We start from the raw sequence: 57,671 nt of genomic DNA, 5'->3' as shown, positions 1-57,671 counted from the left end.
AAATAGAAATTTAAAACACAAAGCGATTGGTTTGGATCGTTATTACAAGCTAAAATACCATGCTTGGTAATATAGTTATCGAAATTTTTTTCGCCTACTAATTTCAATAATTGGTTTTTAGCGTTAATAACAAAAGAATTGTTAAGCTCTGTTTCTTGTTTCAATAGCGCCAATTGATTAGTGCTTATATTTTGTTCATTGTGATTTTGCAATGAAGTTGATTTATTTGCACAACTTGCAACAAGAATAGAAACGATGGTTAATGTTAAAATATTACCTATTTTCATATATAAAGTTCCATGAACATATTCTTGAATTGTTATTTTAGGGCAGGTTGTATTTAGTTTGAGCAAAAATTATATACCCTTATTGTATTAAATACACTAAGCGTTTCATTTAAATTTATAAAAAATTGCTATAAAAATATACTACAACCTAAAAAAACTAATGACGACAAATCTTTTGAAGATTAATTGTAAATTTAAGGTCATTCACAGGTTTGAACTTACCTTTTGATTTTAGAAAAGCAATAAGCTGTTTTGCATCCATATCGACTTGAGAACAAGTATGAAATTTAGCATCGTTCCCAAATTTTTGTGCAATGCTTTCAAGCAATGATGATTCTGTGTAGCTGTTTCCTATCATCATATTTAAAACTTCATGCCCATGAATGGATAACATAATATCCTCTCAATATCGTTTATTTAAGGATTAATAATGGCTTTAATATAAGAAGCAAGATATCAGATATCATTAGGAAAAAAAAGGGGGGGCAATGTTAAAATATTGTCAATAAATAGTATTTTGTTCCTATTGATATGCTATTGATGGAAAAAGGGTAACCCAATTAGGTTACCTTTTTGATACGGTTAAATCTTTATTGATTATCATTGGTTAATTTTGCAATGATAGATTGATTTTCTGGTTTTACTTGGTAAATGGAAACGGAAATATTATCAGCTAGTTTATAGCAAATAGTATCTTTTATTTTGATAATACCTTCATCAGGTAAGGAAGTTATTTCTTCTTTAACTGAATGTATCATTGAGAGTGGAATGAACGCAAAAGCGCCAATATCAGTTAAACGTACTCGCATTCCTCCTCGATTAATATCGACGATTTGAGCAGCGTAATTTTTGCCAATCTTGTCAGATAGGTATTGAGCAAAAAGGTTTTCAGCTATATCACGTTCAGCTAAACGAAGCGTTTTACGCCTTTCATTCATTACCTTTAATTGTTCTTTATCTGGCTGAGTTAATGGTTGGGATTGTAAATAAGCTTTGATTAATCGATGATTGACCATATCACCATATTTACGGATTGGTGATGTCCAAGTTGCATAAGCCTCAAATCCCAGACCAAAATGAGGTTGTGGTTCAATAGAAAAATCAGCAGGACTTTGAAATTTACGTAACCGCGCAGTTAAAAATTCATTGTTATCAATCAATCGACGTAGTTTTATATACCCTTCAAAAGATGACAATAAATCTTTATCAAAGTAAGTAATGCCTTGCTCATTTAAAATTTTTAGTATTTGATCGAAATATTTGCTGTCAAAACCTGAATGCGTATTAAAAATACCAAAACCTATTTTATTTTTAAAATGTAAGGTTAGCGCCTGATTGGCGATAACCATGACTTCTTCAACGATATGATTAGCAATCCGGCGAAACTCTTTAATTATTGATTTAACCTGACGGTTTTCATCAAGTTCAAAACGATAATCTCCATTATCTTTAAAGATTAATGCATGGGTTTGCCGCCATGTTATACGGGCTTTTGCTAAGTCAGATAACCACTTAAGTTGCTGTTTAATGATAGGACTATTAGATGCTAATTCATCAATGTTTTCTAAAAAATTAGAGACATTGTTATAAGTTAGTTTGGCCTTTGATTCAATCCAAGCGGATATAAAGGTGATATCATTAGTAATAATATTGCCTTCTTGGTCAATGCTCACTTTACATATCATTGCTGGACGTTTTTGATTTTCTTTTAATGAGCATAAATCATTAGCAAGTTCTTTTGGCAGCATAGGGATGTTAAAATCAGGCAAATAAGTTGTAAAGTTTCTAACCTTAGCAATATTATTAAGTTCACTATCTTGTAATACATAAGCAGTGGGATCAGCAATGGCAACCATTAATTGATAATCTCCCTGTTCATTTTTAGAAACCGCTATTGCATCATCCATATCTTCGGTATCTTCGCTATCGATGGTGAAAAAGTTAACATCGGTTAAATCTTGACGGTGATTAAATTCAGCATCATTAATTACTAATGTTTCGCTTTTTGGGGCGTGAGTTTCTAAATCGTAACGGGCTAATGTTTTTAGCCAAAGCTGATAAGGTGAATTGCTTTCAGCAACAAAATGAACAATTTCAGCAAGGAAATGATTATGTCCTTCTTGCAAAGGATGAGAAACAAGCGTTGCTACAACCCAATCACCTTCTTTTAGTTTTTCGCTAACTTGCTTGTTTATTTGGCAGCGTATGGCGAGATTTGTAGGCATATTTTCAGGATAAATAACCATCGCTCGATCTTGAAAACCTATTTTACCAATAAATTTTTGCAACGCACTTTCAATTAATAATTCAGGTTCAAAAAATTCTTTATCATTATTGCTTATTACTGTGCCTGAGACCTTATCACCATTGCAAACTCTTTTCATTTTTGCAATAGGGATGAAATAACTTTTTTTATTATCAACATCTAAAAAACCAAATCCTTTTTCATGTGCGCGGATTGTGCCTTCAATTCGTGGGGTTTGTTGATGCAGTTCTTGCTTTAATTGTGCAAGTAAAGGATTATTCTGAAACATATTATATTAACAATATTTGAAAACTTTCTCTGGATTTTATCATACTTATGTCTATTTGGGTTATTGAATTAGTCGCTTATGTATTGGTAATATTTACATCCCTTTGAAAATTTTATAATCAACTATCGAGTAGCACAATGAAATTAAACTATAAGTTACAAGGTGAAGGACAACCAATTATATTTATGCACGGTGTTTTTGGCAGTTTAGACAATTTGAACATGTTAGCAAAAGATTTTGTATCCAATTATCAAACCATTCAAGTTGATTTGCGTAATCATGGTCATTCACCTTGGTCAGATAAAATGAATTATCAGGTTATGGCTGAAGATGTTGCTGAACTTTGTGATGCTTTGAAATTAAAAGATGTGATTTTAATTGGTCACTCAATGGGAGGAAAGGTTGCTCTGCAGTTATCGCAAGTGTTTCCCACTATTATTCAAAAACTTGGAATAATCGATATTGCGCCAATAAAATATGCTCGTTCACCTAATGCCATTATTTTAAGGGCATTAATGTATTGCCTTTCAAACAAGATCACTGATAAAAAACAAATCATTAATGTGATGAAACAAGCTGGAATTAATGATGCTGTGATCCTTTTCTTACTGAAATCGTTTAAAGACCAACATTGGTTATTTAATATTGAAGCTATTAATAATCAATATAGCCACATCTGTGATTGGCAATCTATTTCACCTTGTTTAATTCCTACATTATTCATAAGAGGCGGTAATTCTCCTTACGTTGCTGATGAGTATTATGAAGCGATTTCCGCACAGTTTCCTCTTTCTAAAATTGAGGTTGTTGATGGTGCTGGTCATAATGTTCATGCGGAAAAAACAGGGGAAGTATTACAATTGTTACATCATTGGTTAGAATATAACAGCTAAATTAACTAATGATAATAATTGAATAAGTATATTAATTACAAATTAAACGTTGCTGTTGCGTTTGTTTCTTATAAGGTGTGGTTATCTTTACAATAATAAGTTTACATTGGTTATTATATGGGGTGATTTTGATATTATATTGCCAATCAGAAGGGACTAAATAATCAGCTGTTTGGGGGTAACTATCAAGCAGCTGAAAAGCAATTTGTGCTGCTTGTAATCTGTTTGTAAAAAAGTGGTATTTTTTTAACATTATTTGCTGATATTTTGTAAGACCAAGCAAAACAATGGCAAAAAGTAATGACGCTATCATGATTTCAATTAAGCTCAATCCTGCATCCTTTTGGTTATTCACAATCGCTATTCCTTTTTTCAGGGCAATAATCTAGCCAATGGCCTTTTTCGACAAGTAATTTGTGATTATCATAATGTGCTAGCATATAAAGAGAAAAATCATCGGCTTCACCTCGGATTAATGTGTAATTGTCTATTTTTAATAGTGATAATTTGATACATACTCTTAAGTGCAATATTGGCTCGGTTTTACATTGCCAATGATTAGAAGGCGGTTGCCAATCTTGTGTTACAGCCCAATTGAGTGAAGAGCTTGCTTGATTATATTGCTGATAATAATGTTGTTCTATTATGGTTGATTTTTTCCATGAGTTCGCCAAGAAGTCCAAACCAGTTAATAAAGTTAAACCAATTATCATTAAAATTATTACCATGGCAATTGCGCTCAATCCCAAGATAGAAATATTTTTTTGTTTAATTTGAATTTTCATTTTTGATAATTTTAGTTATTTCATACTTAATTTGTTCATGTTTTTTTAATTCAGCAGCTAAAAATATTTTGATAGTGTGTGTTTGTTGTTTAATCAAAAATTTAGTGATTCTAATTTCAGCAGGATCGAATATCCTTTGCCAGTTAGTGCCTTGGCAATCAATTGCCCCTGTTTTGTATTCAAGATTATTTTTATAGTATCGAAAGGTAAATATATCTGAATTATTGAGGTGAATAGAGTCATAAACCCATTCATGGCGACTTTTGCTATCGTATCGGATTATGATGCAATTTTGTTGTTGATTTATTTCTATAGCCTTTACTTTTGTTGAAGTAGGATGGTTAGCAATAAAGCCTGCGCGTTTTATGTCTTTAGATAATCCAGACAAAGCGTGATTAATGGTTTGTTGTAAATGCATCATTTGATAATATTTCTGGCTGTTTATTTGTAGCTGAGAATAAAAAGATGCGCTGCCAATGATAATTAAACTCGATAACATAACACTTATTAACATTTCAAGAAGCGAGAAACCTGATGTTTTTAGCATGGCGGTAAACCAGATAAATAGCTTTTTTGGTGGCAAAAACGAACACGCCCACGAAAGGAGATTAACACTTTTGTTTCGCCAGTTTCATTTTTAAGTTGAAATGATGCGGTTTGTGCCATATTTCGACGTCCCCAAAATGCAAGCGTTTTTTTATCTGTTAACCCACTGATTGTAACTGAGTTGTTTGGTTTGATAAATTGAAACTCTCCTTGATTACAAGTAGTTGGGCGTTCTCCTTCACTAATTGATAAACACCAAGGGGATAAAAAAAGATAAATGTTGTAGGTTTTATTATTGGTATAAGCTTTAAACTGAGCTTCATTTAAAAAATAGGCTAGCTGTTTTGTTGTTGTCATTAGTTCATTACGAAGATGTAACGTTTTCCAATGAGATATACCGATTGAAATCATAATGGCACTTATGCAAATAATCACTAAAAGCTCTAATAATGAAAATCCCGAATTTTGCATAAATTTTTCTTTATTAAAAATGATGATATAGCTGTTATTGTAACTGCTAGTTGATTAATGTTATTTTTAGAAGATAAAGTTGGGCTTCGTTTCACAGATATTTTTGTTTTTTTTCAAGTAAAATAGTGGGGATATGATAAACGCACTTAAAAAGTACTGATTATTATATTATACTGTGGATCTATTTATATTACCTAATGGGCTTATAAGTTAAAGGAAACTTGAGATGCAACAACTACAAACTATTATTGAAGCAGCATTTGAACGCCGCGCTGAAATTACACCTTCCAATGTCGATACAGTAACCCGTGATGCAATTAATCAATCTATTGATTTATTAGATAGCGGTAAGATGCGTGTCGCTGAAAAAATCAATGGTGATTGGGTAACTCATCAATGGTTAAAAAAAGCTGTTTTGCTCTCTTTCCGTATTAACGAAAACCAACTGATTGATGGCGGTCCGACTAATTATTATGACAAAGTGCCATTAAAATTTGCTGAATATGATGCAGCAAGATTCCAACAAGAAGGTTTCCGTGTTGTTCCATCAGCTATTGCTCGTAAAGGTGCCTATGTTGCTCGGAATACTGTATTGATGCCATCTTATGTCAATATTGGTGCTTATGTCGATGAAGGTACGATGGTAGATACATGGGTAACTGTTGGTTCTTGTGCACAAATTGGTAAAAATGTGCATTTATCAGGTGGTGTAGGTATTGGTGGTGTCTTAGAACCACTTCAAGCAAATCCAACCATTATTGAAGACAACTGTTTTATCGGTGCACGTAGTGAAATTGTTGAAGGCGTAATTGTCGAAGAAGGCAGTGTGATTTCAATGGGTGTATTTATTGGTCAAAGTACCAAAATTTATGACCGTGCTACAGGTGAAGTTTATTATGGACGTGTACCAGCAGGTTCTGTGGTTGTTTCTGGTAACTTGCCAACGAAAGATGGTAAATATAGTCTTTATTGTGCGGTTATTGTGAAAAAAGTGGATGCTAAAACATTAGGTAAAGTAGGTATTAATGAATTGCTTCGTACTATCGACTAATTCACACTTATATTTTAAAGTCGCCTAATTATTGTTAGGCGGCAATTATTCTATTTATTAATTAGATAATTTAGATTTATAACCATTAGAAGAGGAGAATTTATGCCTTCTTTTGATATTGTTTCAGAAATTCAAATGCCTGAAGTTAAAAATGGTGTTGAAAATGCCACTCGAGAGTTAGCTACTCGCTGGGATTTTAAAAACGTTGAAGCATCGTTTGAATTAAATGAAAAAAATGAAACAATTAAAGTAACAAGCCAATCTGATTTCCAAGTACAGCAATTACTTGATATTCTACGTGATAAGCTGGCTAAACGTGGTATTGATGGAGGCGCGCTTGAAATTCCTGAAGAAATGGAACATAGCGGTAAATTTTATAGCGTTACAGTTAAACTTAAGCAGGGTATTGATAAAGAGTTGGCTAAGAAAATTGTCAAACTGATCAAAGACAGTAAGCTTAAAGTTCAAGCACAAGTCCAAGGTGAGCAGGTTCGTGTAACGGGTAAATCTCGTGATGATTTGCAAGCCGTTATAGCGTTAGTTAAAAATGGTGAATTAGGACAGCCGTTTCAATTTACTAACTTTAGAGACTAATTTTTTCAATAATAATTTGCCGATATTCATCGGCGATTTTCCTTTCAAAATCCATCATGCAAACCGAAAACTAGTTTTAGGATAGTGTCATTCCATTATAATAATTTTATAGCAATAAAATTGTGTTGTTTTATATGCTAAAAGAATTTAATTGTTGATAACTACTGTTGTAAATAACGAGATTTTTAATAATGAAAGCATTATGTTATTAACCTATATCTTCACTTAACGATCATAAATGTTAACCATGATAAAAATATGATATGGAGCTGTTTGTTAATACTCGTGCAATTCAGAACCTATATTAGGTATAGACGCTATGTTTTCTGATAATTATTTACATTGAAAAGAAGTGGAAGGTATTACTTAGTGTCTTTTTTTATGAAAAAATTTACAGTTATTGACTGTAGCTTACCATTTTGATTTTTATTATTTTAATTTAATGGTTATTATAATGTTAACAAATCCTAAAAATAACAAAGAGAATCATTATGAATAATAAAGCTTTTAAGCATATTCCATGGATCGTTCTAGCCTTTATTGGTGCATGTTGTTTAGCTGTCGTTGCATTACGGCGAGGTGAGCATGTTAGTGCCCTTTGGATTGTTGCTGCTTCAGTTTCGATCTACCTTGTTGCCTATCGATATTACAGTATGTATATTGCCAAAAGCGTCATGCGGTTAGATCCAACTCGCGCAACGCCAGCGGTCATTAATAATGATGGTTTAAATTATGTTCCAACAAATAAATATGTATTATTTGGACACCATTTTGCCGCAATTGCTGGTGCAGGTCCATTAGTTGGTCCGGTACTAGCGGCACAAGTCGGTTATTTACCCGGCACACTTTGGTTACTTGCTGGTGTTGTTTTTGCAGGTGCGGTACAAGACTTTATGGTGTTGTTTTTATCATCTCGCCGAAATGGCTCTTCCTTAGGGGAAATGATTAAAGAAGAAATGGGATCTATTCCCGGTACCATTGCATTATTTGGTTGTTTCTTAATTATGCTAATCATATTGGCAGTATTAGCGCTTATTGTTGTTAAAGCACTGGCTGAAAGTCCATGGGGAGTATTTACTGTTTGTTCAACTGTTCCAATCGCTTTATTTATGGGAATCTATATGAGATTCCTAAGACCAGGTCGTGTAGGTGAAGTGTCTATTATTGGTATTGTATTGCTTATTTTATCTATTTGGTTTGGTGGTGTTATAGCGCATGATCCTTACTGGGGACCGGCATTAACATTTAAAGCAACTACTATCACTTATGCATTAATAGGTTATGCTCTAGTGTCTGCAATGTTACCTGTATGGCTAATTTTGGCACCACGTGATTATTTAGCAACATTCTTAAAGATTGGTGTGATTGTTGGTTTAGCTATTGGTATTGTGATTTTAAATCCTGACTTAAAAATGCCTGATATCACCAAATATATTGATGGTAGTGGACCAGTTTGGAAAGGTTCATTATTCCCATTTTTATTTATTACTATTGCTTGTGGTGCGGTTTCAGGTTTCCATGCATTAATCTCTTCAGGTACGACACCAAAATTGCTAGCTAATGAAACTGATGCGCGTTTTATTGGTTATGGCGCAATGTTAATGGAATCTTTCGTAGCAATGATGGCACTAGTTGCAGCATCAATTATTGAACCGGGACTTTATTTTGCAATGAATACTCCTCCTTCTGCTTTAGGTATCACTATGCCCGATCTTCATAAGCTAGGTACAGATGATGCACCGATGATCATGGAGCAATTAAAAAACGTGACGGCACATGCTGCCGCTACTGTAAGTTCTTGGGGATTTGTTATCTCTCCTGAAGATATTTTGCAAACGGCAAAAGATATTGGTGAACCATCAGTACTTAATCGTGCTGGCGGAGCCCCGACTTTAGCTGTGGGTATTGCTTATGTATTCCACCAAATTATCCCAGGCGCAAATATGGGCTTTTGGTACCATTTTGGTATTTTGTTTGAAGCGCTATTTATTTTAACCGCACTTGATGCAGGTACTCGTTCTGGACGCTTTATGCTACAAGATTTATTAGGTAATTTTGTTCCATTTTTGAAAAAAACAGACTCGCTTATTGCAGGTTTTATTGGTACGTTAGGTTGTGTAGGCTTATGGGGATATTTACTCTATCAAGGCGTTGTTGATCCATTAGGTGGTGTTAAAAGCTTGTGGCCACTATTTGGGATTTCTAATCAAATGTTAGCTGCAGTTGCATTAGTTTTAGCAACCGTTGTATTAATTAAAATGAAACGTGCGCAATATATTTGGGTAACTATTATTCCTGCTATCTGGTTGTTAATTTGTACCACTTGGGCTCTTGCTTTGAAGTTATTCAGTCAGGATCCAAAACTAGAAGGGTTCTTCTATTTAGCGAAGGAATATAATCGTCGCATTACGCAAGGTAGTAATTTAACGCCACATCAGATCGATAATATGCATCACATTGTTATTAATAATTATACCAATGCCGGTTTAAGTATTTTATTCTTATTGGTTGTTTACAGTATTATCTTTTTTGGTATTAAAACAGCACTGAAAGTACGTAATAATAAACAAAGAACCGATAAAGAAACTGCTTATGTCCCCATTCCTGAAGGTGGCGTAAAGACGTCAATGTCACATTAGTGAATACTTAAAAGGTGCTTATAAGCACCTTTTATTGTAATGAATTTTTGATTTTATTTTTTTCAACAAAATAGCTAAATTGTATTTTTTAAGATGTCATGCTTCAATTGAGCTCAGCAGTCTAATGGCATCATTTATCATTAGCCAGCTTATATTACTATAAATTATTTATCCAACGATAATAAGAACATTAAAATAACAAATTATTTTTTATAAAACTTAATGATTTTTTTAATATTGCACAATTTAGATTTAATAAAATAAGGCGCACCTTTTGTCGAATTAAATAAATAACATTTCTTTATTATACTATTGGTTCAACGCTTAACATTATTCCATCTACAGCAATAATTATTACTGATTGGCCAACTTTTAAATCTTTATCACATCTTGCAGACCATGTTCCATCTTTGATTTTTACTCGTCCTGAACCATTGACAATAGCATCAGTAACAATAGTTTTAATACCAATTAAATCTTGTTGTGGCTGATTGATTTCGCCTTTGCTTGATTTATCTTTTCCTTGCTTTTTGAGCCAAACCCACCAAAGGTAAGCTGATACAAGCGTTAGAATTGCAAATAAGATCCACAAAAGTGGCCAAGAAAGAGGTAAAATCCAAGCAATTAAACCAACAATAATGGCTGCGATCCCACTCCAAAGCCCGTATCCGCCGGTACCCAGCAATTCTATAATCAGCAAAATACCGCCTAAAGCAATAAATACCCAATGAGGTGAATTATAAAAAACCATAAAAAAATCATTCATTATCAATTACCTTTAAAATTTATTCAGTAAAAACCTTAAACATAGCGTTTATAGATTTTGTCAAAAAGTTTTAAGAAAACACTATGTTTAAGTATAAAAATTGATTTTTTATTTCGTATTTTTTATTAATTCAGCAATACCGCCAATGCTACCCATTAAACTTGAGGCATCAAGTGGCATCATAATAACTTTACTGTTATCAGATGAGCCAATTTGTTGTAACGCTTCAGTATATTTTTGGGCAACAAAGTAATTAATTGCATTAATATTACCTGCAGCAATAGCATCGGATACCATTTGAGTTGCTCTTGCTTCGGCTTCGGCTGCACGCTCACGCGCTTCGGCTTGTAAAAAGGCAGATTGTCTTTCACCTTCTGCTTTTAAAATTTCAGATTGTTTTTCACCTTCAGAGCGTAAAATCGCTGCTTGGCGAACACCTTCCGCTTCAAGAATTTCAGCACGTTTATTACGTTCTGCTTTCATTTGCGCGTTCATCGCTGCAATCAATTCAGCAGGTGGGCGAACATCTCGAATTTCGATACGGGTAATTTTGATTCCCCATGGACTAGTTGCATCATCAACAATACTTAGTAACTTAGAGTTAATATGATCACGTTGTGATAACATTTCATCTAATTCCATGCTACCTAAAACAGTACGAATATTAGTCATCATTAAATTAATTACTGCACGCTCTAATTGATTGACTTGGTATGCAGCTCTAGCTGCTTCTTGTACTTGAATAAAGCAAACCGCATCAATTTGCACATTAGCATTATCTTTTGAAATGACTTCTTGTGATGGAATATCGAGTACTTGCTCCATCATATTAATTTTACGACCAACACCATCCATAAATGGAATAATGATATTTAAACCGGGTTCAAGTGTATGGGTATATTTACCAAAACGTTCAATAGTATATTGGTATCCTTGAGGAACAATTGTTATGGCCTTTAAAACAGTAGTTAACGCAAGTAAAACGATAACGCCGATGACTATATAAAATACAGACATAGTACAAAATCCTTATAATTTTTTATAATAAAAATGAGCTAATCATTTTATAGGTTATTGAATTTTTTTGCTAGTTATAAATGAAAAGGCTTGTTCACGTCCATTTTCAAGTTTATTTTTAAGAATAAATAATTTCTTGACAATGTGCTATTGAACTAGTTTAATAGTACATAATTTATTTTAAACCGATAAAAATGATGATAGCACAATATTTACATTTTATTACTCGTCAATTCACTAGTTTTGGTTGGTGGTGCATTACTTTTTGTGGGTGATGTGATGATATATTGTTTTTTTACAAAACCCGCTTTATGCGGGTTTTTTAGTTTCTGGATGTTAAACGAATCAGTCTAAATAAAAATTTAAATGTAGAGAGCAAACAATGAATAAGCCAATATTAACTCAGATAACCAAGACGATAGGTTATTATCAAGATCCAACTCAAGTGTTTTATCAATTGTGTGATAATAAACCGGCAACGTTGTTACTAGAATCAGCCGAAATTGATAATAAGCAAGGAATTAAAAGTGTCATGATTGTCGATAGTGCATTACGTATTTCGGCAATAAATAATGAAGTGACTTTTAAAGCATTGACTACAAATGGTGAAAAGCTATTACCTTTATTACAACAGTCTTTTACAGACAAGTTAGATAATGTACAAGTGGATGAACAAACACTTAAATTGGTATTTCCTTCTATTGATAGTATGCAAGATGAAGATTCAAGATTAAAGTCACTATCAGTTTTTGATGCATTACGCACACTATTGACTATAGTAGATACCCCTGAACAATGTGGTCAAGATGCGATTTTTGTTGGTGGGCTATTTTGTTACGATCTTGTAGCTGGGTTTGAAAACTTACCTAATTTACCTACTGAGCAGCGTTGTGAAGATTTCTGTTTTTATTTAGCTGAAACAATATTAGAAATAAATCATAAAGATTATAAATCCATTTTAAAAACGACGATTTTTACTTCTGATTCAAAAGAAACTGAGCGCTTAACACAACGGTTAGCTAATTTACAAGCAACATTAAATAGCCCAATGAAAGCCATTCATACTCAGTCCCTTGCTAATATTGATGTGACATGTAATAAAAGTGATGATGATTTCAATACAGTTATCAAAAAAATGCAAGATGCAATTGAGCAGGGGGAGATTTTTCAAGCAGTACCTTCACGGCGTTTTAAATTGCCTTGCCCTGAGCCATTATCGGCTTATCAGGTATTAAAAACCAATAATCCAAGCCCTTACATGTTTTATATGCAAGATAGTGATTTTGTGTTATTTGGCGCCTCGCCTGAAAGTGCACTTAAGTATACAAAAGCAACTAATCAAGTTGAAATCTACCCAATTGCCGGTACTCGTCCACGTGGATTAACAACAAATGGTGAAGTGGATTTTGATTTAGATAGTAGGTTAGAGCTTGAAATGCGTACCGATAAAAAAGAACTAGCTGAACATTTAATGTTAGTTGATTTAGTGCGAAATGATTTAGCACGTATTTGTAAACCTGGTACCCGTTATACCAAAGATTTGTTAAAAGTGGATCGTTACTCTTTTGTGATGCATTTAGTTTCACGTGTGGTTGGGCAGTTACGAAGTGATTTAGATGCGCTCCATGCTTATCAAGCCACTATGAATATGGGAACATTAACAGGAGCACCCAAAGTTCGTGCGATGCAATTAATTGCTGAATCAGAAAAAGTTAAACGTGGTAGCTATGGTGGTGCTGTTGGCTATTTTACTGCGAATGGCGATCTTGATACCTGTATTGTGATTCGTAGTGCCTATGTCGAAGATGGCATAGCGACAGTACAAGCGGGTAGTGGTGTGGTGCTAGATTCAAAGCCACAATCAGAATCTGATGAATCACGTAATAAAGCACGTGCAGTAATTCGAGCTATCATGGCAGCGCATAATGTAGAAGGTGTATTCTAATGGCTAATATCTTATTTATTGATAATATTGATTCTTTTACTTATAACTTGGTCGATCAATTACGTAATAGTAAGCATTGTGTGACGATTTATCGAAATACTATACCTGCAAATGTAATTATTGAAAAATTGTCACAAATGCAAAACCCTATTTTAATGTTATCACCAGGTCCAGGAGCACCAAGTGACGCTGGATGTATGCCAGAACTGTTAAAACGTTTAAAAGGTAAATTGCCTATTATTGGTATCTGCCTTGGTCATCAAGCGATTGTTGAATCTTATGGTGGCAGTATTGTGCCGGCTGGCGATATTTTGCATGGTAAGGCATCTTTAATTGAGCATGATGAGCAAGCGATGTTTAAAGGATTACCGAATCCGCTACCGGTCGCTCGTTATCACTCTTTAAAAGGTGAAAATATTCCAAAAACACTAACCATCAATGCGCTTTGCAATAATATTGTCATGGCAGTTCGTAATGATGAGGATCGGGTTTGCGGTTTTCAATTTCATCCAGAATCAATATTAACTATTCAAGGTGCAGAATTATTAGAACAAACTATTAAATGGGCACTAAATCCTCCTCAAAAACAAGATAAGCCAAAACAGGAGGCTATTGTTGATAAGCAAGAGTACAATATTCAACCTATTGTTAATAAATTATATTTAGGGCAATCCCTTACACAAGAGGAAAGTAAAATACTATTTAGTTTAATTATCCAAGGTAAGATTGAACCAACTGTATTGGCTACCGCAATAATTAGTATGAAAGTTCGTGGTGAAAAACCGGATGAAATAGCAGGGGCAGCTTTAGCATTGCTTGAGAATGCCGATCTTTTTGATTCTCCAGATTATGATTTTACTGATATTGTTGGTACTGGGGGTGATGGCACCAATAGCATTAACATTTCAACAGCTAGTGCTTTTGTGGCTGCAGCATTAGGTTATAAAGTGGCTAAACATGGTAATCGTGGTGTATCAAGTAAATCAGGCTCTTCCGATGTGCTTTCTGCCTTAGGCATTAAATTAAATATGTCAGCACAAACATCTCGTCAGGCATTAGATGAACTTGGCGTGTGCTTTTTATTTGCCCAGCAATATCATTCAGGTTTTCGCCATGCAGCACCAATACGCCAACAATTAAAAACTCGGACCATTTTTAATGTGTTAGGGCCATTGATTAATCCATCTCGTCCTAAACGTATTTTATTAGGCGTGTATCATCCAGATTTGATCCAACCGATTGCTGAAACATTAAAAATGCTTAATTATAAACATGCTTATGTGGTGCATGGTGCAGGAATGGACGAAGTTGCTATTCATGGTAAAACTGACGTTGCTGAAGTTAAAGATGGTGAAATTCGTTATTTTACGCTTAAACCTGACGATTTTGGCTTGCCAACATTTACCTTAAAAGATATTGAAGGGGGTACACCTGAGCAGAATCGTGATATGTTAATTGCCATTTTACAAGGTTACGGAAAACCAGCACACCAATCAGCAATTGCCGCTAATGTTGCGATGTTAATGAGCTTATTTGGCGAGTCAAATTTAAAACAAAATGCACAACGGGCAATTGAAATGATGCAAAGTGGTAAACCTTATGCATTATTACAACAACTAGCAGCAAGATAATAAGTGGAGAATAATATGGCAATTGCAGCATTAGAAAAAAATGTTGAAATGGCAACAGTATTGAAAAAAATCATTGAAGATAAACAAACATGGTTAACTGAGCAGTTAGCAGTAAAGCCAATTAATACCTTTAAATCAGCGATATTCCCTAGTGATCGCAATTTTTATCAAGCGTTAAATCAACCTAAAACGGTTTTTATTTTAGAGTGTAAAAAAGCGTCGCCATCAAAAGGATTGATTCGGGATGATTTTGATCCAGCCTCTATTGCTAAAGTTTATAAAGATTATGCTTCAGTAGTTTCAGTATTGACTGATGAAAAATATTTTCAAGGTAGCTTTGAATTTTTACCCACAGTTCGTAATCAAGTCACACAACCAGTACTTTGTAAGGACTTTATTATTGATGAATATCAGATCTATTTAGCGCGTTATTATCAAGCAGACGCAGTACTATTAATGCTATCTGTATTAACGGATGATGAATATCGTCATCTAAGTAACATTGCTCATAAGCTCAATATGGGTATATTGACAGAAGCTAGTACTGAAAATGAAGTTGAAAGAGCCATCCAACTGGGGGCGAAAGTAATCGGTATTAATAATCGTAACTTAAGGGATCTAACGGTTGATCTAAATCGGGTAAAAGTCTTAGCCAAATCAATTCCTAACGATCGCATTATTATTAGTGAATCAGGTATTTATACTCACAATCAGGTTAAAGAACTCAGTTGTTTTGCAGATGGATTCTTAATTGGCAGTGCGTTAATGTCTGAACCAAATTTAACTTTGGCAATTCGTAAGGTGATGTTAGGCGAAAATAAAGTCTGTGGCTTAACTCGAACCGAAGATGCTGTTAGTGCTTATCAAGCTGGTGCAGTCTATGGTGGTTTGATTTTTGTTACAAATTCAGCGCGTTATATACAGCCAATTAGGGCTCGAACAGTTATTGCTGCAGCACCACTTAATTGGGTTGGTGTATTTCGAAATGAAGAGATCGAAACAGTAGTTCAAATAACAAAACAGTTATCCTTGTATGCTGTCCAACTTCATGGAAATGAAGATGAAAACTATATCGAAACGTTGCGACAAGAATTACCCAGAACTTGCCGAATTTGGAAAGCATTAAGTATTGGTAGCACCATCCCTAAACATAATAATCCCTTAATCTCACGTTATCTGTTTGATAACGGCGGTGGTGGTACAGGTAAATGTTTTGATTGGACAATGCTCTCTAATCACAATTTAAATAATGTCATTTTAGCTGGGGGAATTAACTCAAAAAATATAAAGTCAGCTTTAGCAACAGGAGTGATAGGTGTTGATCTAAACTCTGGTGTTGAAATATCGCCAGGAATTAAAGATAAACAAAAAATCCAAGCTGTATTTGAACAAATTTAATTTTTATTTAAAAAAAAGGAATAGTTATGTCTAAGTTAAATCCTTACTTTGGCGAATTTGGTGGGCAATATGTTCCTCAAATATTAATGCCAGTGCTTGAACAACTTGAAGATGCTTTTATCTCTGCAGTCAACGATCCAAACTTTCAGAAAGAGTTTAACGACTTATTAGTTAACTATGCTGGTAGACCAACAGCATTAACTTTATGTAAAAATCTAACGGCAGGCACCAAAACCAAGCTTTACTTAAAACGAGAAGATTTAGTGCATGGTGGTGCGCACAAAACTAACCAAGTTTTAGGACAAGCATTGCTTGCTAAAAGAATGGGTAAAACTGAAATTATAGCCGAAACAGGTGCAGGGCAACATGGAGTTGCTTCAGCTTTAGCCTGCGCACTACTTGGCTTAAAATGCCGAATTTACATGGGCGCCAAAGATGTTAAACGCCAAGCACCTAACGTATTTAGAATGCGACTGATGGGCGCAACAGTCATCCCAGTTGAAACTGGTTCAGCAACATTAAAAGATGCGTGTAACGAGGCATTACGCGATTGGTCTGGCAGTTATGAGAAAGCGCATTATATGTTAGGTACTGCAGCTGGTCCGCATCCTTTTCCAACAATTGTACGTGAATTTCAACAGATGATCAGCCGTGAAGCTAAACAACAAATCCTTGAAAAAGAAGGACGTTTGCCTGATGCAGTAATTGCATGTGTTGGTGGTGGTTCAAACGCAATTGGTATGTTTGCTAATTTTATTGATGATAAATCCGTCAAATTAATTGGTGTAGAGCCAGGAGGTCATGGGATTGAAAGTGGCAAACATGGAGCTTCGCTAAAACATGGTAAGCTTGGCATCTATTTCGGTATGAAATCGCCGATGATGCAAACGGAAGAAGGACAAATTGAAGAATCTTATTCAATATCGGCAGGGTTAGATTTTCCATCAGTTGGTCCACAGCATGCGTATTTAGATAGTATTGGTCGAGCTGATTATGTGTCAATTACTGATGATGAAGCGCTTGATGCATTTAAAGCGTTATCACGACATGAAGGTATTATTCCTGCGTTAGAATCATCGCATGCATTAGCTTATGCTATGAAAATGATAAAAGAAAATCCAACTAAAGAACAGCTACTAATAGTTAACCTGTCAGGGCGTGGCGATAAAGATATCTTTACCGTTTATGATATTTTAAAAGCAAAAGGAGAAATCGAATGAGCCGTTATCAAAAACTGTTTGCAACATTAACAGCCGAAAAACGAGGCGCTTTTGTTCCTTTTGTTCCAGTCGGTGACCCAACGCCAGAACTGTCATTTAAAATCATTCAAACTTTAATTGAATCTGGCGCTGATGCACTAGAGCTTGGGATCCCATTTTCAGATCCGATGGCCGATGGTCCAACTATTCAAAATGCCAATATTCGGGCATTTAAAGCAGGAATAACAGTTGAAAAGTGTTTTGAAATTTTAACCAATGTCAGAGCACAATACACCAATATTCCAATAGGATTACTTATTTATGCTAATTTAGTTTTCAAAAATGGTATCGACGAATTTTATGCCAAGTGTGCCAAAGCGGGAGTTGATTCAGTATTGATTGCTGATTTGCCAGCTCAATATGCACAAGAATTTACAGTGGCCGCAAAAAAATACAATATAGCACCAATTTTTATTTGCCCACCTAATGCTGATGATAAAGTCATTCAAAGTATTGCTAAGCAAGGTAAAGGTTATACTTATTTGGTATCACGAGCAGGTGTTACTGGTGCTGAAAATCGAGCTAACAAACCGCTTACCCATCTGATAAAGAAATTAATTGAGTTTGGCGCTCCACCTGCGTTACAAGGGTTTGGTATTTCAGAACCAACTCAAGTTAGCGAAGCGATTAAATCCGGTGCAGTTGGGGCAATTAGCGGATCGGCAACAGTAAAAATTATTGAGAAAAACTTCGACAATCCCGAACAAATGCTTAGCCAATTAGCCAAATTTGTTCAATCAATGAAACAGGCAACTAGCAAGTAATTTATATTACTTTATAGTACTAAATAGTGGGCACAATAATAGACTTGAAAATGAAATTATTGTGCCAATATGAGTTAAACAGTTATGCTTAAGTTAAGTGGTATGTATATTAAAATTGATGTGTAACATATTTTAAATAACTTTAAGTTTACTTATAAAACCAGTGTGATTTGCGGTTGCATTTTATTTAAAATGCCGTATAATTCTCATTCATCTATCGCGGGGTGGAGCAGCTTGGTAGCTCGTCGGGCTCATAACCCGAAGGTCGTTGGTTCAAATCCAGCCCCCGCAACCACTTAAATTTTCATTCATAAACCAATCTACCCTTTTTTATTTATGAAAGTTCGAAACAAGTGGCTTCATTATAGTTAGTATTTAAATGTAAGCCTCGCATGTCGAGGTTTTTTTTCGTGTTATCATTTAAACGTAAGTTTAAAAAATGTTGGGCTTTATGCCCTTTTTTATTTTCTGCAGTGGAGGTTTGTTTGGCTAATATAGAACAACAATTAACCGGCATTATCCAAGAACCAGTTAATGCACTTGGTTTTGAATTAGTCGGGGTTGAATATAGTCGTGGTCGTTACCCTATACTACGAGTCTATATCGATAGTGAAAATGGTATAACGGTTGATGATTGTGCTGATGTTAGCCGACAAATCAGTGCAGTTCTTGATGTTGAAGACCCTATCAAAGATGCTTACAATCTTGAAGTTTCATCGCCAGGAATGGACAGGCCGTTATTTACGCTTGAACATTACCAGCGTTTTATCGGCGAAGAAGTCACAGTGAGTCTACGTATTCCTGTTGCTAACCGTCGCAAATGGAAAGGACGAATTAAGTCTATCGACGGTGAAATGGTTACATTAACTGTCGATGATAATGATGAAGTGTTTGCTTTTAGTAATTTACAAAAAGCAAATATTGTACCTAATTTTAACCTTAAATAGAGTACGGATGTAAAAGGATGAATAAAGAAATTTTAGCTGTTGTTGAAGCTGTATCAAACGAAAAAGCGCTTACGCGCGACAAAATTTTCGAAGCACTAGAAACGGCATTAGCAACGGCCACTAAAAAGAAACACGCTGTTGATATTGACGTTATCGTAAAAATAGACCATAAAACAGGTGATTACGATACGTTCCGACGTTGGTTAGTTGTTAATGAAGTAACCCAACCAACCAAAGAAATGACAATAGATGCTGCACAATACGAAGATTCAAACGTAAAAATTGGTGATTATGTTCAAGAACAAATTGAATCTGTTGCCTTTGATCGTATTACTACGCAAACCGCAAAACAAGTGATCGTGCAAAAAGTCCGCGAAGCGGAGCGTGCCATGGTGATTGACATGTTTAGAAATCGTCTCGGCGATATTGTGACAGGAATCGTCAAAAAAACGAATCGTGATAGTGTGATTCTTGATTTAGGCAATAATGCTGATGCAATGATGTCACGCCATGATATGTTACCACGTGAAAACTTTCGCATCGGTGATCGTGTTCGAGGCATTTTATATCTTATTGAACAAGATAATAAACCTGCGCAACTTTGCCTCAGTCGTTCAAACCCTGAAATGATGGAAGAGCTATTTCGTATTGAAGTGCCTGAAATTGGCGAAGAGACGATTGACATTAAGGGAGTAGCTCGCGATCCTGGTTCGCGTGCTAAAATTGCGGTAAGCAGTAATGACCGCCGTATTGATCCCGTTGGTGCTTGTGTGGGAATGCGTGGTGCACGTGTTCAAGCCGTATCCAATGAGTTTGGTGGCGAGCGCATCGATATAGTTTTATGGGACGATAACCCAGCACAATACGTTATTAATGCCATGGCGCCAGCAGATGTTGTTTCCATTGTTGTTGATGAAGACAAACATACCATGGATGTAGCGGTTAATGCTGAAACCTTACCGCAAGCGATTGGTAGAAATGGACAAAATATCCGTTTAGCATCTCAGCTTACAGGTTGGACTTTAAATGTTATGAGCACCGAAGACTTGCAAGAAAAACATCATGCAGAGTCTTTTGCTGCAATCAATAATCTAATGAAGCATCTTGATATTGATGAGGAATTAGCAAAGTTATTGGTTGAAGAAGGCTTTACTTCTTTAGAAGAGCTTGCTTATGTGCCTGTTGATGAGTTGCTTGAAATTGAAGATCTTGATGAAGATTTGGTTGAAGCGTTAAGAAATCGAGCTAAAGATGCGTTAACAACAATAGCATTAGCAAATAGTGGCGATAAACGACCAGCCCAAGATTTATTAAATCTACCAGGAATGACACAAGAGTTAGCCTATCAATTAGCACAACATGATGTAATTACTTTGGAAGATTTAGCTGAACAAGGTACTGATGATCTAGTGGGGATAGACAGTTTAACAAGTAAACAAGCTGGCGATTTTATTATGGCTGCACGTAATATTTGTTGGTTTGCAAATGAATAATTGAGGGAAAGCAATACATGACCAAAGTATCAATAGAAACACTGGCTCAAGAAATCAACACTCCAGTGCAAACACTTTTGCAACAGTTTGCCGATGCTGGTATTAAGAAAACCGCATCTGATACTGTTACTCAAAAGGAGAAAGAAGCTTTGCTTGCGCATTTAAATCCTCAGCAAGGCCCGACAAAATTAACATTACAACGCAAAACGCACTCAACATTGAATGTGTCAAGCGGGGGTGGCAAAAGTAAAGAGATTAAAGTTGAAGTCCGAAAAAAACGGACTATTGTTAAACAAGATCCTGCTGAACTTGAAAAAGCACGTTTAGAAGCTGAACAAAAAGCGAAACAAGAAGCTGAATTGAAAGCACGCCAAGAGGCAGAAGAAAAAGAGAAATTAGCCGCTCAGGAAGCCAAAAAGCGTGAAGATGAGGCAAAAAAAAGAGCCCAAGAAGATAAAGCTAAACAAGCCGTTAAAGCGGTTCAGGAGCAAAAGACAGATCCAAAAGTGAAAAAAGCGCAAGAAGAGAAAGCACGCTTAGAAGCAGAAGCTAATGAAATTAAACGTAAAGCCGAAGAAGAAAATCGTCGTAAACTTGAAGAAGAGGCTAAACGTATGGCCGAAGAGGCGCGTAAATTAGCTGAAAAATACAGTGATGCAGTTGAAATCGATAATAACAATGATGATGATGATTATCATGTTACAACATCGAAATATGCCAGAGCTGCAGAAGATGATACTGATCGTGAAGTTGAAGGTGCGCGCGGTCGAGGTCGCAATGCCAAACAAACCAAACAGAAAAAAAACAGTAAGCTATCTGAAGGAAAAGCAGAACGGGAAGAAGCGCGTGCGGCAACCCGTGGTAATCATAAAAAGAAAGGAAAAAGTGCGTTGCAGCAGGGCTTTAACAAACCAGCTCAAGCAGTTAACCGTGATGTTGTTATTGGCGAAACTATTACTGTTGCCGAATTAGCAAATAAAATGGCTGTAAAAGGATCAGAAGTAATCAAAACCATGATGAAGATGGGGGCGATGGCAACGATCAACCAAGTTATCGATCAGGAAACAGCACAACTTGTTGCCGAAGAAATGGGGCATAAAGTGGTACTTCGTCGTGAAAATGAACTAGAAGAATCACTGATGAGTGATCGTGATACTGGGGCTGAAAAAGCCTCTCGTGCGCCTGTAGTTACTATTATGGGGCACGTAGACCATGGTAAAACCTCATTGCTTGACTATATTCGTAAAGCAAAAGTAGCTTCAGGCGAAGCAGGCGGTATTACTCAGCACATTGGTGCTTATCATGTTAAAACGGCAAGTGGTGAAATTACCTTTTTAGATACTCCGGGGCATGCGGCATTTACCTCAATGCGTGCTCGTGGTGCTAAAGCAACGGACATTGTAGTCCTTGTTGTCGCCGCTGATGATGGTGTGATGCCACAAACCATTGAAGCGATTCAACATGCTAAAGCGGCAAATGTGCCGATGGTAGTTGCGGTAAATAAAATTGACAAACCAGAAGCAGATCCAGAGCGCGTTAAAGGCGAACTTGCTCAATATGGCGTGATGTCAGAAGATTGGGGGGGCGATACGCAGTTTGTTCATGTTTCAGCAAAATCGGGAACGGGTATTGATCAACTACTTGAAGCAATTTTATTACAAGCAGAAGTGCTTGAACTTACCGCATACGAAACTGGAATGGCAAGTGGTGTGGTTATTGAATCATTCCTTGATAAAGGACGTGGCTCAGTTGCGACAGTGTTAGTGCAATCAGGTACGTTACGTAAAGGTGACATCGTTCTTTGTGGATTTGAATATGGGCGAATTCGGGCAATGCGTAATGAACTTGGAAAAGAAGTGACAGAAGCGGGACCATCAATACCGGTTGAAATCCTCGGTTTGTCTGGTGTGCCATCAGCAGGTGACGAAGCCACCGTTGTGCGTGATGAGAAGAAAGCACGCGAAGTTGCCCTTTATCGCCAAGGTAAATTCCGTGATGTAAAACTAGCTCGTCAACAAAAAGCGAAACTTGAAAACATGTTTACTAATATGACAGAAGGTGACGTTTCTGAACTTAATATTGTCTTAAAAGCAGATGTTCAAGGTTCAGTTGAAGCGATTTCTGACTCATTATTTAAACTGTCAACTGATGAAGTTAAGGTTAAAATTATTGGTTCAGGAGTAGGCGGCATTACCGAAACTGATGCATCGCTTGCGGCAGCATCAAATGCCATTATTTTAGGTTTTAACGTACGTGCTGATGCTTCGGCCCGCAAAGTAGTTGAAACAGAGAACCTTGATCTTCGTTATTATTCTGTTATTTATGACTTAATTGATGAAGTTAAACAAGCAATGAGTGGTATGCTGGCACCAGAATACAAACAAGAAATAATTGGTCTTGCTGAAGTACGTGATGTCTTTAAATCACCTAAATTTGGCGCAATTGCTGGTTGTATGGTTACTGAAGGTGTGGTTAAACGTCATAACCCAATTCGTGTTCTACGTGATAATGTGGTTATCTATGAAGGCGAACTTGAATCATTACGTCGCTTTAAAGATGATGTTAACGAAGTTCGTAACGGTATGGAGTGTGGTATTGGTGTGCGTAACTACAATGATGTTCGTGTTGGGGATGCAATTGAAGTATTTGAAACTATCGAAATCAAACGTACAATTTAGCCATTACGAATTTCATGTAATAAGTTTATAAGCAAGGTTTAACCCTTGCTTATTCATATTTTAAGGAACATAGATATGGCAAAAGCATTTAATCGTTCATCTAGAGTTGGACATGAATTGCAAAAAGAAATTGCAATTATCTTACAACGTGAAATTAAAGATCCTCGGCTCGGTATGGTCACAGTTTCGGGTGTTGATATCTCGCGCGATCTTTCGTATGCCAAAGTGTTTGTCACTTTTTTAAATGATGATGATCCACAGGTGATTGAACAAGGTTTAGCAGTACTTAATGATGCTAAAGGTTATATTCGAACTTTAATTGGTAAAGCGATGCGTTTACGAATCATTCCCGAAATCAAATTCTTTTATGATGAATCGCTAATTAAAGGTATGCAAATGTCTAATTTGGTAGCAGATGTTATCAAACAAGATAACGAACGTCATAAAGATTAAGATTAAAAATAGCCCTGATTTTGTCAAAAAGCTTCAGAACGCTATGTTTTTCAGTATAAAAAGATGATGAATATAAAAAAAATTCGCCGTGACATTAACGGCGTTTTGTTACTAGACAAACCGCAAGGCATGACATCCAACGATGCATTGCAAAAAGTGAAATGGTTATTTAATGCTAAAAAAGTAGGGCACACAGGCGCACTTGATCCATTAGCTACAGGGATGCTCCCTATCTGTTTTGGCGAGGCGACCAAATTCTCGCAGTATTTATTGGATTCGGATAAACGTTACCGTGTGATTGCCAAACTTGGTGAACGAACCGATACATCTGATGCCGATGGGCAAATTATATGTACCAAACCTGTTAAAGTGACTGAATCACAAATCAGACAAGCTTTAACACATTTTTGCGGTGATATTTTACAAGTGCCAACCATGTTTTCGGCACTAAAATATCAAGGAAAACCACTTTACGAATATGCTCGCCAAGGTATTGTTATTGAACGTGAAGCAAGACCTATTACCATTTACGAAAATCGATTTATTGATTTTAACGTCAATAATAGTGAATTAACGTTAGAAATACACTGCTCTAAAGGAACCTACATTCGAACTATTATTGATGATTTAGGCGAGTTGCTGGGTTGTGGTGCACATGTGATTTATTTAAGACGTTTGCAAGTTTCTAATTATCCAATAGAAAATATGATCACTTTAAATGCATTACAAGTGATGCTTGAACGGGATAAAGTATTATTACCTTGTGATAGCCCATTAAATGAATACTCTAAAGTTATACTTACCGAACAACAAGGTAAAAATATTTTATTAGGACGAACTATAACGCTTGAAAATACCATGCCAACTGAAACCCTAGTCAGAATATATCAAGGGGATCAGTTTATTGGTGCAGGTATACTAGTGGGTGACCAATTATCACCTAAACGCCTAGTTTCAACGGTGGTTTAAACAAATTTAAGTTTAAAATATAGTAATAATTATTGGAGCGAGCATTATTTTCTATTAGCTATATTCTATTTAATAGAAAATTGGTTCAGCTTCAATAAGATAATTGTTTTTTATTAATGGATCGTTTTTTTGAATTATCTCATTAATTAATATTGCTGCTTTTTGCCCCATTTTATATAAAGGCTTATAGATTCTGCTCAATTTATCTAATTCATTATAATGTCGATCTTTTGAATGGCTAATATAAGTTAAAGTCAATAGATTGTCTGTATTAGATAGGATTTCATTTGCTTGATGCAAAACGCCCAACACTGCGCTATAAGAAGAATAAAAATTTTGTTGATTATAATAGTTTTCATCTAAGTAATTTAAACTGATATTATCAGCGCAAATAATGGCAGAAGGCGGTTTGTTACTCTTAAATAATCTTTTAGTTACAGTTCGACCATGATCAAAGCTAAAACAATTTTCAATGATGTAGTTAGGATCAACAATGATGTTTGCTCGCAACAAAGCTTGTTTATAGCCTTCTAAAAACAAACTTGAACTAATTTTATCATGATCATTTAATAAAACAGCGATCTTTGAATGTGAATTACAAACTAGATATTGAGTTAACTGATAAGCAATCATTAGGTGATCAAAATAAATACACGTAAAATCAATTGAATAATGATTAACTAAAATTATAGGAGGTAATGTGTTTTTATAATATCTGAGTATTTCTAAATAAGGGGCGTCATTAATTATCACAATACCGTCAAAGATATTTTGGGTCACATATCGAATTAAATAATGAATATCATGGTTATCAGAATAAGGAAAACGTAAATAAAAAAAGATATATTCTTCTTTTTTCAAAGCTTGTTCTAAACCTAAGTTAATTAAACTTTTCGAAAAAAGCTGATTATCAATAATTAAAATTTTCTTAGTTTCAGGTCCAGCTTGATATGGTTTAAAATTATTGAAAGTATCAACATGTAGCTCTTGTATAGCTTGATAAACTTTTGATTGAGTCTGTGGTGAAGTTAAATTGGGTGTATTTAATACTCTTGAAACAGAAGCAATTGATAAATTAGCTTTTTTAGCAATAGTGGATAACGTTGTTTTTACCATGATGACAAAAATAGTTCAATTAATTTGGCTTATTACTTTAACGACGATTACATAATTTGTAATTGACCAAAATTCATTTTATCGATCTATATTCCAAAATAGTGAAACAGCTTTTTTACGCTATCTTTGACAATATAGTGATATAATCACCATTAAATTTTTTTATTTAGGTTCTAAATATGTCTGTATGGAATATTGCTGTTGTTGGGGCGACAGGACAAGTAGGTTCTGCGCTAGTTGAATTGCTACAAAAACGTAGTTTACAAGACAATAATCTAAAAATTGAAAATCTCTATTTGGTCGGCAGTGACAATAGTGCTGGTGAAGTTGTTCGCTTTGCTGGTAAAAATTTAACTGTTACTGATAGTGCACAAATGGACTGGAGTCAGTGCCATTTTGCCTTTTTTGTTGCTAGTTCTGAAACAAGTGAAAAATATGCACAAATTGCGGCAGAATCAGGCTGTGTAGTGATTGATTCTAGTGGCTATTTTGCTCAGCAAGAGCATATACCATTAGTAGTACCTAAAGTTAATAATAGCGTATTAACTGAATACCGTAATGAAAACATTATAGCGGTAGCTAGTGCCACTGTGTGCCAATTGTTGCGTTGTGTTGCGTCGTTAACTGATATTGAGTTATTAACCAATTTGCATGCCACCAGTTTTATTCCTGCCTCATTGTATGGTAAGCAAGGTGTTGATGAATTGGCTGGGCAGAGCGCTCGCTTATTAAATGGCATGCCAGTTGATAATCAGTTATTTGACAAGCAATTAGCATTTAACTTATTACCCGTATCGCACGAACATGATGATTCAATATTAGGTGAAAAGTCACAAGTTAATCAAATTCGTAAAATATTAAGTAATTATGAACTTCCTGTCTCTATTGAATCAGTGATTGTGCCTGTGTTTTATGGGGTGTCACAAGCTATTAATGTATCAAGTAGCTTACCGATTGAGTTAGATATGACACGTTTTAGCGAGTTTGGGGTTGAAGTGCAAAGCGATAATCTGCCAACTCCAGTGACCGAAGTTAGTATAGAGTCTGAAGGTCAGCTAACTATTAAATTGGCTAATTTGAGACACAGTTACGGTCATTATGAACAAATTCAATTTTGGTCAGTTGCTGATAATATTCGTTATTTAGGTGCATTAATGTTAATTGAGACACTAGAGATTCTCATTCATGACTACCTATAAGATTGCTCTTGGCATTGAATATGATGGCAGCGATTACTTTGGCTGGCAGCGACAACAATCTGTTGATTCTGTTCAAGAAAGGTTAGAATCCGCACTATCGATAATTGCTAATTCAACAATAAACGTATTTTGTGCTGGTCGAACCGATGCTGGCGTGCATGCAACAGGGCAAGTTATCCATTTTGAAACCCAATCAACACGTTCACCGAGTGCTTGGACAATGGGAGTGAATTCTCATTTACCTGATAATATTGCGGTGCGTTGGTCACAAATAGTTGATGATAGTTTTCATGCGAGGTTTAGTGCGACAGCTCGTCGTTATCGATATGTGATCTATAATCATCGTTATCGTCCAGCCATTTTAGCTAAAGGGGTATCGCATTATTATTTGCCTTTAAATGAAATATTAATGCACCAAGCAGCACAATATCTATTAGGTGAAAATGATTTTTCATCGTTTAGAGCTGCACAATGTCAATCACGAACTCCTTGGCGTAATATACATCATATTGAAGTGATAAGGCAGGGTGAATATATTATTGTTGATATCAAAGCGAATGCCTTTGTACACCACATGGTACGTAATATTGTGGGAAGTTTGCTTGAAGTTGGCACTGGTAATAAACCGCCTGAATGGATTGCTGAGCTTTTACAAGTAAGGAATAGAACTCAAGCCGCGGCGACAGCTAAACCAGAAGGGTTGTATTTAGTTCAAGTAGAATATCCAAAAGAGTATCAAATCCCTAATCTTGTATTAGGACCATTATTTTTAACATAAGCACATTGCTTAAAGATGAATTAAAAAGATGAATGTATGAATACTGGCGAAACAAGTTCAAGTAGAAACTCAAGAAATGAAGAGTCGAAAAGCTCAAAGTTGCATAATATCAAAATGCCTCCACATTCAATTGAGGCAGAGCAAGCTGTGCTAGGAAGCCTAATGCTTGATAATCAACGTTGGGATGCGGTTTCCGAAATGATAACAGAACGTGATTTTTATTCGCGTCATCATCAACTAATTTTTTCAGAAATGCATACGTTAGTTAGCAAAGGTACGCCAATTGATTTAATTACCTTATCAGAAAGCTTAGAAAGTAAAGATTTACTAAGTGATGTTGGCGGGTTTGCTTATTTAGCTGAGCTTTCTAAAAATACACCAAGTGCAATTAATGTGGTGGCATATGGTGATATCATCCGTCAACAAGCAATTTTGCGTGAACTAATTAGCGCTTCAAACGAAATTGCTGACAACTGTTATGCTACAGAAGGGCGTGATAGCAGTGAAATATTGGATCTGGCAGAAAGTAAAATTTTTCAAATTGCTGAAAGCCGAACTAAACAGGGTGAAGGACCAAAAAGTATCACCGAAGTATTAGAGTCAACAGTAGCTAAAATTGAAGAGCTATTCCAACGCCCACACGATGGCGTAACGGGGGTTTCTACTGGATATATTGATTTGGATAAAAAAACCGCAGGATTACAGCGTTCAGACTTAATTATTATTGCCGCAAGACCTTCAATGGGGAAAACCACCTTTGCTATGAATTTGTGTGAAAATGCTGCGCTAGAACAGGAAAAGCCGGTATTAATATTTAGTCTAGAAATGCCTTCAGAACAGATAATGATGCGTATGCTTGCCTCATTATCTAGAGTTGATCAAACACGCATTCGAACTGGACAACTTCAAGACGATGATTGGGCAAGAATTTCAAGTACTATGGGATTATTGCTCGAAAAGAAAAACATCTATATTGATGATTCTTCTGGTTTAACGCCAATGGAGCTGCGCTCACGGGCAAGACGCATTTATCGCGAGCATAAAGGATTAAGTATGATCATGGTTGATTATTTACAGCTTATGCGCGTGCCGAATATGTCAGAAAACCGAAACTTAGAAATTGCTGAAATTTCTCGGTCACTTAAAGCTTTAGCAAAAGAGCTGCAAATTCCGGTTGTTGCATTATCACAACTCAATCGTAGTTTAGAACAGCGTGCCGACAAAAGACCTGTAAACTCGGATTTACGTGAGTCAGGTTCTATCGAACAAGATGCCGATGTGATTATGTTTATCTACCGTGATGAAGTTTATAATGAAGCGTCTGAACATAAAGGCATTGCCGAAATTATATTAGGTAAACAACGAAACGGTCCTATCGGTAAGGTTCGTTTAAAATTCCAAGGGCAATTCTCACGGTTTGATAACTATGCCGATGCCAGTAAATATATGGATGATGAATAATTTTATTCCAATTTACAGGATAAAAGTTAGGGTAACATGCGCGTTGAAAAGATTTACACGCATGTTGCATTTCAAACAATTGAGATTAACGGTGTATCATTTTCCTAATAATAAATTGATAAATTTGCACAAACAAAAAAATAGCAGCCTGTAATATGACAATACAAGCGCTGGTTGAGGCATCAAAATAAAAACTAATTAACGTACCAATCACCGAAGAAAATACCGAAACAATTACCGCAACAAGTAACATTCTTTCAAAACGCCGAGTTAATGAAAATGCTGTTATGCCTGGCGCAATAAGCATTGCAATAACTAAAATAACTCCTGCTGTTTTTAAAGAACTAACAATAGTTAATGCTATAACACTTAGTAACCCATAATGCAATAATTTAACTCGTAGGCCTACTACTTTGGCTTGAATAGAATCGAAGCAATAAAGCATAAGATCACGACGTTTAATAATTACCAATAACGACACTATAGTTGCAATTAAAATAATTTGTTTCAATTCAGCGTAACTAGTACCCAACACGCTACCAAATAAGATATGATTTAAATGCAGTGAAGTATCGACTTTCGAAAATAGTACTAACCCAAAAGCGAACATTCCCGAAAAAACAATCCCCATTACAGTATCTTCTTTAATTCGACAGTTATCCTTGATATAGCCTGTTGCGGCCGAACAGAATAAGCCTGATGCAAATGCCCCCAAAATAATAGGAATACCAATTAAATAAGCTATCACAATGCCAGGCAACACTGCGTGAGAAATCGCATCCCCCATTAATGACCAACCCTTTAATACTAAAAAGCAAGAAAGAAGTGCACAAACGATACTAGTTGTTAATGCTGCTAATATGGCTCGTTGAATAAAAGGTAGCGTGAAAGGATAATAAATATATTCCCATAAATCTGTCATAAATTCGCTCTCTTATTTAATCTGCTTTGCCTGATTTTTAGTTTGTTTGAAATCAACCCCTGTTTCGGTGCGAACAAAAATACCACAATAAAAATTAGTGTTTGTAATGTAACAATCACACCACCTGTTTCACCATTTAGAAAGTAACTTAACCAAGCGCCGATAGCGCTAGTCGTAGCACCAATAATCACCGAAATAACCAATAGTCTAGAAAATCGACTTGTTAATAAATAAGCTGTTGCACCTGGAGTTACAACCATGGCAATAACCAAAATAGCACCAACGGTCTGTAATGCAGCAACGGTACAAGCACTTAAAATAGTAAAAAAAAGGATTTTAAACATCAATGGCTTTAAGCCAATTGAGCGTGCGTGAGTTTCATCGAAAAACACCACTAAAAGATCTTTCCAAAACAGCAGTAGTAATATCAACGAAATCAAAATAATGATTTGCACTTGCCACATATCACTATCGTCAATACCTAAAATATTACCAAAAATAATGGTTTGCACATTAACGGAAGTTGGGTTAAGTGAAATAATCAATAAACCGGTAGCAAAAAAAGTTGAAAAAATAAAACCAATAATGGCATCTTCTTTTAAACGAGTCATTGTACGTATTATTGTAATTGACAGAGCAGCCAGTGAGCCAGTAAAAAAGGCACCAACAGAGTAGGGTAAGCCTAGAGCATAAGCTCCCGCCACGCCAGGTACAACAGAATGTGACAGTGCATCTCCCATTAGTGACCAACCCTTTAACATTAAAAAGGCAGATAAAAAAGCACAAGTAGCGCCAACAATACTACTTACCCAAATCGCTTTGAGCATAAAATTATAGGTGAATGGTTCAAATAAAAGTTCCATTTATAATTGCCCTTTTGGTTCGTTTTTGACATGGTCAACCAACAAATCTCGATGAGGCGAATCATCTTTCCCTTCTCCATAAAAAATTGCAGCACGTTCATCGTCGGTTAAGATGGATACTTTACGAGGATCTTCATCATCATGCAATTTCTCTCCTGACAAGCTAAGATAACGTAGTGCACCACCAAAAGTGGTCATTAAATTTTGCGGTGTAAAAGTTGTTTTAGTTGGACCAAAGGCCAGAACTGTTTGATTAATTAACACCACTTGATCGCAAAATTCAGGGACACTACCCAAATTATGGGTCGAAACTAAAATAAGGTGAGCATCTTTTCGAAGATCTTTTAACAAATCTATTATGGCATTCTCTGTTTTTACATCAACACCGGTAAAAGGTTCATCTAATAATAAAACTTTACTTTGCTGAGCTAAAGCTCTAGCTAAAAAAACACGTTTTTTTTGTCCACCGGAAAGTTCTCCAATTTGGCGATATTTAAAATCCAACATATTGACACGCTCAAGAGCAATATCTACCTGCTTCTTATCTTCTTTACTTGGAATACGAAAAAAAGACATATGACCGTACCGCCCCATCATGACGACATCAGACACTAAAACAGGAAAGTCCCAGTCGACTTCCTCTGTTTGAGGAACATAAGCTATAACATTTTGTTTTAGTGCTTCTTTGACAGACATATCATTTAAAGTCACTTTTCCTCTAGTTGGTCGTATCATGCCCATAATGCTCTTAAACAATGTTGATTTACCACTACCATTTACGCCAACTAATGCACAAATCGTTCCTCCATTGAGAGTGAAACTTGCATCATGTATTGCTGTGTGACCATTATTATATGTCACGGTTATATCATTAACATTTAGGCAAATTCGATTCATTATTTTTCAAATCCTTTAGCAATTGTTTCAACGGTAACTTTCAATAGATCTATATAAGTTGGGACAGGACCATCTTTAGTTGATAATGAATCGACATATAATACCCCTCCATAGTTTGCTCCAGTTTCTTTACTGACCTGTTTTGCTGGTTTATCCGAAATTGTGCTTTCACTAAAAACGACAGGTATATTATTAGCTCTAACCAAATCAATTAGATTTTTAACTTGCTTCGGTGTACCTTGTTGCTCGGCATTAATCGGCCATAGGTAAGCTTCTTTCAAATTGTAATCTCGTGTTAAATAACTAAAAGCCCCTTCACTGGTCACTAACCAGCGCTTAGTTTCTGGAATTTTTGCTAAACGTTCTCGCAAAGGGGTATCAAGTGCTTTAATCTTTGCGATGTAATCACTGGCATTTTTATTATAAACTCCGGCATTTTTAGGATCATATTTAACCAAAGCTGCACGGATATTTTCAATATAAATTAAAGCGAGTGTTGGCGACATCCAAGCATGTGGATTAGGATTACCTTTATAAGTGCCTTCTTGAATAGATATTGGTTCAATACCTTCAGTTACCACAACAGAAGGTACATCTTGAATATCTTCAAAAAAGCGTTTAAACCGTAATTCTAAATTAAGCCCATTCCACAAGACTAAATCAGCGGAAAGCATTTTAGTAATATCTTGAGGAGTAGGATCGTACTCATGAATTTCAGCCCCTATTTTTGTAATAGATTCGACTGTAGCAGCATTGCCAGCAACATTCTGCGCGATATCTTGAATGATAGTAAAGGTTGTAACAACTTTAAATTTTTTATCGATTGCTAAAGCAGAATCTAAAAGAGCAGTCAAAAGAATTAAAGAGGTCAATATGGCTTTTAATACCGGTTTTCGGCTTTTAAAAAAAATAAGCTTCATTAGCTACTCCTTGTTTCATATGCAATCTTATAACAACGTTATTGCATTATATGATAATACAAAAGTTTATTAAAATAATAATGAGAATTATTATCATTAAATAAAGAAGTCAAAGTTATTAGAATATTTTATAAAAAAATAAAATAGATAGCAGATAATTCCTATCTATTAAAATAATAGTTAATTAGAAAACATAAAGCTTATAAGAGCTGGTACTATAGAAAAATGAAAATTATTTGTTAATTCTAACTCAATAAGGACAAAATTGCACCAATCAGAAGATTATTTGCAATAAACCAGTTTAAAAATTAATCAAATATTTCATGATATAAAAATTTTAAAAACCCTTAATATTACTTGATTAGCGATAGTTTTTAAGAGTTTTTATAAAAATTAAATACATTTAAATTGCAGGATGAGATTGTAATTTATCCGTAAATCGTGTAATTTACTCTCCACTTAAGCCTGCTAATTAAACATTATTTTAAAGGAAAAGGAAATTAAAGGAGAAATTATGTCTAGTAGTTATCAAAACGAAGTTCCTTCTGCTCGAGTCAGTATCAATCTTGATTTACACACAGGTGGAGCCACAAAAAAAGTTGAATTACCTCTCAAAATTTTATCTGTAGGTGATTATGGTCGAGGTAAAGACAAGCGATCACTTTCAGATAAACAAAAAGTATCGATTAATAAAAATAATTTTGATGCTGTATTAAATGATTTTAAACCTGAAGCCAATATTACTGTTCCAAACAAAATTGCGGATGATGGTAGCGAAATTGTTGTGAATTTGGCGTTTGAGTCAATGAATGATTTTTCACCCGAGCAAGTTGCCAAAAAAGTTCCAGAACTACGTTCATTGCTTGCGATGCGTAATTTATTAAGAGATTTAAAATCTAATTTATTAGATAACGCTACATTTCGTTATGAATTAGAAAAAATCGTTAAAGACGAACAACTATCAGATGAACTCCGTGCAGAATTGGAATCAATCGTAGCGGAAAGTGATAAATAAATATTTTTTTAATAAATTAATGTAATTATTTTCAAAACAAAATATAAAGTTTTGATAAAAGCAAGAGAAGAAATTAATGAACGTGCAAAATCAAACAAACAATGCTACTAAAACGGTTGTTGAAGAAAATAGCAGTGTTTACCAATCTTTATTTGATAAAATAAATTTAAACCCAATTAAAAAAGCGGGCGGAATTGATAGATATGAAGATAACGAAGTATTATTCGAATCTTCACAAGATGAACGTGTTACCATGGCAATTAATATTTTGCTTCAATTAATACAAGGTTCATCAAATAAAGTTGAAAAATTAGATAAACACTTATTAGACTACCATATTAGTCAAATAGATCAAAAAATAAGTCGTCAGCTTGATGAAATCATGCATAATGAAACATTCCAAGAAATTGAATCCACTTGGCGTGGATTGAAATTCTTAGTTGATCGCACTGATTTCCGCCGTAATGTTAAAATTGAATTATTGGATGTATCAAAAGAAGAACTGCGTCAAGACTTCGAAGATGCACCAGAAATTAGCCAATCAGGTTTTTATCGGCATACTTATACTCAGGAATACGACACACCAGGTGGAGAGCCTATTGGAGTAACTATCTCGAATTACGAATTTGATCGTAGCCCTCAAGATATTTCTTTATTAAGAAACGTATCAAAAGTTGCTGCTGCAGCGCACATGCCGTTTGTAAGTTCGGTTGGTCCAAAATTCTTTGGTAAAGAAACAATGGAAGAAGTTGCTGCAATTAAAGATATAGGTAACTATTTTGATCGTGCTGAATATACTAAATGGAATAGTTTCCGAGAAACAGATGACGCCCGTTATGTTGGATTAACTTTTCCAAGAGTGCTTGCTCGCTTACCTTATGGTCCAGATACTGTTCCTGTACGTAATTTTAACTATATTGAAGATGTTAAAGGTGTAGAGCACAACCGTTACTTATGGGCTAATGCTTCTTATGCTTTTGCAGCTAACATGGCACAAAGTTTTGTTCGTAATGGTTGGTGTGTTCAAATTCGTGGACCACAAGCTGGTGGGCTTGTTGAAGATCTACCAATCCACCTTTACGATTTAGGAACAGGTAATCAAGTCAAAATCCCAACAGAGGTACTTATTCCTGAAACACGTGAGTTTGAATTTGCTAATTTAGGATTTATCCCACTTTCATTCTATAAAAATAGAGATTATGCTTGTTTCTTCTCTGCTAACTCAGCTCAAAAACCTGCTGTTTACGACACGAAAGAAGCGTCATCAAATAGCCGTATAAATTCTCGTTTACCATATATTTTCTTATTATCACGTATCGCACATTACTTAAAAGTAATCCAACGAGAAAATATTGGTGCAACAAAAGATCGTCGAATGTTAGAACTTGAGCTAAACAAATGGATTGGCAACCTTGTCACTGAAATGACTGACCCAAGTGATGAAGTCCAAGCAGCACATCCATTAAGAGAGGCGAAAGTTATTGTTGAAGATATTGAAGATAATCCAGGTTTCTTCCGTGTTAAAACATTCCTAGTACCTCATTTCCAAGTGGAAGGGATGGATATTAACTTATCAATGGTGTCACAAATGCCTAAGGCTAAATCATAAATTTTAGTCTGATTTGATTAATATCTAATAACTAGGAGTATTTAGGATACATGAAAATTTTTCGTCCTTTGTGGAATGAAGGCGTCTTTTTGACGCCTCAGCAGTTTCAACAGCAAGGCTTGTGGCAACAATTTACTTCACAAAAGTTAGCAGCTATGTCGGTTGCTAACCCATGGGGAATTGAGCATTTAACCATTGATACAAATGCGTTGACAGTTGATCGGTTACAAGCTGAGTCAATAAGTGTTCGATTTCCTGATGGAGTAGTAGTTAATACTGATATCGCTGATAAATTACCTGAAGCTAGAGTATTAAATACTGATATTCCTATTGAGCTTGAGGAAGTAACTGTATTAATTGCTATTCCATTATTGCAATCCAATGGCGGTAACTGTCTGCAAGATAACCAGCGACTTGAACGTCCATTACGTTATCGACAAGAATGGGTAGAAGTACCTGATTTACTGGGGCAAAATGTTGAAACGATTGCAGTTGAACGTTATGCATTGAAATTCTTATTTGACTTTGAAAATCACAATGATTATTTAACGTGTCCTATAGCTCGTTTAAAACGTGATCTTAACGGTAAATTTGTCCTTGATCTTGATTATCTTCACCCAATGGTAAACCTTTACACACAAAGTGGAACACTTATAAAAGAATTAGAACTTTTATGTGTACAAGTGCAAGCAAAACGCCTACATCTAACAGGAATGCGACATGAGCGTAATCAACAAATAGCTGAATTTGCGACTGCTGATGTTTCGTTATTTTGGCTCTTAAATGCATTAAACACATTTGAGCCTCAACTTAAATTCTTACGTGATAATCCATCCTTACATCCAGAAAGACTTTATCAAGTATTAACTTCATTTACAGGGGCACTATTAACATTTTCGTTATTAAATAGTGTTGATGGTATTCCGACTTATAAACATGACAAGCTTAATGAAGTTTTTCCACCACTATTTGGATTAATTCGCAATTTGCTTGAAGAAAGTTTACCATCAAGAGTAATTAAGATTGAACTAGTTCATGACAAAGATACACTATGGACAGGACGATTAAATGATTCACGCATCGTCGAAGATGCAGATTTCTATCTTTCTGTTCGATCAAGCATGCCAGGACATCAGTTACAATCTCGATTCCCAATCTTGTGTAAAGCCGGTGCACCAGATGATGTAAAACAAATCATCCACTCAGCACTATCTGGAATTCCAATTAAAGCCTTAAGCCATGTACCCGCAGCAATACCTGTGCGTCTAGATAATCAATATTTTGCATTGGATTTGACCCATAGTGCGGCAAAAAATATGTTAGAAACAAGGTGTTGTGAATTTTATGTACCTCGAGCAATGCAAGATATTTCATTGGAGCTATTCGCAGTTTTGCGAACATAGGATTAAATTATGAGTATAGAACCAAAACCAATTGTTATTGATGAATTATTACGCGATTCAATCTTAGTGGTTGTCCAACTTAAAGCAAAAGCGGATATTCCTTCAGGACACAAATTATACGAACTTTGTAAACAGCAAGTTACAAGCGTACGTGAAAAATTATATAACGCACAATACAGCCAAGATGTAATTGACGATATCAGTTATGCATTATGTGCTTTATTAGATGAGACTGTATTACTTTGTCATCGAGACAATCCGAAAAACCAAGACTATGATGAATGGTTGGGTTCTCCGCTGCAAGTGATTTTTTTCAACACACATAATGCAGGTTATGATCTGTTTGAAAAAATCCGAGCTCGTTTAAAGGCGGATAAAAAAGAAGGTCTTGTATTAGCTTGTTTTGACAGAGTTCTTGGACTTGGTTTTCAGGGATGCTATCTTGATAAACCTCAAATGGAACGAGAACACCTAATCATAGCACTACGTGAAGCTTTACGAGAGTACGAGCCAGAACAATCTTACCCAATTATTGAACAAACAAAAATTTACCGATATAAGGGAAGAAAAACAGTGTTATTAACATGCACTGTATTGTCAGTTATTTCGGTTCTTGCCCTTTATTTTGTATTTAATAATCAGCTAGATAATTTAGTTAAACAATTAGTTGGTTAAAGGTGCATTATGAGCGATTATCCTAAGCGCATTCAGGTTATCTATGCTGTTATATTAAGCCTATTGCTATTGTTTGTTTTTTTACCAGTAGCAATTGGCTGGAAAATTATAGGTACTGGCTTAATTTTTGCTATTGCTGGTGGAATTCTTTGGCAGATGCAACGCTACAGAAAAGTACTTGCCTCATCAACAGCCAATATTCAGTTTTTAACTCAGAAGCTTGACTTATTACCAGCAAGGCAGCGTTACCGTTTACCAATTTTATTGGTTTCAGGCAGTGCGGCAAAAGATTTCTTCCCGGAAGATTTATCCTTAGCTGAATCTAATGTAGTTATTTCTTCAGAAGCCGTTTGGATTTATGTTGACGAGTTTTCGCATTTACCTATAGTTTATGACTCATTAATTGCCAAATGGCCAGACATGTTAGGACGAGTAGGGCTATTTCTTGCAATTACGCCAGAAGTGGAAGATAAACATGGGTTTTTCATAGCTAAATTACAGGCATTCCGCCAATCATGGGTCGATACCTGTAGAATTGCAAAATATCAATTACCGGTATATGTATCAACGCATATCGGGCTTAACGATTTAATCTACGATGAATATAACCCATTACCAGTTTATTGGTTTCGATCTTTAAATCAAAAGTTATATCTACTTGATCAGTATTTATCGCCGATAGATAATTGGGTCAATGATATTAAAATCCCAACTGATGAACGTGAACGCCGATTAAGAATTCGCCCATTTTTAAACGAAACTGAAACTTGGCTAGAAAGCACAGTATTAGCTACTTTAGTAAATGACAAACAACCGATTGCTAAATGCATACCATCGGGAGTAGCAATTTATCCTACTAATAAATCGACAGTAAAAAATAATGTCATGCAAAAATTGTGGGAAAGTGTGACTACATTATCGCTTCCTAATACTCATAGCATACAAGACAACGTAAGTCCTCCGGATGCATTAGTGAAATTCATGCCTATTGCTTACCCATTTTCACCAATTAGCTCGATGATTTGTGGTTTAGTGATTATCACATCTCTATTTATTATGGGGTGCTTAGGGGCATCATTTTGGAATAATGCAAAACTTATTGAACGAATAAAAAATGATATTCATCATTATCGCTTGATTCCAATGGATAATTATGATGCAAAACGTCAGGCGCTTGAGGCCTTACAAGAAGATAAATCAATGCTAAATGAATATTATACAAAGGGTGAACCAGTTCGCTTAGGTTTGGGGCTTTATAAAGGTTTGCGATTAACTGAACCGCTCAATGTGACCATGAGCGACTATGTTGCAAAACCAAAAGAAATTGTCATTGTTGAACCTAAAATTGTGACAGTAGATCCACTTCCACCAATTCGTTTAGATAGTATGGCCTTGTTTGAAAGTGGGCAATCGAGCTTAAAATCTGGTTCAGAAAAATTCTTAATCAATGCATTAATTGAAATAAAAAAACAGATGAATGCTAATCCGGAAACGGGTTGGTTAATCATAATTACAGGACATACCGACTCAATTGGAGATGATGCCAAAAATAGTCAACTATCATTTAATCGAGCGATGTCGGTGCGTGACTGGATATTAAAAACCAGTGATATTCCTGATACCTGTTTCGCTATACAAGGGTATGGCGCAAAAAAACCTTTGGTAAGTAACGATACTCCAGAGAATCGTGCAAAAAACCGAAGGGTGGAAATAAACTTAGTTCCTCAAACATCAAATTGTATATTGGTGAAAGAGAACTAATTTTTGAAACAAAAACAACAAAAGGAGATAAACAATGGCTGTTCCAGCTTATATGTTTTTAAAAGATGATGGCGGTGCTGAAATTAAAGGTTCTGTAACCGTTGTAGGTCGTGAAGGTAGTGTAGAAGTGGTTGAGTTTGATCACAAAGTATACATCCCAACAGATGGTAATACAGGTAAATTAACAGGTACTCGTGTTCATAAAGCACTTGAATTTGTTAAAGAAGTTGATGCTTCATCACCATACCTTTACAAAGCTGTTACTACTGGTCAAAACTTAAAAACAGTTGAGATCAAATGGTACAAAATTAACGATGCAGGTCAAGAAGTTGAATATTTCAATACTTTAATGGATGGCGTAAAAGTTGTTTCTGTTAAACCTGAAATGCACAACATCAAAGATCCAACGAAAGAACAATACAATCACTTAGAGCGTGTTGAACTTCGTTATGAAAAAATTACTTGGACTTACAAAGATGGCAACATCATCCACTCAGATAGCTGGGTAGAAAGCCGAGGTTAATTTTTAATTAACGCGCTGATCCAATTAGTATTAATTGGATCAGCATTTTTAAACTAACAAATAATGGAATTAAAGAAAGGAATAGTAGTAATGATTGCTGATCCCTCTGTTTTATTAAGACGACTAAATTCGTATTGTGCTAAATCACTCGAAGCTGCGGCTGGTTTATGCCAAACACGAGCACATACAGAAATTACACTTGAACATTGGTTATTAAAATTATTAGAACAGGGTTCAGGTGATATTACAATTATTGCAAGGCATTATCAATTTGATATGGATAAAGTCTGGACAGGATTACTAAATTATCTAGACGCATTGCCTCATACCATTAATACAAAACCAAGTTTATCGCCATCGTTGATTGCTATAATACAATCAGCATGGTTAAAAGCATCGCTAGAAGATCATGAAGAAGCGATTCGTTCAGTCCATATATTACAAGCATTGCAAGAAATGCCACATTGCTTAAAAGCACAAGATGCTTGGCAATTATTAAGTTTATCGCCTGTATCATTGAAAAAAATGCGTTCCAAATTAGATGAACTGTCAGATGAAAACCCAATTAATCAATCTAATTATTATTCAGAAGCTAACATTGATACAGCAGATAATTTGAATATTGAATCAACAACGGAAGGCAGTTCAGCAAATAATGCACAAAAATTATCAACGTCTGATTCTAAAAATGACACAGATAAACAAGCTACGTTGCAAAAACATCTTCAGGCAGCACTTGAACGCTTTACTGAAAATGTAACAGAAAAAGCTAAAGCAGGTAGAATCGATCCTGTTTTTGGTCGTGATAATGAAATCAGACAAATGGTAGATATTTTATCTCGACGCCGAAAAAATAACCCAATACTAGTTGGAGAACCGGGTGTTGGTAAAACAGCCTTAGTTGAAGGTTTAGCACTTCGTATTGCTGAAGGTAACATACCTAAAAATCTTGCAAATGTTAGTATATTATCGCTTGATCTTGGTCTATTACAAGCTGGTGCGGGTGTTAAAGGTGAATTTGAGCAAAGATTAAAAAATGTTATTGATGCTGTTCAACAATCACCAACACCAATACTATTATTTATTGACGAAGCACATACCATTATTGGTGCAGGCAATTCTGCTGGTGGTGCTGATGCTGCAAATTTATTAAAACCAGCATTGGCTAGAGGTGAGTTACGGACTATAGCTGCGACCACATGGTCAGAATATAAACAATATTTTGAAAAAGATGCCGCATTGGAGCGTCGTTTCCAAATAGTCAAAGTTGATGAACCTGATGACGAAAAAGCCTGCCTTATGTTGCGTGGATTAAAATCGCGTTATGCTAAACATCATGGCGTACATATCTCAGATGAAGCAGTCAAAACTGCCGTTTCATTATCAAGGCGTTACATTAGTGGCCGTCAACTGCCGGATAAAGCGGTAGATCTACTGGATACAGCATCGGCACGTGTAAGAATGGGGCTTGATACTATTCCTGAATCAATAGTCCAACTTGAAGCAAAAATAGATTCTCTTGGGATAGAACAAGAAGCCATAGAAGCTGATTTAGCATTAGGTGAAAATTTATCTAGTGAGCGTATAACTGAAATTGAATTACAGCTCAATGAATTGCACAAAAAATTAGCTACTCAACAAGCTCAATTTGAAAAAGAGAAGGAGTTAGTTGAAGAATTAATTGAATTGCGTAAAGAAATCACTACTGATACAGATACAAAAATTCTTAAGAAACTTTCTGAAAAGCAACAACAATTAAATGAATTACAAGGTAATAATCCATTACTTTCACTTGATGTTGATAGCCGTACTGTTTCTTCAGTTATTTCAGATTGGACAGGCGTACCTTTGGAAAGCTTATTAAAAGATGAGCAAAGCCATTTATTAGCACTTGAAGATGATTTACGTCAACGGGTTGTTGGGCAAGATACTGCGCTATTTGAAATTGCTAAGCGTATTCGTGCAGCAAAAACAGGGCTTACTTCTGAAGATGCCCCAATGGGTGTATTTTTATTAGTTGGTCCATCGGGTGTGGGTAAAACAGAAACTGCGTTAGCGCTTGCTGACACACTATTTGGTGGTGAGCAATCATTAGTGACAATTAATATGTCAGAATATCAAGAGGCGCATACGGTATCGCAACTTAAAGGTTCTCCTCCTGGATATGTGGGATATGGACAAGGTGGGATACTAACTGAAGCTGTCCGTAAAAGACCATACAGTGTTGTACTATTAGATGAAGTCGAAAAAGCACATCGTGATGTACTAAACTTATTCTATCAAGTGTTTGATCGTGGATTTATGCGAGATGGTGAAGGTCGAGAAATCGATTTCCGCAATACATTAATATTAATGACATCTAACCTAGGAAGTGATGAGCTTATGGCACTTTTTGAAGAAATGCCAGATGCAGACACTGCAACACAACAAGAATTATTACGACCTATTATTCGTGAACACTTCCAACCGGCGTTACTTGCTCGTTTCCAAACGGTCATTTACACCCCGTTAGGTCAAGATGCGCTACGTCGAATAGTCGAAATGAAATTAAACAAAGTTGCGAGCCGATTACAAAAACACTACAAAGTCGTGTTTAAAGTTGGCGAAAAACTTTACGATACGTTGGTTTCAGCATGCTTATTACCAGACACAGGTGCTCGCAATATTGACAGTATTTTAAATCAGCAAATTTTACCTGTGGTATCAAATTTACTTTTACAAAGAAGCAACATTGCTAATAGCAAAGTTCAAACTTTACTACTTGATTTTAACGAATCTGAAGGAATTGTATTGGAATGGGTAACAGATAATGGTAAAGCGAAAACTAAAGCGACAAAGGCTAAAACAGCTAAAATAAAACCAGCAGATGATACTCAAAACAGTAAACAAAAGACTTCTAAAAAAACAAAAGAAGATTTGAAAATTAAGGAATAAATAAAGGAAATAAAAAATGGGTAAGAATATAGTGCGATTAGGAGATCCAACAACACACGGTGGATCGGTAATTTCGGCTTCATCAGCTATGATTATAGAAGGTAAGCCTGCTGCTTTAATTGGTGATCTGGTTAGTTGCCCTATAAAATATCATGGTGTAAATCCAATTGTGGAATCATCTGAAAAAAGCTTTTCAGATGGAAAAGGGATAGCGATGGATCAGTGCGAGTGTGCGTGTGGCTGTAAAGTTATAGCCACAATTACTACTGCGGAGATTGAATAATATTATGTCTTGGCCTAAACCTAATATTACCAATATTGTAAGACCTCCAGTGCAATTAAATCGCGGAAGATGGGGGCTTTTTATCACTGCTTTAGCTATTATCTCAAGCTTTATTCTTGCAAAAGCTTGGCCAAATGATAGTTACGCCTCACAGTGGACATATTGGGTCGGTGTAGCATTTTTTCCGACATTAATAGGTGGTTCAGCTTTTAGTATTCGATTATACCTATATGGGCTTGCACAAGAAAAATATGATATTTGGCAAGATGAACAAAAAAAAGTTGAACAAAATTGGCAAAAGTGGGCAATGAAGTCATTATTGGTTCTTGACAGCGCTTATGTAATACCGGATGAAATAACTGCCAGTTCTATTTTAGAGAATGGCTCAAATTTGCATTCCAAAATTAATAAATCGCTAAAATTTAAAGACAAGTCTGAACTAACCTCGGCTTTTGATAATATATTTTGTTCAATGAGCGATGCTATATCGATCTTACCGAGTAAAGCAAATATCAATATTTCTCTCTATATGCCAATTGACTCATATGAAAATATTGATAGAGAAATAGCTCGAGCTTATCGTAACTCAGGGATTAAACATGATTATAATTTAAATTATATGATTGACACTGTGCCTAATATTGAAAAAATTGCCGAATGGATAGATTCACCACAGCCAATGATTGAGTTAATTATTATTAATAATACTCAATCTAGTGCCTCAGAGTTTTTAGCTGCCTTTTTATTGGTAAATAATGCCCAATATCAAGATTTAGAAATAAAGAAAGCTAAAGCTCAAATTTTAAGACCGATGATTGATGAAGAATTGCCAATTGCAATTAAGCAAATGGTTGAAATGCAACCTGCAATAAAACAAGTAAGTCATCTTTGGTTTGTTAATTTAGATAATAAACAAGAAACAGAAATCAACAAACAGCTAGTTAATCAAAGTGTAGAGCCTGAGCAATTATATGGACTAGAAAAGTTTGTAGGTAAACAAACAGAGTTATCTTATTGGCTAGCGTTAGCAATGAGTTCTGAAATGATAAATAAAACTAAACGGAATAATTTAATTGCTACTAGAAACCAAAATCAATGGTTATTTTCGGTAGTGACATTAGCGTAAACGGGAAAGGGTGTTGTAATGAGAAGTAAATGGAAGCAGTTTGGATTAATTTTCATTATCCTGATAGGAGCCGCATCATTAGCCATGGGTATATACCTTTTTGGCGACGAGTTAGGTTATAAGACATTAGGAAGAAAATTTGAGATATGGCTATATGGCATGTTATTTATAGTGGGTCTGATTATAGCTCCTTCCCTTATTTTAAGAAGTCGTATAGGCTGGGTAAGAGATAGAGTTAAACGTGAATCACTTAATCCTAAAGAAACAACTACTAGCCATAAAAAAATAAAAACATTTAATGAATTTTCAGAAATTCAAAAAGAATGTAAATACCGACGCGGTTTATTTTGGCGTTATAAAATTCGCAAATGCCTTGTATTAGGTACATCAACTGATGTTCAATCAGCATTTCCTCGTTTACAACAAGACAAATGGCAGCTAAACGATAAAACATTAATGATCTATGGCGGTGATGTTGAAGAAAAACTTAATACATCATGGTCAATCGCATTAAGAAAACACTTCTCACGTTGGTTACCATTCTCTCGTAAACCGTTAGATGCAATCATATGGGTTGTAAATAAAGATTATCTTGTCAACTCTCGACAACAACAATTAATTATTGAGAAGGCAATATTACAATCCCAATCGCGAGATAAACTATTAAAATGGTCTGCACCTCTCTACTTAGTTGCTGCCCAAGAAAATACATGGTCACAAGCAGGGAGAACTGAACAAAGTGTTGGTCTTTTCTTCTCTAGTTTAACACCAGAATCAATGGAATCAGTGGTATTCTCACTCAATAAACTATCGGAAGAATGCAGTAAGCGTGGAGTACAGCAAATAAAAGAAAACGTTTTATATACATTCTTACTTAAATTAAGTCAAAAGCTAGTTAAAGGCGATATAGAAAATATTAGGCGTTACCTAAATGCATTGATCTCATTGCCATATTCTCCGCGTATTCGTGGACTATTTTTCATACCTCATCAAGAGTTACCAACCGATGAAGAAGAACAATTCTTTGATAACTACCTTACAATGACACCAACATGGGAGTCAATCAGTGATGATGCAACGCAGCTAACTGGTAAACGTATTGGTCTTCAATGGGGAATGGTTTCTGGGTGTGCTCTTATCGGAGCTATTTTGATGTTTGGCGCAGGCTTAATCACATCCTATGTTAAAAATGCATCATTAATTAATGAAAGTATTGAGTTGGCTACACAAGCTGATAATTCTGTTAAACAAGATTATACAGCAAGATTACAGATACAATATCAATTACAACAACGCATTGAACAGCTCCTGTATCGCAAACAACATGGCGTACCGTTATTTTATGGTTTTGGATTAAATCATAATGATCCACTGTTAAATAAATTATTGCTTAGCTATAGAACAACTAACTCACGCAATATTGCTACACCATTTCATAATTTATTGACAGATTATTTAACTTTATTAACTGAATTACCACCAGATAACCCTGAGCGAGCTAAACTTGTTGATTCTGCATATGATGTATTAAAAGCATATTTAATGATGAGCCAATCAGATAAAAGTGATGGCAAATATTTAAGCCAATTTGCTTCGCAAAGATGGCGAACACCTGAAGGTGTTAACGACGGTGATTGGCAGCGACTAATGCCTGATTTGGTTCGTTTTTGGGGACAAATGCTTAAAACGCATTCTGACTGGACGCTAAGCGAAGATAAACTATTGGTTAAAAATTCACGAAGAGTATTAATCAATAAAATAGGTGTTCAAAATGCGGTTAATAGACTGTACCAAGAAATAATTCAACGTGCTAGTCAACAGTATTCAAATCTAAGTTTATATGAATTACTGCCTGGGATAGACAGTCATATACTCTTCTTTAATGATGTTGAAGTGCCGGGTATCTACACTCGAAAAGCATGGGAAAACACCATAAAAGATGAAATTGAAGATGCGGCTAAAACACGTAGAGATCAAATTGACTGGGTATTAGGCGAAGGTGGTAAAAATAGCCTAACAAGAGCAATTTCGCCTGAAGTATTGAAAAAAGAACTTACTGAACGTTATTTTAATGAATTTGGTGCAGCTTGGTTATATTTTTTAAATACTATACAGTGGCAACAAACTGAAAATATTTCAGACTCTATTGAACAATTAACATTACTTGCTGATAGCCGGCATTCCCCACTCATCGCTTTGATTAATATTGTCAAATATGAATCAGAAACTGAGTTCTCAAAAGATGGCATATCTGATAATTTAATGCGTACTGCGCAAGAAATTATGGGTAAAAAATCATCAAGAAGCATGCTAAAAGAGAATGAAGGATCAGGACCTTTAACTGCTACATTTGCCCCTTTAATTAATTTACTTAAAAATGATAATAACAGTGGGCTTTCATTACAGAGTTATTTATCACGTGTTACACAAGTGCGCTTAAAATTACAAAATGTAACAAATAGCCCTGATCCTCAAGCCATGATGCAAGTGCTAGCTAAAAGTGTTTTTAAAGGCACGTCCGTTGACCTAACAGAAACACGAGATTACGGAAACTTAATTGCAGCTAACCTTGGAGATGAATGGGCTGGATTTGGTTATAGTTTGTTTAAACAACCACTTGAACAATCGTGGCAAGTTGTACTTTCTCCTGCAACAAACAGTTTCAATGAAGTTTGGCAAAATTACATTGTGAACCAATGGGAAAAATCCTTTGCAGGACGCTATCCATTCAAAAATAGTGAAAATGAAGCATCTTTAGCGGAGCTTGCTCGATTCCTACGTTCTGACACAGGAATTATTGATAACTTCATTATTAACGAACTAAGTGGTGTTCTAGAGAAAAAAGGTGGAAGATGGATTGTCAATACTGTCAATGCCCAAGGTTTAAACTTCTCACCAGAGTTTCTTGAAACATTAAATTTATTTAATGATATTTCATCCGAATTGATTACATCGGGCGATATCGGATTATCATTTGATTTAATGCCACGAAGTGGGGACAAAATAGCTCGCACAGAATTAGTTATCAACAAACAAAAATTGGAATATTTTAACCAAGCACCAACATGGCAACGATTTAACTGGCCAGGCGATGGTTACTCACCGTATTCACAACTTAGCTGGAGCAGTGATGAAACTGGCTTACAACTTTATGAATACTTTAATGGAGATTGGGCTTGGGTACGACTTCTTGAAACAGCGTCAGTTAAACCATTAGACTCATCACGTTATGAGATAGTATGGAAGACACCTGATGACAATAAATTAAGATTCATTCTACGAACACAGTTAGGTGGTGGACCATTAACACTGTTGAAATTACGCAACTTTAATTTACCACAAACGGTATTTGAATAGAGATTAATAAAAATCAAATAATGGAAAATTGTTATGTTTAGCCAACTGTTAAGTCGTATCTTTGGCACGCAAGATACCAGTGAATCAGCAAAAGAACAGCTAAATCAAAAATGGACTGATTGGTTACAACCAATCAGTCCAGACAAACCTTCGGGTGAAGATTTAACTTATTATGATACTTTTCAAGAAATAAAAGATGAAATCAATAAGCTTTCAGGCATTGATTACCCAATGATTGTTACTGAAAGCGAAAACATGATAAAACAAAGTAGTAAAGACATCCGTGTTGCTACTTATTATTGTCTTGCTCGATTATACGTTGACGGTGCAGATGGCTATGCAGATGGGATAGAACTACTTGGTGGCTTACTTAACACATTTGGATCATCGATCTATCCCTCTCGACATAACATTCGTAAAAATGCGATCGAATGGTTAGCTAATGCTAGGTTTATCGACCAACTTACCTTAGTGCAGCCAATTTCTGAAGAAAATTTAAGTCGTATTATTATTGCATTAAATGAAATAGATCAAAGTTGTAAAAAATTATTTGTAGGTGAAACGCCAGAACAAACGGTTGAACCACCAGATTTATCAGCACTTTTTCATTTTTTTAATAACAACCTAAAGCAACAAGCTGCAAATACATCAACTGAAGAAGCAGCAAAACAGGCAACAACAGAAACGGCATCAGCTGTTGAATCGCCGATAAAAATTGCTGATGTAAAAATTAGCTCTCAACGTGATCTTCTTGATCAAGCTCGCAAAATGGCTGCTTTCCTGCGTGAAAAACCAGAAGGGTATTTACCAGCAGGGCGATTTTTACGAATACTTAGATGGGATACCATAATTGACTTACCGCCAGTTGATCAGAGAGGTAGAACACGCTTACCAGCACCAAGGGCTGAACTTAAACAAAATATTAATCGATTGATCCTACAACAACAATGGGCGGAATTATTTGAACGTGTTGAAGCTGCCTTTATGGAAGGGGCAAATCACTTCTGGTTAGATTTACAACGAGCAACGATCTTATCGCTTCAAAAATTGGGTGAGCCTCATCAATCTTGGGCAGATATTTTTTTGGCTGACATCGGATTAATGTTAGAACGACTCAATGGTATTGAGCGCCTTTGTTTTGATAATGGAATGCCATTTGCTGACGATGAAACCTTAAATTGGATAGCGACAAACGCGCGTATACACCATTTAGATGAAGATGACAGCATTGGTCCAGTTTCAATATCGGGCGAAAACGATTGGGTAGAAATTGAAAAACAAGCCCAAGAATTAGCGCGTAGCGAAAATTTAGAAAAATCATTTCAATGGTTACAAAACTTACCATCTGTACGCTCACCGAAGCAACGATATTTACTTCAATATACACAAGCTCGAATTGCTGAACAGCTTGGTAAACAAGATATTGCACTAAAATTACTAATTGGATTGAATAATCAACAAGAAACATTGACATTAATTCAATGGGAGCCCGAATTAATCTTTGATGTAAAACGTTTTCTACTGAGATTAATGAAACAAAAAAGCCAATTAAAAGACGGCATAAAAGTCAATCTGCCAGAACAAATAGATCTGTTACAACATGAATTAATGCAGCTTGATCCTGCTCGTGCATTAAATGCGATGTAACATTATTTATAACTAAAAGACAAAAATATAATCAGTTAAGAGAAAAACAATGGATGATTTAATTCTACGCTATTACGAATCAGAAATGCGTTATTTGCGAGAAGCTGGAAAAGAGTTCGCTAAAATACACCCAGACAGAGCAAGTTTATTAAACTTAGATCGTGTAGGTGATCGCGATCCTTACGTAGAACGATTATTTGAAGGTTTTGCTTTTTTAACCGGGCGGTTACGTCAGAAAATTGACGATGATATACCCGAACTAACTGAAAGTTTGGTGACATTACTTTGGCCACATTACCTGCGTTTAATTCCTTCCATGTCGATAGTTGAATTAACGCCTGATTATTCCATATTATCGCGCCAAGAAGTGATTCCAAAAGGATTACAAGTACAGACTGAGCCCTTAGGGCATGTTGGAACTAAATGCCCATTTAGAACAACACAATCAGTCACATTACAACCAATAAAAATAAATCGAGCAAAACTTGAATTAAGTCATGACGGCCGAAGTGTAATATCAATACGTTTAAGCTTTAGTGAGCTAGCTGACTTTGAACAGATCGACCTGTCTTGTTTACGGCTTTATCTCAATGCTGATGCTCCAATAGCTTCTACATTACATCATGCTTTAACTCAACAAGTAGCGGCTATGCATCTACGCTACTCAACTAATACCGAAGAAAAATTTAGCTTCGACGGTAAAATAACACCAGTAGGATTTGCTGATGAGGATCGCTTATGGTTAAAGCCAGATAATGCTTTCTCTGGCTATCAACTGCTATTAGAATATTTTGCATTTCGTGAAAAATTCATGTTTGTTGATCTGCATGGTTTAAACATAAAAAATGTACCAGAATCTTGTACCTATATTGACATTGAATTAACACTTAGTGAAACTTGGCCAAGCGATATGCCATTGGCTTATGACAATATCCGTTTACATTGTGTTCCAGTCATTAACCTATTTGATATGGAAGCCGATCCTATTGTAGTAAATCAATTAGAAAGCGAATACCTACTTCGCCCATTATTAAGACAAGACGGACATGTCGAAGTTTACTCAGTTGAACATGTAGAAGCTATTACAAAAGAAGGACGATATCGTTATGTTCCTTTTACTAGTTTTAAACATCGTGGTGGTATGTTACGACATGACTCACCAGAACGCTATTATCACACGCGCGTTCGTAAAGGCGCATCGGGGCTGCATGACACATGGCTAATTCTTGGTGGAAAAATCTGGGATAAAGATGAACACTTTGAAAATGAAACGTTATCTTTACGAGTAACAGGTACCAATGGCATGTTACCGCGAAAAGCGTTACGTAATGCTCGAATTCACGAACTTGCTGATTCTCATAGTAGCATTGCCAAAGTACGCAACTTATGTTCGCCGACAATGCCATGTTACCCACCAACAGAAGACCGTTTTTATTGGCGAGTACTATCACACCTAGCGCCGAACTACCTATCGCTAATGAATGCCGAAGTGTTACGTGGAACACTTGCTTTATACGACTGGACAGAAAATGAAATTAATCGCCGACGTTTAGAAGGAATTATTGAAGTCTCACATCGAATAATAAAACGAACAGAAAACGGCATGTTACAACGTGGAATTGAAATTGAAGTTACACTAAACAGTTATCAATTCACAGGTGAAAGTGACATGATGCTATTTGGCGAATTACTACAGCAATTTTTTGCCTTGTATGCCGATGTTAATCTATTTACACAACTGGTTATCATTAGTTTACCAACAGGAAAGAAAATAGTATGGAATCAGAGCAAAGTATCGAAAACAGCCCTTTAATGCAAATGATTGAAAAAGAACTGCCAAAAATAAACTTTTATCGTTTTTGTCAGTTACTTGAACAATTATATGCATCAGAACCTATATTGGGTAAAAACGAATCACCTGCTGCCGACCCATTGCGTTTTGCACCTTCGGTGGACATGTCTTTTCCAGCTAGTGAGCTCAAATATATTGAACGGACGCCTTATTTAAATCGTCCTGCGACAGTCAGAACCCGATTTCTTGGATTATATGGGGTTGATGCCGTATTACCGTTAAGATTACTTAACAACATTATACGCCGTGAAGATAATTACCAAGTGATGACAGATTTTTTGGATATGTTCAATCACCGGATCATCACGCAGTTTTATCGTATATGGTTAAAGTATCACTACCCTTCGAGTTTTACCAGCGGCGGGCGTGATCCTGTTTCCCAATGTTTATTGGGCTTAATAGGTTTAGGAATTAAAGGCACAGGTGACCAAATAGGCACTCCATTATCCCGTTTTTTGGCATTATTAGGATTAATGTCTCAAAAAACACGCACTGCTGAAGGGGTCGCTGGATTAATTCGGGTGATGGTGGATGACGCCAAAGTAGATGTCACTGAATTTTATCCAATTTGGCACACTATAGACACGCCGGTCAAATTAGGGGGAAAAGGGCAACAGCGAATGGGATTAAATGGTGCTAGAGCATTAGGATCGCGTTTTAAAGAATGCAACCAAACTATCCATATTGCTATCACTCCTCAATATGAAGAGCAGATAGCAGAGTTACTGCCGGATGGTCAATTATTTCAAGATATATTAGCTTTATTACGAGTTTATTTAGGCTATCAAGTTGATGCCAAACTAACACTTAAAATCAAGAAAAACTTTTTGCCAAGTAGCAGGCTAACCTCGAAGAATTGTCGATTAGGACTGACAGCCTCATTTAGCAAAGCAAACACCAATAATGAATCAATTCAAGAAACCGTTGCTATAAACATAGGGCAATATTCGGGGATTGATTACAATGCACATTAAAAAGAAAAGGAATCAAAATGAAATTAATCAAATTATTAATTGCGAGTTTATCAATTGTATGGTTAACAGGATGTGGTATTGCACAAAGCGTAACTGAATCAGCATCGGATCTTAGTGATTCAGTATTTAAATGGAATATAAGAACACTGCATTTAGACCTCATAGCCAGATCAGAATTAAACATGGGGGATGACGGAAGATCTTCACCAGTTGTAATACGCATTTACCAATTGAAAAATAATAACAAATTTAATTCTGCAACTTACCAAGACCTAGTTACTCAAGATAGTGATGTATTAGGCGATTCATTGTTAGAAAGTAAAGAAGTCGTATTAAAACCTGATACCGCAATTTCAATTGATACACCATTAAACAAAAAAGCGAATGCCGTTGGGGTTATTGCACTTTTTAAAGAGCCAAACCTAAAAAATAACACATGGCGATTAGTGTTAAAGCGTGGTGACCTAAACATTACTTCAGCACGTGAAATTTCGGCAAAACAATACTCAATAAAATTAGAGGAAGAAGAGTAAAAATGAGTGCTTCGTTATACGACATGCTATACGGTTACTTTGAATCAGGCATACCGATCGATGACGTAGCCGAAAATGAACAAACCATTATCAGTGTCATGGATAACATTGAACGAATTTTAAATAGTCGTGCAGGGGCAATTCATCACCTGCCAGACTATGGATTACCAGACATGTCCACCGTTTTTCAAGCGCTACCTTCATCGGCTTATGTCTTAATGAGAGCGATTGAACGGACACTGCTGATGTATGAGCCAAGATTAGCTTCAATTGATATCAACATAGATGAAAAAAGCAATGACGCAATGGTATTAGGTTATGAATTGGTCTGTTATTTTAAAGAAGGTGGACTTGTAAAATATGGGACATATTTCATGTCGGATGGCAAAGCACGGTTAAAATACAGCCGAAAAACAGCGCGTCACTAACGTGAAAAAATAAATTTAAGATGAACGTTATCTAAGTAAAACGAATACATTAGATATCGAATCAAGGTAGCAAGATGAAATAAGGAATGAAAAGGAGATAAAATTGAAAAAAGATTTAAGTAAAATTATGAACCAAGTAGGTAATAATTTAATCAATGGACAATCAGACACTGTTAGCCATAACCGATATACCTTAATGATTGATGGGATTACATCACCAATCTCTACTTTAAACGTTAGTGGTGAAGAAACGTTAAACCAATTGTGGCGTTACACCATTACCTTTACCAGTACCAATAAAGTTTTATCAACAGAGTCTTTTTTAAATAAAGACGCATCATTTTCGTTTAATCCAACAGGTAAAAATATATTAAGTTCAGCAATTCGTTCCTTAAGTGATTTGCGAATGGGTAGCGATTCACGCAAAATTTATGGCATCATCACTGAATTTAGTCAATTATCTGTAAATAAAGACGAGGCACATTACCAAGTCGTATTATCGCCACGAATAGCTAGACTAACGCTAAATCGTAAAAGCGCCATATTTCAAAACCAGAGTGTTATTGGCGTTGTTGAAGAGGTGTTAAGGAATTCTGGGCTTAGTGGAATAGATTACCGTTTAGAACTTAGGGAACAATACCCAATAAGAGAATTTATAACCCAATGGCAAGAAAGTGATCTTGAATTTATTCAAAGATTAATGGCTGATGTTGGCATTTGGTTTCGCTTTGAAAGCCATGCTGAGCATGATTGTGATGTTCTTGTCATCAGTGACTATGAACAGGGATTTGAGCAGGTTGCCAACATCGATTACAAATTGCCAAGTGGCACTCTTGACGGTGGAACTGAAAGTATTTGGGATATTAGCATGCACAGCCAAACCGTTGAATCAGCGGTTCAAGTACAAGATTATAACTATCGACAAGCAACGGCTAATTTACTCAGCACAGTAAATTCACAACCTGATGACAAAACCACTTATGGTACCAACTATCGTTACGCAGAACATTATAAAAGTTTAATTGGTAATAGTTCAAATCATCATAATAGCGGAAAAAATGGTGATGACGGCGATGATGAGAAAAGATCACAGCATGAATATCGCAGTAGCGATGCTCCGGAAGGTGGTAGCTGGTATGCCCGTATACGTCATGAGCGAGCAATCAGTAAGCAAATTATTATTAGTGGTAAAACCAACCGTTATAATCTAGCTCCTGGGCAACTGATTTGCATCAATGGCAACCCATTAGCCGGCATGAATGAAGGGATAATTATTTTAAGTGTAGCGGGAAAAGGCAGTCGCACCGATTCTTACGAACTGAGCTTTACCGCCATTCCTTTTAATGTATTAAAGCCGTACCGTCCAGAGCCTATAGCTTGGCCACAAGTCAGTGGAACATTACCAGCACGTGTAAGTAGCCCTGACAATGATACTTATGGCTATATCGATACCCAAGGACGATATCGTGTTAAATTTAATTTTGATTTAAAAAACTGGAAAAAAGGCAGTGAGAGTTTATGGATAAGACTTGCTAAACCTTATGCAGGTAGCACCTATGGTTTTCACTTTCCATTAATAGACGGCACAGAAGTAGCGATTGCTTTTACTGACGGCAATCCTGACAGACCTTATATTTCCCATGCCATGCACGACAGTGCCCACCCTGATCTTGTTACGGCAGCTAACAAACACCGCAATGTGATTCGCACCCCAGCGAATAATAAATTGCGCATGGATGACAAACGCGGTCAAGAGCACATCAAACTTGCCACTGAATACGGCAAAACCCAACTTAACATTGGGCATTTAGTGGATGAAAATAAAGAAAAACGGGGTGAAGGGATAGAGCTGCGTACTGATGAATGGGGAGCAATAAGAGCGGGCAAAGGTTTATACCTCACCAGTGAAGAGCAAACCCAAGCAGGTGGCATGCAATTACAAATGGACAATGCTGTTAAAGAGCTAACTCAGGCCTGCGAAATGGTCAAAAGACTAAATGCTCTTGCCGAAGCGGCAGAAGCCGAACTTGCCGACTTACAAACTCAAAAACAACTGCTTGAACAAAGTTTAGAAGAGTTAAAACAACCTGGCATACTCAGTTACGCAGCCGCGGGTATGGCCAATGTTACGCCAAGCTCAATACAACATACTGCGGGTGAAAACCTGATTCAGACAGCACAAAACAATGTTGATGTCAGTGCCTTCAAACGCTTCATGGTAACAGCTGGCGATATGATAAGTCTCTTTGCCAATAAAATGGGCATAAAAATCTTTGCTTCAAAAGGAAATGTAGACATACAAGCTCAAAATGACGAAATGCGATTAAGTTCAAGACAAGACATGAAAATCACCAGCACCGAAAGTGAAGTCATCATATCGGCGAATAAAAAACTCACCTTAGCTTGTGATGGCGTAGCTATTATCATTGAAAATGGAGGGGTAAAAATACTCGCACCGGGGGATGTCAATGTAAAAGCAGCAAGTTTGGGCGTACTTAGTGCATCAAATTACGACGCACCAAAAGTCGAATTGCCAGAAGGTAGTGATTGCTCGGAGGCAATGGAGTGATAACCTTACAAAACCAGTTAAATAGTGAAGAAAACAAAAAGCATTATCGCTACCTATTAATTGATATGCTAGGGACAACAAGTGAATTAAGCAAACTTTACGCACAACGATTAAAACAGCTTTTACCTAAAAAAGATATTGCGGTGGTTAAACGACCATCGTTATCGCATCAATTATTTACATGCCCTCATCTAGTCTGTATTGGTCAGCCTGATCAAAATGTCAATACAGAACTATTATTATCTTCTATTATTCAGGTTAATGAGGATTTTTTAGCAGCCAAACCTTATGTGTGCGGATGGCTTGTTGCACCACAAAGCATTGATGAAATAGCTCAAAGAATAGTCAAAATAGGTTTAATGCTAGGGGAGCTTTGCAACATGTCATTTGCTCCTTTCTACGAACCATTTAGAATGCAGCTATTACAAGATAGTCATCCAACCACACCTGATTGGATAAATGTTTTTCTTCCGGATAATTTAACTTATTACTATATAGATATACAACAAAAATTAAGGACAATTAAACCGGCTAAAAACAAACAACTACTACCGTCGAGTTTGCCGCCCAAAATTACTTTTTGCCAAAAAGAATCCGTTAATTTGTTCAGGCTTTATGTCAACTGGTACGACATAAAAGAAGAAATAGACGATGAAGTTAGTGAAAAAGACTTAATGGCATTAGTGGAACATTACTATACCGCTGTCAATACATTTAGCCTAACAGACATAAAAGACAGAACGGTATATACCTACTACTCAATGCAGTATGGTGAATTGCTAAAAGATGAAGAAATTGTCACTGTTATTAATGATGTAGCAGTACATTCGCCAGGTACTTTGTCTGAACGATTTTTAGCCATACACACTCACTTTCAAATGTTATTAAATAAAAAATAAATAATGAACAATAAGGAAATAAAATGGATGCAAACAATACAAAGATTAACAATACTAACTCAGAATTTAACGACAACGATCTTCAAGCCAATAACGAGCCACCAGTTGTAACCCCTGAGCTGATTAATGAAGCCAAGGAAAACATGGTATTGAACAATGGTAAATGTGGTGCATGCCAAAAAAAGGGCTTTCCTCTTTTTTTAGTTAGAAAAAGTGTGGTACCTAAAAACTTTAAAGGGATTGAATGGGACAAAGGCATGTTATCCCTAACAGACCGAGAGCCAGAAGAAGCGCTAACCCATTTTAAATATGCTTATCGAACCTTAAGAGAAGGTTATGTCTATCTATTATTACAAAAAAATAAATCGGTAAAAGAATGGCAAGGTACTAACCTAGACCTGTTAAAAGTGAGTGTATTTGAAGTGACCAATTCAGGTGCTTTTCGCTTAAGAGAGTTTAGAAACGTCAAAGGTTCACGCCCCAAAGCGCTACCAACATCGTGTATTGAAGAAGGGCATCAATTTAAAGCGAAATTTATCACAATAGACAATAAAATTTATGACAAAGCGTGGGTAGCCTACAGTTCTTACCGTTGGGATAAAAAAACGGTTGAATATTATCGTCAAAACGAAGACAAACGCAAACAGCGTTTTACTGAAATTGATTTAACCCAAACCAAACCAGAAGAGATGGCGGCATCTCAAAAACGCAGTTTTTCATTTAACGACTTTATGCATACAGGCACACAAGAACGTTACTTGCTTGAACTTGAATGCAGCGATAAAGAAGTACTTGACTATTTTGATA

Annotated in this window: 49 protein-coding genes and 1 tRNA gene (1 of these 50 running past the window's edge); 36 read left to right on the top strand and 14 right to left on the bottom strand. The window is 35.8% G+C overall.

The window, feature by feature from the left end; genetic code table 11:
* The 3 genes from A9G34_RS07945 to A9G34_RS07935 form a co-directional block, all read right to left on the bottom strand.
* Positions 1-287: the 5' end (the start) of a hypothetical protein gene (locus A9G34_RS07945; protein WP_034943760.1), read on the bottom strand. The gene continues 379 nt to the left of window position 1, outside the view; 287 of the gene's 666 nt are visible here — the first part of the coding sequence; it begins with the start codon at positions 285-287; its stop codon lies beyond the left edge, outside the window.
* A gap of 157 nt (positions 288-444) precedes the next feature.
* On the bottom strand, positions 445-681 hold the full coding sequence (locus tag A9G34_RS07940) for a YecH family metal-binding protein (RefSeq protein ID WP_034943757.1): 237 nt from the start codon (positions 679-681) through the stop codon (positions 445-447).
* 196 nt (positions 682-877) lie between these two features.
* Positions 878-2,821 carry an exoribonuclease II gene (locus A9G34_RS07935; RefSeq protein WP_065569394.1) on the bottom strand — a complete coding sequence of 648 codons (1,944 nt, stop codon included), beginning with the start codon at positions 2,819-2,821 and terminating at the stop codon, positions 878-880.
* A gap of 137 nt (positions 2,822-2,958) precedes the next feature.
* Here A9G34_RS07935 and A9G34_RS07930 point away from each other — a divergent pair, with 137 nt between their 5' ends.
* Positions 2,959-3,714, top strand: a complete 756-nt coding sequence (locus tag A9G34_RS07930) for an alpha/beta fold hydrolase (RefSeq protein ID WP_034943749.1) — start codon at positions 2,959-2,961, stop codon at positions 3,712-3,714.
* A 31-nt stretch (positions 3,715-3,745) separates the two neighbouring features.
* Here the strand turns inward: A9G34_RS07930 and A9G34_RS07925 are convergent, their stop codons facing one another.
* Genes A9G34_RS07925 through A9G34_RS07910 form a run of 4 tightly spaced genes read right to left on the bottom strand, consistent with a single transcriptional unit; the run spans position 3,746 to position 5,516 of the window.
* On the bottom strand, positions 3,746-4,069 hold the full coding sequence (locus A9G34_RS07925; protein ID WP_051825032.1) for a type IV pilus modification PilV family protein: 324 nt from the start codon (positions 4,067-4,069) through the stop codon (positions 3,746-3,748).
* Positions 4,062-4,499 carry a DUF2509 family protein gene (locus A9G34_RS07920; protein WP_034943747.1) on the bottom strand — a complete coding sequence of 146 codons (438 nt, stop codon included), beginning with the start codon at positions 4,497-4,499 and terminating at the stop codon, positions 4,062-4,064. Before A9G34_RS07920 ends, A9G34_RS07925 begins: the two co-directional genes overlap by 8 nt.
* Positions 4,483-5,082 (bottom strand): prepilin peptidase-dependent protein, encoded by a 600-nt coding sequence (locus A9G34_RS07915; RefSeq protein ID WP_141670706.1) that lies wholly within the window; start codon positions 5,080-5,082, stop codon positions 4,483-4,485. The genes A9G34_RS07920 and A9G34_RS07915 overlap by 17 nt, the downstream gene beginning before the upstream one ends.
* A complete protein-coding gene (locus A9G34_RS07910; protein ID WP_034943739.1) occupies positions 5,040-5,516 on the bottom strand; it encodes a hypothetical protein in 477 nt (158 codons plus the stop codon). Before A9G34_RS07910 ends, A9G34_RS07915 begins: the two co-directional genes overlap by 43 nt.
* A 226-nt stretch (positions 5,517-5,742) precedes the next feature.
* Here A9G34_RS07910 and dapD point away from each other — a divergent pair, with 226 nt between their 5' ends.
* The 3 genes from dapD (at position 5,743) to A9G34_RS07895 (ending at position 9,800) form a co-directional block, all read left to right on the top strand.
* On the top strand, positions 5,743-6,567 hold the full coding sequence (gene dapD, locus A9G34_RS07905) for a 2,3,4,5-tetrahydropyridine-2,6-dicarboxylate N-succinyltransferase (protein WP_034943736.1): 825 nt from the start codon (positions 5,743-5,745) through the stop codon (positions 6,565-6,567).
* A gap of 102 nt (positions 6,568-6,669) precedes the next feature.
* On the top strand, positions 6,670-7,161 hold the full coding sequence (locus A9G34_RS07900; protein ID WP_034943734.1) for a YajQ family cyclic di-GMP-binding protein: 492 nt from the start codon (positions 6,670-6,672) through the stop codon (positions 7,159-7,161).
* 491 nt (positions 7,162-7,652) lie between these two features.
* On the top strand, positions 7,653-9,800 hold the full coding sequence (locus A9G34_RS07895; protein ID WP_141670382.1) for a carbon starvation CstA family protein: 2,148 nt from the start codon (positions 7,653-7,655) through the stop codon (positions 9,798-9,800).
* Positions 9,801-10,104: 304 nt separating this feature from the next.
* On the opposite strand, the gene A9G34_RS07890 is transcribed toward A9G34_RS07895, so the two are convergent.
* Both A9G34_RS07890 and A9G34_RS07885 read right to left on the bottom strand, forming a co-directional pair.
* Entirely contained in the window at positions 10,105-10,566 is a 462-nt protein-coding gene (locus A9G34_RS07890; protein WP_202807409.1) for an NfeD family protein, read from the bottom strand.
* 108 nt (positions 10,567-10,674) lie between these two features.
* The gene (locus tag A9G34_RS07885; protein WP_065569392.1) at positions 10,675-11,583 is read right to left on the bottom strand and encodes an SPFH domain-containing protein; all 909 of its coding nucleotides are present in this window, start codon (positions 11,581-11,583) and stop codon (positions 10,675-10,677) included.
* A gap of 382 nt (positions 11,584-11,965) precedes the next feature.
* Here A9G34_RS07885 and A9G34_RS07880 point away from each other — a divergent pair, with 382 nt between their 5' ends.
* The 11 genes from A9G34_RS07880 (at position 11,966) to truB (ending at position 25,120) form a co-directional block, all read left to right on the top strand.
* Positions 11,966-13,528 carry an anthranilate synthase component 1 gene (locus A9G34_RS07880; protein WP_065569391.1) on the top strand — a complete coding sequence of 521 codons (1,563 nt, stop codon included), beginning with the start codon at positions 11,966-11,968 and terminating at the stop codon, positions 13,526-13,528.
* Complete coding sequence (gene trpD, locus A9G34_RS07875; RefSeq protein WP_065569390.1) at positions 13,528-15,159, top strand: bifunctional anthranilate synthase glutamate amidotransferase component TrpG/anthranilate phosphoribosyltransferase TrpD; 1,632 nt, start codon at positions 13,528-13,530, stop codon at positions 15,157-15,159. The genes A9G34_RS07880 and trpD overlap by 1 nt, the downstream gene beginning before the upstream one ends.
* A 15-nt stretch (positions 15,160-15,174) precedes the next feature.
* Positions 15,175-16,557 (top strand): bifunctional indole-3-glycerol-phosphate synthase TrpC/phosphoribosylanthranilate isomerase TrpF, encoded by a 1,383-nt coding sequence (gene trpCF / locus A9G34_RS07870; protein WP_065569389.1) that lies wholly within the window; start codon positions 15,175-15,177, stop codon positions 16,555-16,557.
* Positions 16,558-16,583: 26 nt separating this feature from the next.
* Positions 16,584-17,777 carry a tryptophan synthase subunit beta gene (gene trpB / locus A9G34_RS07865; RefSeq protein WP_034943712.1) on the top strand — a complete coding sequence of 398 codons (1,194 nt, stop codon included), beginning with the start codon at positions 16,584-16,586 and terminating at the stop codon, positions 17,775-17,777.
* Positions 17,774-18,580 (top strand): tryptophan synthase subunit alpha, encoded by an 807-nt coding sequence (trpA, locus tag A9G34_RS07860; protein ID WP_065569388.1) that lies wholly within the window; start codon positions 17,774-17,776, stop codon positions 18,578-18,580. Before trpB ends, trpA begins: the two co-directional genes overlap by 4 nt.
* A gap of 218 nt (positions 18,581-18,798) precedes the next feature.
* Positions 18,799-18,875, top strand: a tRNA-Met gene (locus tag A9G34_RS07855).
* A gap of 190 nt (positions 18,876-19,065) precedes the next feature.
* Complete coding sequence (rimP, locus tag A9G34_RS07850; RefSeq protein WP_065569470.1) at positions 19,066-19,527, top strand: ribosome maturation factor RimP; 462 nt, start codon at positions 19,066-19,068, stop codon at positions 19,525-19,527.
* Between the two features lie 17 nt (positions 19,528-19,544).
* Positions 19,545-21,020 (top strand): transcription termination factor NusA, encoded by a 1,476-nt coding sequence (nusA, locus tag A9G34_RS07845; protein ID WP_065569387.1) that lies wholly within the window; start codon positions 19,545-19,547, stop codon positions 21,018-21,020.
* 17 nt (positions 21,021-21,037) lie between these two features.
* Positions 21,038-23,698: a translation initiation factor IF-2 gene (infB, locus tag A9G34_RS07840; RefSeq protein WP_065569386.1), complete on the top strand. Its 2,661-nt coding sequence runs from the start codon at positions 21,038-21,040 to the stop codon at positions 23,696-23,698.
* Positions 23,699-23,773: 75 nt separating this feature from the next.
* On the top strand, positions 23,774-24,151 hold the full coding sequence (gene rbfA / locus A9G34_RS07835) for a 30S ribosome-binding factor RbfA (RefSeq protein WP_034943701.1): 378 nt from the start codon (positions 23,774-23,776) through the stop codon (positions 24,149-24,151).
* A gap of 63 nt (positions 24,152-24,214) precedes the next feature.
* Positions 24,215-25,120, top strand: coding sequence for a tRNA pseudouridine(55) synthase TruB (gene truB, locus A9G34_RS07830; protein WP_065569385.1), 906 nt, complete (start codon positions 24,215-24,217; stop codon positions 25,118-25,120).
* Positions 25,121-25,189: 69 nt separating this feature from the next.
* Here the strand turns inward: truB and A9G34_RS07825 are convergent, their stop codons facing one another.
* Positions 25,190-26,236: a LacI family DNA-binding transcriptional regulator gene (locus A9G34_RS07825; RefSeq protein ID WP_065569384.1), complete on the bottom strand. Its 1,047-nt coding sequence runs from the start codon at positions 26,234-26,236 to the stop codon at positions 25,190-25,192.
* Between the two features lie 179 nt (positions 26,237-26,415).
* Here A9G34_RS07825 and A9G34_RS07820 point away from each other — a divergent pair, with 179 nt between their 5' ends.
* Genes A9G34_RS07820 through dnaB form a run of 3 tightly spaced genes read left to right on the top strand, consistent with a single transcriptional unit; the run spans position 26,416 to position 29,674 of the window.
* On the top strand, positions 26,416-27,435 hold the full coding sequence (locus A9G34_RS07820; RefSeq protein WP_034943694.1) for an aspartate-semialdehyde dehydrogenase: 1,020 nt from the start codon (positions 26,416-26,418) through the stop codon (positions 27,433-27,435).
* The gene (truA, locus tag A9G34_RS07815) at positions 27,422-28,213 is read left to right on the top strand and encodes a tRNA pseudouridine(38-40) synthase TruA (RefSeq protein ID WP_034943691.1); all 792 of its coding nucleotides are present in this window, start codon (positions 27,422-27,424) and stop codon (positions 28,211-28,213) included. The genes A9G34_RS07820 and truA overlap by 14 nt, the downstream gene beginning before the upstream one ends.
* 36 nt (positions 28,214-28,249) lie before the next feature.
* Positions 28,250-29,674, top strand: a complete 1,425-nt coding sequence (gene dnaB / locus A9G34_RS07810) for a replicative DNA helicase (protein WP_034943689.1) — start codon at positions 28,250-28,252, stop codon at positions 29,672-29,674.
* Between the two features lie 85 nt (positions 29,675-29,759).
* On the opposite strand, the gene A9G34_RS07805 is transcribed toward dnaB, so the two are convergent.
* Genes A9G34_RS07805 through A9G34_RS07790 form a run of 4 tightly spaced genes read right to left on the bottom strand, consistent with a single transcriptional unit; the run spans position 29,760 to position 33,276 of the window.
* A complete protein-coding gene (locus A9G34_RS07805; RefSeq protein ID WP_034943686.1) occupies positions 29,760-30,596 on the bottom strand; it encodes a metal ABC transporter permease in 837 nt (278 codons plus the stop codon).
* Complete coding sequence (locus tag A9G34_RS07800) at positions 30,593-31,459, bottom strand: metal ABC transporter permease (protein ID WP_034943684.1); 867 nt, start codon at positions 31,457-31,459, stop codon at positions 30,593-30,595. The genes A9G34_RS07805 and A9G34_RS07800 overlap by 4 nt, the downstream gene beginning before the upstream one ends.
* Positions 31,460-32,356 (bottom strand): manganese/iron ABC transporter ATP-binding protein, encoded by an 897-nt coding sequence (locus A9G34_RS07795; RefSeq protein WP_065569383.1) that lies wholly within the window; start codon positions 32,354-32,356, stop codon positions 31,460-31,462. It abuts the gene before it with no gap.
* Positions 32,356-33,276: a metal ABC transporter substrate-binding protein gene (locus A9G34_RS07790; protein WP_034943678.1), complete on the bottom strand. Its 921-nt coding sequence runs from the start codon at positions 33,274-33,276 to the stop codon at positions 32,356-32,358. The genes A9G34_RS07795 and A9G34_RS07790 overlap by 1 nt, the downstream gene beginning before the upstream one ends.
* Before the next feature lie 514 nt (positions 33,277-33,790).
* Between A9G34_RS07790 and tssB the strand changes: the two genes are divergently transcribed.
* From tssB to A9G34_RS07700, 18 genes are all read left to right on the top strand, one after another.
* Entirely contained in the window at positions 33,791-34,291 is a 501-nt protein-coding gene (gene tssB, locus A9G34_RS07785) for a type VI secretion system contractile sheath small subunit (protein ID WP_034943675.1), read from the top strand.
* Positions 34,292-34,367: 76 nt separating this feature from the next.
* On the top strand, positions 34,368-35,900 hold the full coding sequence (gene tssC, locus A9G34_RS07780) for a type VI secretion system contractile sheath large subunit (protein WP_065569382.1): 1,533 nt from the start codon (positions 34,368-34,370) through the stop codon (positions 35,898-35,900).
* A 50-nt stretch (positions 35,901-35,950) separates the two neighbouring features.
* Positions 35,951-37,303 (top strand): type VI secretion system baseplate subunit TssK, encoded by a 1,353-nt coding sequence (tssK, locus tag A9G34_RS07775; protein ID WP_034943669.1) that lies wholly within the window; start codon positions 35,951-35,953, stop codon positions 37,301-37,303.
* Positions 37,304-37,312: 9 nt separating this feature from the next.
* Positions 37,313-37,978: a type VI secretion system protein TssL, short form gene (gene tssL / locus A9G34_RS07770; protein WP_051825031.1), complete on the top strand. Its 666-nt coding sequence runs from the start codon at positions 37,313-37,315 to the stop codon at positions 37,976-37,978.
* 9 nt (positions 37,979-37,987) lie between these two features.
* The gene (locus A9G34_RS07765; protein ID WP_065569381.1) at positions 37,988-39,739 is read left to right on the top strand and encodes an OmpA family protein; all 1,752 of its coding nucleotides are present in this window, start codon (positions 37,988-37,990) and stop codon (positions 39,737-39,739) included.
* A 34-nt stretch (positions 39,740-39,773) separates the two neighbouring features.
* Complete coding sequence (locus A9G34_RS07760; protein WP_065569380.1) at positions 39,774-40,262, top strand: Hcp family type VI secretion system effector; 489 nt, start codon at positions 39,774-39,776, stop codon at positions 40,260-40,262.
* Between the two features lie 90 nt (positions 40,263-40,352).
* On the top strand, positions 40,353-43,196 hold the full coding sequence (gene tssH / locus A9G34_RS07755; protein ID WP_065569379.1) for a type VI secretion system ATPase TssH: 2,844 nt from the start codon (positions 40,353-40,355) through the stop codon (positions 43,194-43,196).
* 16 nt (positions 43,197-43,212) lie between these two features.
* Positions 43,213-43,479, top strand: coding sequence for a PAAR domain-containing protein (locus A9G34_RS07750; protein ID WP_065569378.1), 267 nt, complete (start codon positions 43,213-43,215; stop codon positions 43,477-43,479).
* Between the two features lie 4 nt (positions 43,480-43,483).
* The gene (locus A9G34_RS07745) at positions 43,484-44,605 is read left to right on the top strand and encodes a hypothetical protein (protein WP_034943660.1); all 1,122 of its coding nucleotides are present in this window, start codon (positions 43,484-43,486) and stop codon (positions 44,603-44,605) included.
* Between the two features lie 18 nt (positions 44,606-44,623).
* Positions 44,624-47,962 carry an ImcF-related family protein gene (locus A9G34_RS07740; RefSeq protein WP_065569377.1) on the top strand — a complete coding sequence of 1,113 codons (3,339 nt, stop codon included), beginning with the start codon at positions 44,624-44,626 and terminating at the stop codon, positions 47,960-47,962.
* Between the two features lie 33 nt (positions 47,963-47,995).
* Positions 47,996-49,609, top strand: coding sequence for a type VI secretion system protein TssA (tssA, locus tag A9G34_RS07735; RefSeq protein ID WP_065569376.1), 1,614 nt, complete (start codon positions 47,996-47,998; stop codon positions 49,607-49,609).
* Between the two features lie 49 nt (positions 49,610-49,658).
* Positions 49,659-51,422, top strand: a complete 1,764-nt coding sequence (gene tssF / locus A9G34_RS07730; protein WP_065569375.1) for a type VI secretion system baseplate subunit TssF — start codon at positions 49,659-49,661, stop codon at positions 51,420-51,422.
* A complete protein-coding gene (tssG, locus tag A9G34_RS07725; RefSeq protein WP_065569374.1) occupies positions 51,386-52,435 on the top strand; it encodes a type VI secretion system baseplate subunit TssG in 1,050 nt (349 codons plus the stop codon). Before tssF ends, tssG begins: the two co-directional genes overlap by 37 nt.
* A gap of 17 nt (positions 52,436-52,452) precedes the next feature.
* A complete protein-coding gene (tssJ, locus tag A9G34_RS07720) occupies positions 52,453-52,968 on the top strand; it encodes a type VI secretion system lipoprotein TssJ (RefSeq protein ID WP_051825029.1) in 516 nt (171 codons plus the stop codon).
* Between the two features lie 2 nt (positions 52,969-52,970).
* Positions 52,971-53,396, top strand: coding sequence for a type VI secretion system baseplate subunit TssE (tssE, locus tag A9G34_RS07715; RefSeq protein WP_034943643.1), 426 nt, complete (start codon positions 52,971-52,973; stop codon positions 53,394-53,396).
* 103 nt (positions 53,397-53,499) lie between these two features.
* Positions 53,500-55,965: a type VI secretion system Vgr family protein gene (locus A9G34_RS07710; protein ID WP_051825027.1), complete on the top strand. Its 2,466-nt coding sequence runs from the start codon at positions 53,500-53,502 to the stop codon at positions 55,963-55,965.
* Positions 55,962-56,864 carry a hypothetical protein gene (locus tag A9G34_RS07705; RefSeq protein ID WP_065569373.1) on the top strand — a complete coding sequence of 301 codons (903 nt, stop codon included), beginning with the start codon at positions 55,962-55,964 and terminating at the stop codon, positions 56,862-56,864. The genes A9G34_RS07710 and A9G34_RS07705 overlap by 4 nt, the downstream gene beginning before the upstream one ends.
* 23 nt (positions 56,865-56,887) lie before the next feature.
* On the top strand, positions 56,888-57,671 hold a 784-nt coding region (locus tag A9G34_RS07700; RefSeq protein ID WP_141670381.1), incomplete at its 3' end, for a toxin VasX.

This window comes from Gilliamella sp. Choc4-2, assembly GCF_001690355.1.
GTDB classification, from domain to species: Bacteria; Pseudomonadota; Gammaproteobacteria; order Enterobacterales; family Orbaceae; genus Gilliamella; species Gilliamella apicola_A.
This window is presented reverse-complemented; position numbering and strand designations above follow the sequence as displayed.

Bases quoted from the DNA above. Each gene is read 5' to 3' on its own strand.
- tssH (WP_065569379.1), top strand. From the start codon at position 40,353: ATGATTGCTGATCCCTCTGTTTTATTAAGACGACTAAATTCGTATTGT.
- dnaB (WP_034943689.1), top strand. From the start codon at position 28,250: ATGAATACTGGCGAAACAAGTTCAAGTAGAAACTCAAGAAATGAAGAG.
- A9G34_RS07890 (WP_202807409.1), bottom strand. From the start codon at position 10,566: ATGAATGATTTTTTTATGGTTTTTTATAATTCACCTCATTGGGTATTT.
- A9G34_RS07920 (WP_034943747.1), bottom strand. From the start codon at position 4,499: ATGAAAATTCAAATTAAACAAAAAAATATTTCTATCTTGGGATTGAGC.
- A9G34_RS07895 (WP_141670382.1), top strand. From the start codon at position 7,653: ATGAATAATAAAGCTTTTAAGCATATTCCATGGATCGTTCTAGCCTTT.
- tssL (WP_051825031.1), top strand. From the start codon at position 37,313: ATGAGTATAGAACCAAAACCAATTGTTATTGATGAATTATTACGCGAT.
- trpD (WP_065569390.1), top strand. From the start codon at position 13,528: ATGGCTAATATCTTATTTATTGATAATATTGATTCTTTTACTTATAAC.
- A9G34_RS07750 (WP_065569378.1), top strand. From the start codon at position 43,213: ATGGGTAAGAATATAGTGCGATTAGGAGATCCAACAACACACGGTGGA.
- A9G34_RS07800 (WP_034943684.1), bottom strand. From the start codon at position 31,459: ATGGAACTTTTATTTGAACCATTCACCTATAATTTTATGCTCAAAGCG.
- A9G34_RS07795 (WP_065569383.1), bottom strand. From the start codon at position 32,356: ATGAATCGAATTTGCCTAAATGTTAATGATATAACCGTGACATATAAT.
- trpA (WP_065569388.1), top strand. From the start codon at position 17,774: ATGAGCCGTTATCAAAAACTGTTTGCAACATTAACAGCCGAAAAACGA.
- A9G34_RS07930 (WP_034943749.1), top strand. From the start codon at position 2,959: ATGAAATTAAACTATAAGTTACAAGGTGAAGGACAACCAATTATATTT.
- A9G34_RS07820 (WP_034943694.1), top strand. From the start codon at position 26,416: ATGTCTGTATGGAATATTGCTGTTGTTGGGGCGACAGGACAAGTAGGT.
- tssK (WP_034943669.1), top strand. From the start codon at position 35,951: ATGAAAATTTTTCGTCCTTTGTGGAATGAAGGCGTCTTTTTGACGCCT.
- tssF (WP_065569375.1), top strand. From the start codon at position 49,659: ATGGATGATTTAATTCTACGCTATTACGAATCAGAAATGCGTTATTTG.
- A9G34_RS07745 (WP_034943660.1), top strand. From the start codon at position 43,484: ATGTCTTGGCCTAAACCTAATATTACCAATATTGTAAGACCTCCAGTG.
- tssJ (WP_051825029.1), top strand. From the start codon at position 52,453: ATGAAATTAATCAAATTATTAATTGCGAGTTTATCAATTGTATGGTTA.
- A9G34_RS07940 (WP_034943757.1), bottom strand. From the start codon at position 681: ATGTTATCCATTCATGGGCATGAAGTTTTAAATATGATGATAGGAAAC.
- nusA (WP_065569387.1), top strand. From the start codon at position 19,545: ATGAATAAAGAAATTTTAGCTGTTGTTGAAGCTGTATCAAACGAAAAA.
- A9G34_RS07825 (WP_065569384.1), bottom strand. From the start codon at position 26,236: ATGGTAAAAACAACGTTATCCACTATTGCTAAAAAAGCTAATTTATCA.
- truA (WP_034943691.1), top strand. From the start codon at position 27,422: ATGACTACCTATAAGATTGCTCTTGGCATTGAATATGATGGCAGCGAT.
- infB (WP_065569386.1), top strand. From the start codon at position 21,038: ATGACCAAAGTATCAATAGAAACACTGGCTCAAGAAATCAACACTCCA.
- tssA (WP_065569376.1), top strand. From the start codon at position 47,996: ATGTTTAGCCAACTGTTAAGTCGTATCTTTGGCACGCAAGATACCAGT.
- rbfA (WP_034943701.1), top strand. From the start codon at position 23,774: ATGGCAAAAGCATTTAATCGTTCATCTAGAGTTGGACATGAATTGCAA.
- A9G34_RS07760 (WP_065569380.1), top strand. From the start codon at position 39,774: ATGGCTGTTCCAGCTTATATGTTTTTAAAAGATGATGGCGGTGCTGAA.
- A9G34_RS07765 (WP_065569381.1), top strand. From the start codon at position 37,988: ATGAGCGATTATCCTAAGCGCATTCAGGTTATCTATGCTGTTATATTA.
- A9G34_RS07805 (WP_034943686.1), bottom strand. From the start codon at position 30,596: ATGACAGATTTATGGGAATATATTTATTATCCTTTCACGCTACCTTTT.
- A9G34_RS07790 (WP_034943678.1), bottom strand. From the start codon at position 33,276: ATGAAGCTTATTTTTTTTAAAAGCCGAAAACCGGTATTAAAAGCCATA.
- tssC (WP_065569382.1), top strand. From the start codon at position 34,368: ATGAACGTGCAAAATCAAACAAACAATGCTACTAAAACGGTTGTTGAA.
- tssB (WP_034943675.1), top strand. From the start codon at position 33,791: ATGTCTAGTAGTTATCAAAACGAAGTTCCTTCTGCTCGAGTCAGTATC.
- A9G34_RS07740 (WP_065569377.1), top strand. From the start codon at position 44,624: ATGAGAAGTAAATGGAAGCAGTTTGGATTAATTTTCATTATCCTGATA.
- A9G34_RS07885 (WP_065569392.1), bottom strand. From the start codon at position 11,583: ATGTCTGTATTTTATATAGTCATCGGCGTTATCGTTTTACTTGCGTTA.
- trpCF (WP_065569389.1), top strand. From the start codon at position 15,175: ATGGCAATTGCAGCATTAGAAAAAAATGTTGAAATGGCAACAGTATTG.
- trpB (WP_034943712.1), top strand. From the start codon at position 16,584: ATGTCTAAGTTAAATCCTTACTTTGGCGAATTTGGTGGGCAATATGTT.
- A9G34_RS07880 (WP_065569391.1), top strand. From the start codon at position 11,966: ATGAATAAGCCAATATTAACTCAGATAACCAAGACGATAGGTTATTAT.
- A9G34_RS07935 (WP_065569394.1), bottom strand. From the start codon at position 2,821: ATGTTTCAGAATAATCCTTTACTTGCACAATTAAAGCAAGAACTGCAT.
- A9G34_RS07900 (WP_034943734.1), top strand. From the start codon at position 6,670: ATGCCTTCTTTTGATATTGTTTCAGAAATTCAAATGCCTGAAGTTAAA.
- truB (WP_065569385.1), top strand. From the start codon at position 24,215: ATGATGAATATAAAAAAAATTCGCCGTGACATTAACGGCGTTTTGTTA.
- dapD (WP_034943736.1), top strand. From the start codon at position 5,743: ATGCAACAACTACAAACTATTATTGAAGCAGCATTTGAACGCCGCGCT.
- tssE (WP_034943643.1), top strand. From the start codon at position 52,971: ATGAGTGCTTCGTTATACGACATGCTATACGGTTACTTTGAATCAGGC.
- A9G34_RS07910 (WP_034943739.1), bottom strand. From the start codon at position 5,516: ATGCAAAATTCGGGATTTTCATTATTAGAGCTTTTAGTGATTATTTGC.
- tssG (WP_065569374.1), top strand. From the start codon at position 51,386: ATGGAATCAGAGCAAAGTATCGAAAACAGCCCTTTAATGCAAATGATT.